We start from the raw sequence: 46,966 nt of genomic DNA, 5'->3' as shown, positions 1-46,966 counted from the left end.
CAAGATCGCGTAGCACCGCTGCCGGGGCAGCCCGATCGCGACCGCGGCCTCTTTCACCGGAACCCCGGCATCGATCAGCCGTGCCAGTTGGTCACCGAACCGGTCGCGGTCCTCCGTAAACGACATGTTCGTCGCAACCTCTCGTTGAGAGTGTTGCGACGAACATGTGAACCCGCCAGATGGCAGATCTGCGGGGCCCGCACACGTGGCGACGGGATGTGGATCGTTCAGTCCCGGAAGGGCTGCTTGACCCAGCCCTGGTCCCAGTTGGAGACCTGATGTGTCTTGCCGAGAAGCTCCTGGAAATACCAGGCACCGTCACGTTTGACGAACTGGTCGGTGTAGTTGATGGTCAGGATGACCGGGTCTTTCGTCGTACTGTCCGCGCTGTTCTCGATGGTGCACAGGCACAGCAGATAGAAGTAGCCGGTGGCGCTCCGGCCATCGTCGGAGAGTTCGATTCGCGGGGCGATCATGTAGTGCAGCGCCCAGGTGATCTTGTCCGACAACGCGCGGAAATGTGCCTTGATCTCATCGTGGCCGGTCATGGTGCCCCCCTCGCCGTCGACGACCCAGCGGCCGTCCTCGACGAACAGGCTCACGATCCCGTCGGGGTCGTATCCGTTGTCGCAGTAACCGGCATACCGGTACTTGAGCTGTTCGATCGCGCGGAGGTCCTCAAGGCGGCTCAGCCGCTGTGCGAGTTCGCTGACCGTCACGTCATCGGTGATGGTTGCCATGGTGGTGTGTCCTTTGTTTGTGTTCGTGACTGCTCCGGCGGATGTGTTCCTGGCGGAGCAGAAAGATGAGTGATCCTGCAAATCAGGTGATATCGGGAAGCACTTTCGACACCGTCTTGAGGTTGCGCATTCCCTCGCCGGGATCGTCGGCGGGATCCACCCACAGCACGGCTCGCTCGACGCCCAGTTCCCGGTAGGTATTCAGGATCGCGGGGTCCGGTGGAGCTGAGGCGACTGCGATCCCGACGGAATCGGGATCTCGTCCGCTCTCTTCGACGACGCGGCGGAACTTCGGAATGCTCTGCTCCAGAGTCGGATCGTCGGCCGGTGGCACCACATACCAGGTGTCGGCCCACTCGGCCGCGTGCCTCATTGTGGTGGGCCCCGCGCCACCGAGATATGTGCGCGGCCCTTTCTCCTGAATCGGCTTCGGCCAGGCCCAGGACGGCGCGAGTGATGCGCGGACTCCGTCGAAGCTGGCTTCATCCTGAGTCCAGAGAGCCTGCATCACCTTGAGCTTGTCCCGGACCGTGGAATAGCGTCGATTCCATACGACTCCGTGCGCCTCGGCCTCTTCGACATTCCACCCCATCCCCACGCCGCAGATCACGCGACCACCGGAGAGATGATCGAGGCTCGCGATCTGTTTGGCTTTGGCGATCGGATCGTGCTGCGCGAGCAGGCACACTCCGGCCCCGAGCATGATTTTCTGCGTGTGGGCAGCGATCATGGTCATCGTGACGATCTGGTCGTAGGTCCGCAGATAGAACTCGGGGAGTTCCGGACCGCCGTAAGCGACGGGGTATTCCGTTCTGCGGGACGCGGGAAAGTGTGTGTGTTCGGGCACGAACAGAGATTCGAAGCCATAGGCTTCGGCTGCCTGCCCGAAGTCGACAGGGCTCGGGCCTCGGTCGGTGAAAAAGTAGACTACGCCTACATCCATGATCGGCTCTCTCGTTTCACTGACTGCTGATGTTCGGTCGGTTTCAGTCGCCGATGACAACGTGATCGTCGAGAACGACGACGAAGTGCTTGCCGATGAAGTTGTCCACGTCGGCGAGGGCGGCCTGGCCGGCTTCCGAGGCCCAGCCGGCGTTCATGGCCTCGGCGCTCTCATAGTCGAGGACAGCGAGACCGTCGATGCCGAAGCCGTTGTCCGGCTCGGTAGCGCCGTCCTGTGGCACGACGTGGCGCTGCACGTAGCGGATGACGCCGGGAACCTGAGCGGCCAACGGCGTGTGCTTCTCGCGCCAGTACTCGTCGAACTCTGCGAACGACATCCCGGGCTTGCGACCGATGAGGGCGATGGTGCGGACCGGTCCACCGTTGTGGGACATGGGATTTCTCCTTAATTCGGTGAGATGGGTTGTGGCTGTGTCTGTCAGCCGGGGTATTTCGCGAGCATGCCTGCGTCGACCGGCAGTGCGGTCCCGGTGACGTACCGGGATTCGTCCGAGGCGAGCCACAGCACGGCCTCGGAAATGTCGGTACTGTCGACCCACGGCACTGGCAGAAGGTTGATTCGGCCGAGTACCTCGACGCCGTCGTCGAGGGTCGGGCGTTCGAGGTCCGGCCTGAAGATCTTGGCCGCAGTCGGATTGTCGATCATGTCGGTGCGCACGTTGGTCGGGTGCACCGTGTTGACCCGGATATTCTGTGGGGCTACCTCGTTCGCTACGGAGCCGACCAGACCGACCAATGCGTGTTTGGCGGCAGTATAGTGCGCGACGTTGGGTACGCCCCGGACACCTGCGATGGAGCTTATCGCGATGATCGAGCCACCGCGGCCGCCGGCGATGATGTGCGGCAGCGCCGCTTTCATCGTCTGCCAGACACCCGTGAGGTTGATGTCGATCAGGGTGTCCCATTCCGCGCGTGTGAGTTCCCAGGAGGGTTTGGCTGCTCCGAGGACACCGGCGTTGGCGACGACGATATCGAGTCGTCCCAGTTCCGTGGTGGCGTCCGCAACCGCTGCGATCATTGCCTCGTCACGTACATCGGCTTCGATCACAACGGCCTTGCGGCCGCACTTCTCGACGAGGCGGGCGGTCTCTTCGAGGTCGGCACGGGTCGGCATGGCGTAGTTCACCTGGTCGATCGGGCGGACCGAGTCGAGCAGGATGAGATCGGCTCCCTCACCGGCGAGGGTCAGGGCATGAGACCTGCCTTGGCCGCGGGCAGCACCGGTAACGAACACGACCCTGCCGTTCAGACGTTGACCGTTACTTGTCATGAAGAAGCCTTTCTCGAGAGCCTAGGGGTGATTTGGTACAGGTCCAGCTGCTGCACGCCGACGGCGATCGCGATGACGGCGGCCTGGACGAGAAATTGTGTGGAGGACGGCGCACCGAGCGAGAGCACGAGCTGGGTGAGCTGACTCAGGAACAGCGCTCCCACCGCGGAGCCGATGATGTTGCCGCGGCCACCGGAGAGTGCAGTCCCGCCGACCACGACGGCGGCGATGGCGGGGAGCAGGTAGCTGGTGCCGGCGTTGGTGCTCGGGGTACTGACGTATCCAGCGAGCAGAACTCCGGCGCCGCTGTAGCACAGAGACGCTGCCACGTAGCCGCTGATCTTGATGCGTCCGGTATGTACACCTGCGGCCCGTGCGGTGCGCTCGTTCGAGCCCACGGCAACCACCTTGCGGCCCCACGTCGTGTAGCCGGTCGCGAAGACCGTGACTACTACGAGCAGGACAGCGAGCCAGACGGTGTTGGACACCCCGAGTGTCTTCTCGAGGGAGAAGTCCGACACGCTCTTCGGTGCCCGAGTGGGTGTGCCTCCTGAGTATGCGAGGGCGGCGCCCATCAGTACCGCGTTGACTGCCAGTGTGGCGACAAGGGGTGTCACCGAGAACACCGAGATGACGATCCCGTTGACCAATCCTACGACGATCGCGAGGACCGTCACGACTGCCAACGCACTGAGGATGGTGCCGTGGTCCTGGGCATACTGGCTACTCACCAGTGCCGCAAGTGTCATCATCCCGGGAAGTGACAGGTCGATGCCTTTCAGCATGACCACGAGGGTCTGGCCGATAGCGGCGATCGCGAGGATGCCCGCAAACGGCAGCAGCGAATCGATGGCGCTACCGGACACGCTACCGGGGGCAACCAGCCAACTGAACAGGAACAGGGCAACCGTGATGCTGATGACCGAAGACGTCGCTGTCCAGGTGAACGACCAGCGTCGTCCATGCTCGGTTCGGGGGTCTCCCAGGGTGGGGGTGGTGGTCACGGTCATTTCCTCTCAGTGAGGGTGCGGGCCCGCGAGTACAGGGCTGCGGCAGCGATCGTCAGACCACCAAGAAGCCACTGCTGCCAATACAGCGGGAGGTCCAAGAACTGCACTACCGTGTTGATCTGGATCACGAGTACGGCACCGAAGCAGGCCCCGATGAAGGAACCTCGCCCGCCAAATATGGACGCACCACCCAATACCGCTGCGCCGATACTCGCCAAGGTGTAGCTGTCGCCGATGCCGGCGTTGCCGGTCCCTGCCTGTGTCATGAGGAGTAGGGCAGCGGGTACGACCAGGACCGAGCAACCGATGTAGGCAGCGAGGGCGACGAGTTTGGTCCGGACACCGACGCGGTCGGCTGTGTTGTGGTCGGAACCAGTGGCTCGCAATCGGATTCCGAAAAGCGTGCGGTACAAGGAGTACTCGAGGATGACGGCTACGGCGACTGCCACGATCACCATGATCGGCACGAAGCCGATCTTGTTGCTGATATGGGAGAGGAACACAGGATCGATGGTGCCCTCGGGCAGCGGTCGCAGCAGATAGGCGATGCCCTGGATCGCAGTGTAGGTGACCAGCGTCGCGATCAGCGGGTTGATCTTCACTACCACCGCGAGTGTCCAGTTCACCAGGCCGACGACCGCTGCGACAACGACCAACACCAACAGTCCGAGAACCATCCCGACGGGGGAGCGGTAGGCCGACAACACGAAGGAACCTACGACGACCAATAATCCGGCCAATGGGCCGACCGACAGGTCGATACCGCCGATCATCATCACGACCTGCTGTGCCATCGCGAAGAATATCAGGATAGCGAGAAGTGGCAGGACCAGTCCGAAATTCCTCGACGTGAAGTAGAAGTCGCTCTGGCTGATCGCCACGAATGCCAACAGCACCGTCGCCGCTGCGAGGATCGCCGCGGGTGCGAGATCGTTGCGGGCGATGCGCCTGCCCAGCGTGACCTTCTTCAGGGTCGTCTCGACGCGGCTCCGGGTGCTCGTCGCACTCAGTACGGCCTGGGCGATACCGTGCTCGGAGAGGTCTTCACCGGAGAGTTCCTTCGCGATCGTGCCTCGAGAGAAGACGATCACGCGGTCACAGAGTTGCTCGAGTTCCGCAGCAGATGAGGAGAGCACAATGATCGCAGCGCCCCGAACGGAGGCCTCGCGCAGGATCGAATAGATCTCCTCCCGTGCGCCGATGTCCACGCCCTGGGTAGGTTCGTCCGCGAGGATCAGGTTGGATTCGGTCATCAGCACGCGGCTGAGGACCACCTTCTGCTGGTTGCCACCGGAGAGGGTGGCGATGTCGACCTCGGGGGACGGGGCCTTGACCCTCATCGACGCGAAGGTCTCCGATGTGATCTTGCGTTCGCGATATCGGCGGATGACACCCAGCCGGGAAACCCTGTCGAACGCGGACAACGACGCGTTCTCGCGCAGACTGAGTCCGGGCAGGATGCCTTCGTTGTGACGGTCGTGTGTCAGGTACGCGATGCCCCCATCGAGCGCCGCCGTCGGACTGGAGGTCTTCACCGCGCGGTCTGCCAGGGAGACTGTCCCGCGGTTGGAGGTCAGTCCGCCGAGTGCTCGGAGTACCTCGCGCTGACCTTGCCCCTCCACGCCGGCAAATCCGACGATCTCACCTGCGCGTACCGAGAAGTCCACGTTCGAGAAGCGGTCAGCCGAGAAGTCCGTGACTTCGAGCAGCGTGTCGGCGAGCGAGGCCGTGCGGGCTGCTTCGCGGGTATATGTCCGTGTGAGTTCGCGCCCGACGACAAGGTTGACCACGTCCTGCTCGGTGACGCTCTCTCCGGCGAAGGTGCCGACCAGAGCGCCGTCCCGCAAAACCGAGACCGTGTGCGCGATCTGCTTGACCTCGTTGAGGCGATGCGAGATGTAGACAACCGCACCGCCGGCGTCGATGAGCTCCGCGATCAACCTGAACAGCTCTGTCACCGCCGCGGGCAGTAGATGCTCAGTAGGCTCGTCGAGGACGACTACCTTGGGCTCTTCCGCTAGGGCCTTGGCGATCTCGGCGACGAAGCGCGCGTCGGGCTGCAGTTCGCGCACCGGTGTGGTCGGGTCGATCGAGGCGACATTGCTCCACTGCTCGAGTATCTCGTCAGCCCAACTGATCTGGCTCTCGACCGCCGGACGCAGGTGCTCGGGCATGCTCAGACGCATGTTCTCGGCCACCGTCAAGTCCGGCAGGAGAGCCGGTTCTTGATAGACGATGGCCAGCCCCTGCTCCCGACACCATTGGGGTGTCGGGTTGGTGGCGCGAGCGCCTCCGATCTCCACGGCGCCGGAATCCGCGGTGACAGAGCCGGCTGCGATGCCGACCAGAGTCGATTTTCCGGCACCGTTCTGGCCGACAAGCGCGTGCACTTCGCCGCGGCGTACTTCGATAGACACTTCGTTGATGGCGTGCACGCCCGGGTACTTCTTGTCTACGGAATCGAGACGCAGTACGACGTCTTTGTCGGTCCGATCGGCCATTGGTCTTTCTTGAATCTCTGCATCGGACACTGACTTCACGTCATCTGGTGGTGTGATGGTCACGGTGACTCCTCGTGGTCATGCTCGCCGCGTCACTGGAAGACGGCCTGCAGCTGCTCGGGGGTGAGCGCTGAGGACAGGTCGGCGTCCGGGGGAAGGTCCTCGCGGCAGGTGGGAAGCTTGCCATTGAGGGTGTCGATGAAAGTGATCAGTTCGAACTGCTCGGGCTCGTTGTCGGGTAGGCCGTTGACTGCTGCGAGGGCCTTGCGCGCGGCGATGCGTACGACGGTGGTGGTGCCGTCCAGGGTCAGCAGCTGAAAGTCCGGGTTCGTCTCGTGGTATTGGAGCCACATGCAGCCGAGCTCATTGTCCGTCGCGGAGGTTGCCAACGGCGGAATCGGCCGACCCGCATTGACGAATGCTCGAAGTCCGCCCTTCGACGCTACGCCGTAATCCGATGCCATTGCGTCGATCTCGGGGTATTTGGTGAGTGCGCCGGCCATCGCGCGCTGCTCGTACGCGGCATCCCAATTCGAAGGCTGTGGTTCACCGGTCAGCGGTGAGAACGCATTTCCCAGCTCCTCGGAGGTCTCCATGAGGCCCTCCCACAGGGCTACAGTGGATGGGCTTCCGCCCGGAAGTCCTCCACTGAACAGAAGTTTGCTGCCGGGTTCTATCTGCTCGTGCAGCCACTTGGCCATTGTGTCGCCTTCGGTGTCGAAGTCGTACTGCACGTACCCGTCGTAGTCGACGCCGACGGTGCCGCCGGGATCGGCGATGTAGGGGACCACTACGACGCCGGCGTCGTGGGCGTTCTTCAGTGCGTTGAGTGCCTGGCTGCCGAAGTCGTCGTAGGTGATGATCGCGTCGAAACCTTTCGCGGTGTACGAGTTGATCGCCGTGATGTACTTCTGTAAGTCGTTGTCGGCCTGGTTGTACTCGACGGTGACGTTCGGGCATGCGGAAAGCTCGTCGACGACTTCGGCCTGGGTGATCCTGCGCCAGGAGTTGGCGCCGAAGCCCGCGACGTGGGCCACCTTGATCGAGGCGTCCCCGCACAGCTGATCGATCGGCAGGGCCTGGCCTCCGTCACTGGTCGACCCTGCGGCTCCCCCACCTGACTCGGCCGGTGCGTTGGCCGTACACGCCGCAACAGTGAGTGCTGCACCAAGCGCGACGGCGGCGAACACCGTGCGACGGCAGGTCGAAGCGTTCATGGAAGTTCCTTACTGGTGTTGATCAAGGCTGGTGTTGATCAGGGAGGAAAGTTGTGGGGTGTGAACACAGACGAACGTTTGCTCGTATGTGGCACAGAGCACACTCTCCGCTATTCGGTGATCTACGTCAAGCCCTTTCGGAGGGTTCGACAGGATGCGAATTCGTGCCTCGTGGGCATGGCGTCTCGCCGACTTGACGTGATAGCGATCACCATCAATACTGGACATACAAACGCTCGTACGTTTTAGTGGGGTCTGACGGCAGCGGAATGAACCGAGTGCGAAACAGGCGTGATTGCAACAGTTTCCGTTCTCGGGTGAGCGATCAACTCTGTCGAATCGCGTCATTCGATCCGCATCAGCTGTCTGATCGGCGTCACGAGCACGACGGAGCCGGTCCCGGTGTGGTCCGCAATACGAGATTCAACCCCTGTCGCCTGTCGGCACCTAGAAGGAGGACACGTGAGTTCACTTTTCGATTCCTACAAACTCGGATCGATCGAGCTGCAGAACCGGGTGGTGATGGCCCCCATGACCCGGGTGCGCGCAAGTGCTACCGGGGTTCCCGGCGGCAATGCGGCGCTCTACTATGCGCAACGCGCGACTGCGGGCCTGATCGTCAGTGAAGGCATCTCGCCTTCCAAGCAGGGCCAGTCGGAGCCGAACATTCCCGGCCTCTACAACAACGAGCAGGAAGCGGCCTGGCGGCCGGTCACCCAGGCTGTTCACGATGTCGGCGGTCGGATCTTCGCTCAGCTGATGCACGGCGGGCGAGTCGGCCATCCGGAAATCAATGGAATGCAGCCGGTCGCTGCTTCTGCGGTCGCCGCGCAGGGCACCATCTTCAACTCCGGTGGTCGCCTGGCGTTCGTAACTCCCGTGGAGATGACGGTCGCGCAGATTCAGGAGCAGATCGAGGCATTCGTCGACGCCGCCAAGCGGGCGATCGCAGCGGGCTTCGACGGAGTCGAGATCCACGGTGCCAATGGTTACCTCATTCAGCAGTTCCTCTCGGACAACAGCAATCAGCGCACCGACGAGTACGGCGGCTCGCACGCGAACCGCGTTCGTTTTGCGGTCGAGGTGGCGACTGCCGTCAGTGAAGCGATTGGTGCCGATCGTGTCGGTTTTCGGTTCTCCCCGGGCGGGAAGTTCCACGACATGAACGAGAGCGACCCGGCCGGTCTGTACGGCACGCTGATCGAGGCACTCAACCCGCTGGGGTTGGCCTACCTTCACATCCTCGAGACCGCATCCGACGCGCTCAACGACGACATTCGGAAGGCGTGGACCGGGCCACTCATCGTCAACCCCGCGAGCGTGGGCAGCGCGCGCTTCGTGGGCAAGGCTGACGCTGACCGCTGGCTGAACCGCGGTGCCGATCTCATCGCTTTCGGCCGGTATTTCATCTCCAACCCGGATCTGGTGCGACGACTGCGTGACGGCATCGACCTCGCCGAGCCGGACGTCGACACGTTCTACTCCGGTGGGGACAAGGGCTACATCGACTACCTCGAAGCCGCGACCGACTGATGTGCTGCGGCGTCCTGCGAGGCGTCGGTGGCTCGTAGGACGCCGGGAGCGGCAAATGCTACTAGCGAACGTACGTACGTCTGCCGTAGTGTTGGGTAACACACTTTCTTGTGCAGGTACTGAAGGAGAACCATGCTTACTCTCGTCGACGCCATCCGCCGCAATGAGCGGTTGGTGCCTCATCGCGAAGCAATCTTCGACGGAAGTCGCCGGCTCACACATGGTGAACTCGCTGATCGTGCGTGGCGGATCGCGGCGGGCCTGCGGAAGCTGGGCGTCGCGCCGGGCGACACTGTCGGCGTTCTGGCGGGAAACACTGTCTTCAGCATCGAGACCTTCCTCGGTATCGCGGCGGCCGGTGCGGCCTATGTCCCGTACAACTGGCGGTGGGCAACCGAAGAACTTGCGCACGGCATCAACGAAACGGGTGCCAAGGTGGTGCTGGTCGGTGACGGATTCGATACGGCGATCGCCGATGCGCAATCCGGAGGCGAGCTGAAGGCGCCGATTACCGTCGTGCACGAAGGCGACGAGTTCGAACGTGTTGTTGCTGCTGAGGCAGGGGACCGCCCGAGCGTTCCCGTGTCCGCCTCCGATCCCGCGTGCATCCTGTTCACAGGCGGAACCACCGGTTTCTCCAAGGGAGTGGTGCTCTCGCACACGGCCATCCTGACCAATGCGATCAACGAGATTGCCGACTGTCGCATCGGTGCCCGGCCCAACGACCGAGGTCTCATCGTCACCCCGCTCTTCCACTCGGCGGCTCTGCTCTGCTGGTTCCTTCCGCTCTATGTGACCGGCAACAGCTCCGTGTTGGCGCACAAGTTCGTCGAGGACGAGATCGCCGAGCTGGTTGGACGCGAGTCGATCACCAATATGTTCCTGGTGCCGAATATGATTCGGAGGATGCTCAAGGCAGGGGTGTTCGACACCGACGGATTCCGTCGCAACTTCAAAGCACTGCACAGCGGTGCGGGTTTGCTGCGCATGCCGGACAAGCTTGCGGTGTCGGAGCTCATCCCGGATGTCGACCTGTTTTTCCGGTACGGGCTCACCGAGGCAGGTCCGATGGTGAGCCGGCTGTTGCCCCACGACATGCTCCGGCCTGAAATCGACGGATCGATCGGCACCGAGTATCTGCTCACCGAGGTTCAGCTACGCGATCTCTTCGAGGACAAGCCTTCGGCAACCGGTGAGATCGGTGAGGTCTGTGTGCGCGGCCCCAACGTCATGACGGGGTACTTCGGGCGGCCGGAGGCTACCGCGGAGGTGCTCCGGGACGGCTGGCTGCGCACCGGTGACCTCGCGGTCAGGGATGAACAAGGATACCTGTTCTTCCGCGACCGAGCCAAGGACATGATCAAGACCGGTGGCGAGAACGTGTACAGCTCCGAGATCGAACAGCTGCTACACACCCACCCCGCGGTGATGGAGGCCGCCGTCATCGGGGTGCCCAGTGAGGAATGGGACGAAGAGGTTCGCGCCGTGATCGCTGTCCGGCCCGGCAAATCCGTTACAGAACCCGAGATCGCCGGCTTTCTCCGTCAGCACCTCGCCGGATACAAGGTTCCCAAGCTCATTGCCCTCGTCGGTCCCGACGCGTTGCCGATCAACCCCAGTGGAAAGATCGTCAAGACGAACATCCGGAGCGCTATGGGGTGGTGACGTCCTGTGATGCTGCGGTAGAAAGCTGAAGCCGCAACTGGCAACGTGCTTCAGCTAACGTACGATTGTTTTCAGATCTGCTCAGTCGGACCCCGAAAGGCCGACTCGACCCCTTCGGAGGCACAGTGACTCGGGCAACTCGGGTGACGCGCGGTGGTATCCGCACCAGCACGGCCATTCGTGAGGCGGCAGCCAAACTGTTCTACGCTCACGGCTATGAAGCCACGTCCCTGCGCACGGTGGCGGCCGAAGTCGGGATCCAGGTAGGCAGCCTCTACAACCACATCAGTGGCAAGGAGGAGCTCCTCAAAGACATCATGGTGTCGGTGATGGACGAGCTGCTCGAGGCTGTGCACGCGGCGGTCGAGAACGCCGCACCGGGCGCGGTTAGCAAGTTCAAGGCCGCCGTCGACTGCCACATCCGATACCACGCCGAACACGCACGCGAGGTGTTCATCGGAAACTCCGAGCTTCGTGCTCTCAGCGACGGTGATCTCGACGAGGTGCTGGAAAGGCGCGCGGAGTACGAAAAGCTGATCCAGTCGCTGGTCAAGAACGTCGCGAAGGAAACCGACGCGGACGTCCTCGATGCGAAGTTGCAGACCTACTCGGTACTTGCTCAAGGGGCCCACGTGTCGTCCTGGTACAAGTCGGGCGGACCGAAATCCCTCGACAAGGTGGTCAACACCTACATCACGATGGCACTGCGTCAGCTGGGTGTCGACGAGAACAGCTGACCTCGGTGTCGGTGCCGGTGGAGTGCTTTCCGCTCCACCGGCATGTGCATATGTGTATCACCGCGACAGCGGAGGAGTCGCGACATCGCGTCGCAGATCGCCAGAATGAGACGGTGCCCGCATTCAGAGCGCGGGCACCGTCTCATTCGATGGTCGGTATCAGAGGGACATACCGCCGTCGATCGGCAGCACGGCTCCGGTGGTCCAATCTGTCTTGGAGAGCGAACCTGGCTATCCAACCGGCGGTTTCGTCAGGACTTCCGATACGCCGAAGCGGAATGGTGGACGCACGCTCACGTAGAAGCGTCGCCTCCTGTTCTTCGCTCATGCCCGCCGACCGGTAGATCGGCGTTGCTGTCGGACTGGGCGCAACGCAATTGACACGCACTCCCTGAGGGCCCATTTCGAGTGCCCAGCATCTGGTCAGGTGAGCGACCGCGGCCTTCGACGCCGCGTAGTGTGAGTTGCTCGGTGTTGCTTTGAGTGCGACCGCACTCGCAACATTGACCACCGAGCCCCTACTCGCGATCAGTGCGGGCATCAGGGCCTGGGTGACCAGTGTCGTACCGAGAACTTTGACATCGAACAGTGCCCGTACCGAGCCGGCGGTCACGTCGGAAAGCGGTCCGACGAGGAACGCGCCGGCGCAGTTGACGACGAAATCGACCCGCCGCCATTTCTCCTGAGCAGAATGGGAGGCTCTTGCAACGGCAACGGCAACGGCAACGGCAACGGCAACGGCAACGGTGACATCGACGACACGTGTGGCGACCGTGGTGCCGACGCCGAGGGATTCGAGCGCCTCAGCGCTGCGATCCTATGCGTCGATCCGCGCGCCGCGGGCGAGGAACAGATCGACGCAGGCACGGCCGATTCCGCTGGCAGCGCCCGTGATGACCCCGCAGAGTTCCTCGCCGCGCGGCGTCCGATCGGTCATACCGGAGTGACCCCGTTGCGTCGGGCCGGTGCAGTCCGGTCACGCTTGCGGTACAGCGCGAGACGGTTGGTGAGCTCGTTACGCAACTCGTGAGCCGGGACGACTGCTTCGACCGCGTTCTCATTTGCAATCTTGAACACGTCGATGCCGGCGGCGTACTCGGCTTGTTTCTCGGCGATGAACGCCGCGCGCTCGTCGGGGTTCTCGATCGCCTGAATGCGGTTGTAGTGGATGCCGTTGACGGCGGCGTCCGGGCCCATCAGCGCAGGCTTTGCCGTCGGCAGCGCGATCAACGCGTCGGGCTGCATCGGTGCGCCGGACATCGCCAGATATCCGCCGCCGTAGGCCTTGCGCAGCAGCACGGTGATACGAGGAACGCGGGCTTCGGAGACCGCGAAGATCATCTTCGCGCCGTGCCTGATGATGCCCTGGCGTTCGACCTCGGAACCGATCATGTAGCCGGCGATGTCGACCAGGAAGAGGATCGGGATGTTGAAGGCGTTGCAGATCCAGATGAAGCGGGCTGCCTTGTCGGAGGAGTCGGGGAAGATGACTCCGCCCTTGACGGTGGGCTGGTTCGCCACGATGCCGACGCTCTGGCCGTTCAGGCGTGCGAAGCCGGTGACGAGTTCCGGCGCGAACAGGTGCTTGTAGGGGAAGAAGCTCGCGTCATCGACGAGCGAATCGATGAGTTCGTGGATGTCGAAGATCTCGGATTCGACCTCGGGAACGATTTCCTTGATCGTGCGGCCCCCGGACGGCTCGGCCGGGGCGGTGACCGGAGGCTCCTGTTCCCAGTTCGACGGCAGGAACGACAGCCAGACGCGGATCGCGGCGATCGCCTCCTCGTCGTCCTCGACGAGCACGTCGGACAGACCCGACGTGGTGGAGTGCATCTCGGCGCCTCCCATCTCCTCGAGGGTGACGTCCTCGCCGGTGACCATCTGCGCCAGACGCGGGGAACCGAGGTAGGCGGTGGCGTGTCCGCGGACCATGATGGTCAGATCACACAGGGCGGGAACGTAGGCGGACCCGGCGGGGGAGGGGCCGAACAGTGCACAGATCTGGGGGACGCGTCCGGAGATCTGAACCTGGTTGTAGAAGATGTTGCCCCACGCGCGGCGCCCGACGAAGCTCTCGAACTGCTCGTCGATGCGTGCGCCGGCGGAGTCGAAAAGGTACACGATCGGGGTTCCGGTGGAGTCGGCGAGTTCCTGTGCGCGCGTGATCTTCTCGAATGTCCGCTTGCCCCAGGTGCCAGCTTTGACGGTGTAGTCGTTCGCAATGACCACCACATCGCGCCCGTCGACCTTGCCGACGGCGGTGACGACCGCGTCGCCGGGCAGTCCCTCGTCGTAGCGGGCGAGCAGTCCGTCTTCGAAGCTCCAGCTGTTGTCGAAGAGAAGCTCGAGCCGGTCACGGACGAGCATCTTGCCCGCCTCGATCTGCTTCTGGCGCTGCTTCTCCGAGCCGCCGAGTCGGGCTGCTGTCAGCCGTGCCTCCAGCTCGTCGTGGGGGCTATGGGTGGTTGAGGCCTGGGTGTCGTCCAAGGTGTCAGTCATCGGAGTTCTCCAAAAATGTTCGTGATGAGGGTGATTCAGGGTGATCTACCTGTAGCTGAACAGTAGGGAGGCGCCTCCGTCGATCACCGTGGTGGTTCCGTTGACTCCGCGGGACGCGGGGCCTGAAAGGAAGCCGATCACCGCCGCGACGTCCTCGGGGGCGAGGATTCGTCCGGTGGGGGTCTTGGCGGCCATGCGTTCGGCGGCCGCACGGTCGAGCATCGGGGTGTCCATTGCTCCGGGGGCGACGGCATTGACGGTCACCGCTGAGCCCCAGAAGTCGAACAAGAGCGAGCTGGTCAGGTTGATCAGCGCCGCCTTGGATGCGGCGTAGGCGGGGTACTCGTACCCGCGGATGCCGGCGAAGGATGCGCAGTTGACGACCCGACCGTACTCGGCGGTCCGCAGGTCGTCGGCGAACGCTTGCGTGAGCAGAAACGGCGCGGTGACGTTGACGTCCATGACCATCCGCCACGAGGCGGCGTCGGTGTCCGCAAGATGCGTTCGCCGAAGAACTCCGGCGATGTTGACCAGGTGCGACACGGACCCGAGTTCGGTGTGCACCGATTCCACGAGTGAGGCAGCCGCTGTTTCCGACGTGATGTCTACGGGGAAGGCGGCGGCCTCGATTCCGGCGCCTCGCAGTTCCTCGGCGGTGCGCGTAGCGCTTGCTTCGTCGATGTCGACACACGCTACGGCCAGACCGAGGCCGGCGCCCAGTGTCTTCGCGGTCACCGCACCCAGGCCTCCGCCTGCGCCGGTGACCACGGCAACCGATGATCCGTGCAGTGCCGCCATGTCACTCGCCTCCCGCCGTGACAGTCGCCAACGCAGCCCCGGACGGCACGACCTCGCCTACCTTCACCGCGAGCGATTCGACCACACCGGCGATCGCCGCGCGGATCGGGTTCTGCATCTTCATTGCCTCGAGCACCATGAGCACCTGTCCGGCCTCGACCGTGGCGCCCACCTCGACATCGATCTGCGCAACGGTGCCCTGCATCGGGCTCTTGATCTCCCCGCTGGCGGCCGCGCCGCTTCCTCCGCGCTTCTTGCGGGTGCCGCTCCCTGCGACGCGGCGTGGCGCCGCCGGCTCGGCTGTGGGGGTGGCAGCGGCAGGCCCGGCCGGCGTGAAGAACGGGATCACGTACCGGCGGTCGCCGACCCACACCTCGTTGCGGGGAAGGACCTCCTCGGCGTCGGCGTCGGCGTCAGCGGGTTCCTCGAGCGGTGCGAGCATGGAAGCGAAGTCGATGTCGCGCTCGAGCCAGTTGGTGTGCATCTCTACGTTGCGAAAGTCTTTGTGTGCGATGATCGCTCGTGCGGCGGGCACTGTAGTGGGCACACCGTCGATGACGAGCTCGTCCAGAGCGAAGGCCAGCCGGTCCAGTGCGCGCTCGCGGGTCGGGGCCCACACGATCAGCTTGCCGACGAGGCTGTCGTAGTATGGCTGGACCTCGTCACCGGACTCGTAGCCGCCATCCCAGCGGACACCAGCGCGCGTCGGTGCTGCGACTGTGGAAATCGGGCCGGGGCTGGGCATGAACAGGGCGCCACGGGTGTCCTCGGCATTGACGCGCACCTCGATCGCGTGACCACGGGGCGTCGCACCGGATTCAGTGATCGACAACGGCTCTCCGGCCGCTACGGCGAGCTGTTCGGCGACCAGATCCAAGCCGAGGGTCATCTCGGTGACCGGGTGCTCGACCTGGATCCGGGTGTTCATCTCCAGGAAGTAGAAGCGATCCTGATCGGCCTCGACGAGAAACTCCACCGTTCCCGCGCCGACGTAGCCGACGGCCTTGGCCAACCGGACCGATGCCTCGCCCATCGCGCGGCGCAAATCGGCGGACAGCCCAGGGGCGGGTGCTTCCTCGATCAGTTTCTGGTGGCGTCGCTGGACCGAGCAGTCGCGGTCGCCGATCCACACGGCGTTGCCATGCTTGTCTGCGAACACTTGGACCTCGACGTGGCGTGCCGACGACAGGTACCGCTCGAGGTAGACGTCGTCGCGGCCGAATGCGGCGGCGGATTCCTGCTTCGCGGAAGCGAATGCGGATTCGGCGTCGGCGGCGGAGGCCACCATCCTCATGCCTCTGCCGCCTCCGCCGTAGGTGGCTTTGATCGCGACAGGATAGCCGTGCTCGTCGCCGAACGCGATGACGTCGGCGGCCGAGGCGATCGTGCTCGGCGAACCCGGAACCTGAGGAACCTCGGCCTGCGCCGCGATCTCACGGGCAGCGATCTTCGAGCCCATCACGTTGATTGCCGACGACGGCGGGCCGATGAAGATCAGACCGGCGTCCTCGACCGCCTTCGCGAACTCCGCATTCTCTGCGAGAAAGCCGTACCCGGGGTGCACGGCTTGCGCGCCGGTGGTTGCCGCAGCCTCGATGATCTTGTCGATTGCGAGGTACGAATCAGTCGCCGAAGCCGCCCCGAGGAGGACTGCTTCGTCGGCGAGTCGCACATGGAGCGCATTCGCGTCCGCTTGCGAGTGCACGGCGACGCTGGGGATACCTGCCTCAGCGCATGTGCGAATGATGCGGGTCGCGATTTCGCCGCGGTTGGCGATGAGGACCTTGGACAGCATGCCCGGACTCCTTAGTTGTTCGAAAAAGTTGCTTCAGCAGTGCGTTTCCCTCGGTCGGATCGGCACTCGCACAATATAAAACAAACGAGCGTACGTTTGTATTTACGGTACAGTCCTCTGTGGCACAGGTCAACACACAGCCGCGGATCATCGACCCACGGGCCAGATGAGGAGGACCCACCTGATGACGGAACCCACTACCCAGCTCGAATCGTTGGTGCACGCACTCGGCTTGGTCTGCCTTCCCGATGGCAGGTTTCTCGGGCCGACCACCGAGCGCGCCCTGCCGCGACTGTTCGGCGGTTGTGTCCTCGCTCAAGCGGTGATGGCCGCTGGTCGAACGGTGGCATCCGATCGTCACGTCCACTCGTTGCATGCACTCTTTCTGCGCGGCGGGGACTCGAGCACGCCGGTGACCTACGAGGTCGTCGTGTTGCGCGACGGGCGTTCGTTCAGCGCTCGTACGGTCTCGGCGTGGCAGAACGGGGCGATGCTCGCCACCGTGCAATTGTCGTTCGCGATACGGCAGAGCGGCCCCGACCACGAGTGGTCCGAAGCGGCGCCTGTGCCCTCGCCGGAGATGTTGCCCTCGCTCGACGAGCGACTGCGACCTGATCTGAACGTGCTGCCGGCCTGGTGGGCGGAGCCGCATCCCTTCGACATTCGATTCATCGATCACCCGGAGGCCTTGGCAACGGGGGGAGTTCGGGACCCACATCAGGCGTACTGGGTTCGAGCGGCCGCGCCGGTCAGGGAGGAACCGCTGGTGCATGCCGCGCTGCTCGCGTACGTGTCGGATCTGACTCTGCTCGATCCGGCTCTCATGCCCCACGGGCGCTCCTGGTACGGCAACCGGATCATCTCCGGCGCGAGCCTCGACCACGCGATGTGGTTTCACCGGCCCCCATCGATCAACGAGTGGCTGCTGTGCCGCCAAACCAGTCCGATTGCCACCGGTGGACGGACGTTGTGCGAGTGCACCTATCTCAGCGAATCCGGCCACCGGATTGCGTCGGCGACGCAGGAGGGATTGCTTCGTGAGCCCTGAGGAAACCATTGTCAGGGCTGGGCGACATCGGTCTCGTCGGCGAGAAACCATGTCAGTTCACCGATGAATTCTTCCTCGTGTTCACGCAGTGCGTCGGCCTCGGGCGTTGCGAATGCATGCGCCACCGCAGCGACGGACGGGAAGTACAGCTCTGCCATACCGTCGAAAGGCCACTCGCTGCGGTGCTCGATCGCCGGGTTCTGCACGTACCGCTCCAGCGCGGGCAACTGCCACACAAGCTTGGGATGCTCGATCTGCCAGTGGCGCAGGAAGTCCTCGCGGCTGATCGTGGGGAGAGACTTGATGAGCGCTACAACTTTGACGGGCATACTGTCTTCCTTCTCGAGTCGATGTGTTCTGCAGCGGCCGGACAATTCGTGCGGCACGCCGGATTCGTGTGAATTCAGTGCGCCAGAGTTTTGGTGGTGTCGAGCCCGGCCCCTGTCAGTGCGCGCACCTGCAGTTCGTCGAAGGCCTCGTCGTCGGGCTCATCGCGGCTGAAGTAGCTGCCGACGATGCATCCGAGGAACCCGGCAGGCACCGACAACAGGATCGGGAAAGCCAGCGGGAATGGCGCGGTAGTCGTCAGAGAGTCGGACAGCAGCGGCGCCAGGCTCGGCCACACGAGCGGTCCGGTGAGGATCAGCACCAGAGCGGTCAGCAATCCCGACAGGGCTCCGACCACGGCACCGAGGGTGCGCATCCGTCGCCAAAGCAGAGTCATGATCAGGACCGGGAAATTCGCGCTAGCGGCGGTCGACGTGGCCAGCGTGGCCAGGAAAGTCACGTTCTGTGTGCCGCCGATCGCGAGTGTGACGCCGACGGTGACGATCACGAGAGCGATCGCGGCGACTCGGCCGACGGTCATCTCCTCACGTTCGGGGCGGTGGAACGTCTGTGACCACAGATCGTGGGCAATGGTGGAGGACGCGCTGAGGACGAGACCGGCCGAGACCGCAAGCAAGGTTGCGATGGACACCGCGACCACCAACGCGAGTAACAGGTCGCCCGTGAAGGTGTCGCCACCGCCGAGCCAGACCGTCAACGCGGGCAGTGCCAGGTTGCCACCCTTGCCCGCGACCTCCTCACCACCCGTGCCGAGCGCGGCACGCGCGGAGAGGCCCAGGAAGGCGATCAGGACGTTGAATCCGCCGATGAGGCTGATCGCCCAGATCGCGGACTTGCGTGCCTCTACGGCGTCGGGAACGGTGAAGAACCGCATCAGGACGTGAGGAAGGCCCACGGCGGACAGAGTGACAGCAACGGCCATCGACACGATGTTCCAGGAGCCTTGGAAGGAATTTCCGGTCGCCAGGTAGTTGTTGCCGAGGCTGCTCTGGGAGACGGCCTGCTCGACGATGTTGAGTGGGTTGGGGTCGATCTTGATGAGTACCAGTATGACCAGGAGGGCAACGACGGCCATCAGTGCAACGGCCTTGATGATCTGCAGCCAGGTGGTGGCCAGCATCCCGCCGAACAGCACATAGGTCAGCATCAGCACTGCTGCGATGACGACGCCCCAGGAGAAGTCGATGCCGGCCAGCGCCTCCATCAGGACCCCACCGGCAACCATCTGTGCGAGGAGGTAGAAGATGCAGATGAACAGCGTGGAAATCGCGGACACGATGCGGACCGGGCCGGACCTCAGGCGGGTGGCGAGGGCGTCCGCGAAGGTGAATCGGCCGAGGTTGCGCAGCTTCTCGGCGATCAGGAACATCACCATCAGGAAGATGCCGCAGGCGAAGATCGCGTAGACGATTCCATCCATACCGTAGAGGTAGGCCAAACCGGCGTAGCCGAGCAACGACGCCGACGACAGGAAGTCACCAGCGATCGCAGTTCCGTTCTTGCGTCCGGACATTCCGCCGCCGGCCGTCCAGAACTCCGCGGAAGTCTTCGTGCGGCGGGAGGCGAAATAGGTCGCGACGAAGGTCGTGCCCAGGAGTAGCACGCTGACCACCACAGCGGTGGTGTTGAATCCGTCAGACATTGCTCGCCTCCTCCACCCCGCCCGTGTGGGAGTTGCTCAATGCGGCAGAGGCGAGGGCGTCCCAGTGACGTGCACGATGTACGTACCACGCGCCGAGGCTCATGACTGTGCAGACATAGACGGCCGACAGAATGAGCCCGACGCTCAGGCCGGGAATCGGCCGCTGGGCAACAAGGTCGGGCGCAAACGCGGCGACACCGACCAATGCCGTGAACGCTCCCCCGAAGATGGTCCAGGCGACGGTGAAGAATCTGCGGCGATCGCGCCGAAGTCGCACCATCGCAGGTGTGTCCCAGAGTCGACTCCAGTCGGCACGTGGTTCGTTGCTGGACATGGCTGTTCGCCTTTCGTGCAAGGGTGCAGGTGCTTTCGCGTTGCCACGCAGGTGCGGCCGAAGGGTGTGGTAAGGACCCACCGCAGCCTGGGTGGGCTGATGTAAGCGACATCACAATGGTAAACGAACGGATGTTTGTTTGTCTAGATGTCGCGACTTCGGGCCTTGCCTTGGAAAAACGTGCGTTTGTTTGTAGTATGGACGACGAGGCCCAGGTCGCCGATGTGGACCGGGCCGATCTCAGTCGAGGAGCCTCATGACCGGAATCGGCACTCTGCCCGACACCACGGAACAAGCTGACTTGCGTGAAATGGTGCGCGACGTCATCAGCCGTTATGCCCCGCCCGAGCGGGTGCGCGAACTCGACGAGGCCAGTGCCTTCGATCTGGAGTTGTACCGCGCCCTCGGCGAAGCGGGGTTGATCGCGCTCGATGCCCAGGTCGACGGCAGCGCCGGCGCTGATCCACGTAACCAGATCATCGTCCTGGAAGAACTCGCCGCCGGCCCGACCTCGATGGCGGTGTGTTTGGTCGTTCAGTACATGGGTGTCGGACTGCTGACCGAATACGGGACCGAGTTGCACCGCAGCACGGTTCTGGCACCACTGCTGGACGGGAGCGAGCGCGTGTCCTTCGCGCTGACCGAACCCGATGGTGGTACCGACGTGGCTCGGGTGATGCGTACGCGAGCGAGGAGGACCGACGAGGGCGGTTGGATCCTCGACGGCGCGAAGACGTGGATCTCGGGACCGCAACATGCCGCCAATCTCATCGTGCTCGCACGTACCTCCGTGTCCGAACGGTCACCGATCGACGGCATCACGATGTTCCTGGTCCCGACGGATACTCCCGGAATCACTGTGCGTGAACTCGATACGTTCGCCATCCACAGCCTCGACACCTGTGAGGTCACCTTCCAGGGCGTGAAGGTCGACGGCACTGCCGTGCTCGGTGAGGTGGATCGTGGCTTCCGGCAGGTCCTGGGTACCTTGAACGGCGAACGGCTCAACGCTGCGGCCGCTGCGCTCGGCATCGCACGGGGGGCCCTCGAAGCGGCGGTCGACTACGGACGTCAGCGTCAGGTGTTCGGCCGACCGGTCGGAAGTTTCCAGGTCGGTCAACATCGACTGGTCGACGGAGCAATCCAGATCGAAGCTGCCAGGGCATTGATGCTGCAAGCGGCCGATGCCACTGCAACGGGTGCCCGCGTCGACATTCTCAGCGCCATGGCGAAGGTCGCTGCATCCGATGCAGCGGTCGATATTACCGACGCGGGTATGCGATTGATGGGTGGATCCGGGTTCAGCAAGGAATACCCCATGGAACGCCTGTTCCGCGATGCCCGCCTCTACACTTTCGCCCCCCTGACCAACGAGATGCTGCGCAACCACATCGGCGAGAAGCACCTCGGCCTACCGCGTTCGTTCTGAACTGCTACCACCATCGAGAAGAGAGAATCCCATGCCTGCGATCACCCCGTTCGCTGATGCCCTGAACGCTCTGCCGCCGCTCGCCTCGCGGTACGTTGACGTCGACGCACTGCCGTGGCGCCCGTCCGGATACGACGGCATCGAGATCAAGGTGCTGCTCAAGGATGAGGAATCCGGTCTGCTGACGGCACTGTTCCGCTGGCAGCCGGGATCGACTCTGCCGCTGCACGAGCATGTGAGGATCGAGCAGACCTGGGTCCTCGAAGGCAGCATCGTCGATGAGGAGGGCGAGACGACCGTCGGCAATTTCTCCTGGCGTCCGCAGGGCAATAAGCATCGCGCGTCCGCGCCGAACGGTGCGCTGGTGCTGTGCTTCTTCCTGACTCCGAACAAGTTCCTCGAAGGCCCGAACGCCGGTTCCACCCTCGAATGAGGAACGGAGGGCCAGCTCGGGAAGTGCAGAGTGCCAGGAGAACAGGTTCGATGGCAAGTGCCAAAATTGAAGGAGTCAAGCTCTTTACGCCGTTCACCCTTCGCGGGCTGACAATCGCGAACCGACTCTGGGCGGCGCCGATGTGCCAGTATTCGGCAACGGACGGAGTTCCGAACGACTGGCACCTGGTCCACCTCGGATCGTTCGCCAAGGGTGGTGCCGGCCTGCTGCTGACCGAGGCGACATCGGTGACTCCGGAGGGTCGGATCAGTCGCGGTGACACCGGACTGTGGAACGACGAGCAGGTCGAGGCGTTTTCGCGGATCAACAGGTTCGTGTCCGGTCAGGGAGCTGTACCGGGAGTCCAGCTCGCTCACGCGGGTCGAAAAGCCTCGACAGCAATTCCCTGGGAAGGTCGGGGGCTGCTCGACCCGCACGACGGTGGTTGGCCGGTGGTCGGCCCCTCCGCGATAGGCGTCGGGGATCTGGGCACTCCGTCCGAGATGTCGGTCGGTGAGATCGAGGACGTGGTACGGGCCTTCGCTGATGCCGCGGCCCGTGCACGTAGAGCAGGCTTCGAGGTGGTCGAGATCCATGCGGCCCATGGGTATCTCATCCACCAGTTTCTCTCCCCGCTGTCGAACGTACGCGCTGATGGGTACGGCGGCGACTTCGCCGGCAGGACTCGGCTGTTACGGGAGATTGTGGCCGCCGTCCGCGACAGCTGGCCCCAGGACCTGCCCGTCTTCGTTCGCATCTCGGCTACTGACTGGGCGGACGGCGGCTGGACCGTCGAGGAAAGCGCCGAACTGGTGGCGTCCCTGGCAGGATCGGGAGTCGACCTCATCGATGTGTCCAGTGGCGGTCTGACGCCGGAACAGAGGATCTCCGTCGGCCCCGGCTATCAGGTGCCGTTCGCTCGCATCCTGCGGGCTGCGTCCCCGATTCCCGTCGCAACTGTTGGGCTCATCACCGATTCGGCCCAGGCAGAGCAGGTGCTGGTCGACGGCTCCGCCGATGCCGTGTTCGTTGGGCGTGCGCTCCTACGAGAGCCTCAGTGGCCGTTGAGGGCGGCGAAGGAGCTCGGTGGAGAGATTCGTTGGCCGCGGCCGTACCGGTCGGCGAAGTTTCGAGGAAGCATCCCCTGATTCGGAGCCCTGCGGGCCGCGAGCACGACTCACGGGGTCGCATGACACCGAAAGGAGCCGGTCCCCTCACGAAAGTGGGGGGACCGGCTCCTTCGCGTGGGCGTGTGTCAGCCGACCGGAATATCGGAGTGGACACGCACGGTGTTGCAGAGGGTGCCCACTCCGTCGATCGAGGTGACGAGGGCGGATCCATCGCTGAGGTACGTGTGGTTGGCGTGACCCACTCCGCCTGGGGTGCCCGTCAAGATGACGTCACCGGCCTGGAGCGTGACGATGTGGGAGACATACTCGACGAGTGCAGACGGACTGAAGACCAAGTCACCGGTCGAATCCGACTGCTTGGTCTCCCCGTCCACCGTGGTGGTCAAGGTGGATTCGACGGCGAACTCGTCAGCTGTCACCAGAACCGGACCGATCGGGCAGGTCCGCTCGAAAGTCTTGCCCTGCAACCACTGCAGTGTTCGATTCTGGTAGTCACGCATAGAGACATCGTTGGCGACGGTGTAACCGGCGATGTAATCGGCCGCGTCGCTCTCGGACACCTGCCGCGCGGTCCGACCGATGACCACGGCCAGTTCGCCTTCCCAGTCGACCGCTTGGTCGGCGTAAGAGGGCACCTCGATGTCGTCGTTGGCCCCGATCAGCGCCTCGGGGAACTTTGCGAACAGCGTCGGGTACTCCGGAAGTGCGCGCCCCATCTCCTTGATGTGGTTCGCGTAGTTCAAGCCGACGCAGATGATCTTCGTCGGCGCCGGCACGACCGGTGCATAGTCGGCATCGGCAACCTCGATCGCGGGACCTTCGGCACCTGCTGCGATCGATTGCCATCGAGGATTGCGCAGCAGGTCGGATACGCTGCTGTAGGGGCTGATCACGACGGCGGTGTCGTCGTCGATGCGGGCAGCCACGGTGCTGTCCTGCTGACGCAGCGTCGCGAGCTTCATGAGGCGGTGATCTCTGCGGGCTTCTTGAGCATGAGACCGGACCGCTGCACCTTGCACACCAGTTTGCCGTTCTGGTTGATGCCGCGATGCTCGAACCGGACGACACCGGTATCGGGGCGCGACTTCGACTCCCGGCGCGACAGGATTACAGTCTCCACGCGGATCGTGTCGCCGATGAGAACTGGTGCGGGAAAAGCGATCTCTTCGAAGCCGAGGTTGCCGAGTGTGGTGCCGAGGGTGGTTTCCTGCACCGGGATGCCGACAACCACACCGAGCGTAAATACGCTGTTGACGATCCGCTCTCCGTAGATGCTGTCCTTGGCGAACTCGGAGTCGAGGTGCAGCGGCTGCACGTTCATCGTCAGCGTGGTGAACAGGAGATTGTCGGTTTCGGTGACCGTTCGGGTGACACCGTGCTCGATCGTGAGCCCAGGCTCGAGCTCTTCGAAATACAAACCAGCCATGGTAATTCGTCCTTGTCGTGAGTGGGTGGATCAGGAGTTGGAGATGGATTCGGCCAGGGCGACCACCCCGCGGGCGGTCTTGACGTGCGCGATGTCGACATGTTCACCTTCGAACAGGGCAGCAGCTTGCCCGTTCTCCTGCGCTTTCTCGAAGGCGTCGATCATGCGTCGGAAGCGATCGACCACCTTCGGGTCGGGCGCATAGACATCGTTGACGGTCTCGATGTGCGAAGGGTGGATGAGCACCTGCCCGGAGAATCCGAGTCGCCGGTTGCCCTCCGCGAACTGCCGCAGTCCTTCGAGATCGCCGATTTCCTGCCACAGGCCGACGACGGGGTGTGCCAGTCCGGCTGCTCGGCAAGCGAGAACGGCCTTGCTGCGGTAGTGCAGCGTCTCGAGGCCCTCCGGTGTCCACTCGAAGCCGACCTCGCGAGAGACATCCGCATCACGAGCCGCGGCCACCATCAACGACGCAACGCGCGGGTGGGCGGCTGCGATCTCCTCGCAGTTCACGAGTGACTTCGCGGTCTCGAGGGTCGGCACGACCTCGGTCGTACCACGAGTGAGCCCGGCCTCGATCTCGAAATGGTCGATCAGCGCCGCGAAATCGAGAACGTCACGAGCCCCGTACACCTTCGGCAGCAACAGCCCGTCCAGGCCCGGCCGGACCACGGCCGCAAGGTCCCTGCCGAAGTGCTCGGTGTCGAGGGCGTTCGGACGGACCAGGACCGTGACTCCCGGTGCCGACTCTCGCAGCGAGTCGATGGTCGCGGCGGCGACATCGCGAGCCTGCGCCTTGAGCGTGGGCGGGACGGAATCCTCGAGATCGAGGATCACCGCGTCGGTGCCCGCACGGACGGCTTTGTCGGCCCACCCTTCGCGGTGAGCTGGGACGAACAGCAGAGAACGCAGAGGGCGCATCGGATCCTCACTCAATTGTCTGGCACGGCGACGTGGTCGCCGCGGGCAGGTGACCGAACCCCGAGGTGCGTGGCCTGCACCACATTCGTCACCTATTGGCGGTGAACGGAAATGTTTGACCTGCGGGTTCTTCGCCCGTAGTCTCAAACGAACAATCGCTTGTACGTTAACACGGTCGGCGCGCCTGGCGCTATGAGGAGTTTCGATGACAACGAATCCGGCAAGCCTCGCCCCTCGGATACTCGAGCAGCCTGAGCGGTGGTGGGAGGACCTCGCGGTCGGAGACGTCGTTCGTGGTCCTGGAATGACGGTCACTGATGCGCATCTGGTCACGTGGGCGGGATTGACGGGCGACATCGTCTCCCTGCACCTGGACGAGGAGTACGCGGCGACCACCCAGTTCGGTCAGCGAATCGCGCACGGCCCGTTCACCCTCTCGTTGGCGCTGGGCCTGATCACGCAGACCGGCTATTTCGTCAACGTCGTCGCGTGGCTCGGGTTGGACGAAGTGCGTGCGCTGCGACCTGTGCTCATCGGCGACACACTTCGTCCAGAAGCGGAACTGATCGAGGCGCGGCCCACCAAGAAGGAAGTCCAGGGGATCTGGACGCTCACCTACCGTGCCGTGAACCAGAAGGGCGAGGTCGTGATGACGTTCAAGAGTTCGTTCATGGTGCGGCGAAGGAACAGCACGGACGCGTGACCGATACGCGGTGCCCGCACATTCGCGGCGCCGCACGTAGCCACAGTGAGGAGCAGCAATGGCAGAACACGACAAGCCCGTGATCACTCGTCACGGAGAGGAGAGGCGCGATACCGGCCAGTCCGGCGGTGCAGTGCGCGTCTCGGGAGTCAGCGTGCAGCACACTCCCGCAACCAAAATCTGGTTCGGCAAGGTGTACAACGAGCCCGGATATCGCTCACTGCCGCACCATCACGGTGAGGCCGAAACCGGCGGATATGTTCTCGCCGGGAAGGCGCGGATCTACTTCGGAGAGAACTACAGCGAGTATGTGGACATGTCGGAGGGCGATTTCGTGTTCGTTCCTCCGTACATGCCGCACATCGAGGTCAATATGAGCAGGACCGAGGAACTGACGTGGCTCACCACACGCACCCCTGAGAACATCGTCGTGAACCTGCCTGACGTCGACGACACCATCCTGGTCGGTTACACCTGCCCTTAGGCGGCGCAGTCCCTGTAGCCCTATTCATACGAATCAGGGGCCACAGGGACTGACTGTGCGGCGTCACAGCGGAGCAACGGTCATCCGCCTCAGAAAATCAGCGTGCAGCATCGACCACGTTGCGTGCGGCGAGCAACCTGATCAATTGTTCGTCACGCCAATGGACACGCTCCTCCCAATTCTCGAGAATCAGGAGTGCTCGTCGCTCGGCGGTTGCTCTCTCGACGAGGTCGGGCGTCCACGGGTCGTTCTGTCCACGTTCGGCGCCCATCCTTGCATAGGCAGGACCCATCTTCGTGGCGTGCGACTCGATACCGCCGCGGGTGTTCAAATCGACGGTCTCGAACGGTCCGATGATGCTCCACCGGGGGCCCAGACCACTTCGCACCACTTCGTCGATGTCGTCGACCGACGCGACACCGTCACGCAATAGGCAATATGCCTCGCGAAGAAGGGCCCCTTGCAACCGGTTGAAGACGAAACCCTCGACCTCGCGGCGGACGACGACCGGCCGCAGTCCCGCTCGCCGATAGATCTGTTCCGCTCGCTCCGTCGTGACCACGTCGGTCCGAGGGGACGGTACGACCTCGATGACCGGAAGCAGATAGGGGGGATTGCCGGGATGCCCGACCACCAGCCGTGAAGCTGTGGCATGGTCGAGGTTCTCTGCCATCCTGCTCGGCACGATCGCCGAGCTCGAACTGGCTAGGACCGTGTGGCTCTGCGCGAACCGCGCCACCTCGCTGAAGATCTCGGTCTTCAGCTCCACGTTCTCGGGCGCGCACTCCTGCACGAGGTCGGCACCGCGCACTGCGGCCTCGACCGAGTGAGGGAAGGAAATTCGTGTTGCGATCGTCGAGGGGGCTTCGCCCAGGAGCTGGTGATCCGCGAGTAGTCGTAGACGGTCGCGGGCGTCCACTGAGCCGCGCCTGCGCGCGTCGGCAACGGGATCGAAGACACGGACTTCGAAACCGGCCTTGGCGAATAGGACCGCGAACGCGATACCGATCGAACCGGCGCCGATGATCGCGACTGTCTCCCGATCCGAGTTCGACGGCGTCGTCATATGGTCCACCAGCTTCGGTCGCCGGCCCACCCGCGTTCGAGAATGAATCGCACAGCCCCGTGGTTCAGATCACGGGGGTTGTTCGCCGTCAGCCGCGTCGCCAGCAGCGCCTGGCTTGCGACGGTGTCGAAGTCGGTGGGGGAGAGCCCGAGAGTCTTCAGATCGATCGGTGCGCCGATCGACTCCAGAATGTGCTCGATTCCGGTAATCCCGGCCCGCGCCTGCTCGAGCTCCGCCCCTGCGACGTCGGCGGTGCCGAGGAGCCGACCGATCTCGGCGAACTCAGGCACCCTGGTGGGCAGGTTGTACCGCATCACGTACGGAAGCAATGCACTGATCCCGAACCCGTGCGGAGTGTGGGTCAGCGCGCCGATCGGTGACTGGATCGCATGGGCGCCGGCGGTGCCGGCGGTGTTGATCGACATCCCCGCGCAGTACGCTGCGAAGAGGGTGTCCGAACGTGCCTCCAGGTCTGCAGGGTTCGCGCATACGCGACCGAGCGCGGACTGCAGAAGCGGAATTCCGGTGCGGGCGTACAGGTCCGTGAGCCTGTTCTTACCAACGTACAGCTTTGTCGCGAGGTCCTCCGAGGACGGGTTTTTCGCGCGGCCCGTGAACGCCTCGACTAGGTGGCTGAGGGCGTCGGCGCCGGCGGCGGCTGTCAGACCGGGTGGGCAGGTGAGCGTCAGTTCAGGGTCGATGACCGCGGCGACTGCCTCGAGGTGAGGGCTTGCGACCCCGACCTTCATGCCCTTGTCCTTGTCGTAGACGACGGAGATCGAGGTGACCTCGGCTCCCGTTCCCGCTGTTGTGGGGACGGTGACGACCGGGCATCCCGGGCCCGGCACGAGGTATTCGCCGTAGTAGTCGCGAACGTCGCCACCGTGGGTGAGGACGATTGACACGACCTTGGCGAGGTCCATGCACGAGCCACCTCCGATGCCGAGGATCGCTCCTACCCCGGCGGACCCGAACCGCTCGGTGACCTCGAGGATGTTCTCGCGTGGCAGGTCGGGCCTAGTTCCCGAGTACAGGGACACCCTGACGCCACGTGACCGCAGTTCTTCGCTGATCGCGCTGAACTCGGCGCTGGCGGCCATCCGCTCGTCCGTGACGACGAGAACGTGCTCGGCGAGGGACTCGAGAATTGCCGGAATCTGGCGGCGCTGTCCAGGGCCGAACAACACGCTGGTCGGTTGGCGCAGCAACCCCAGGCCGAGGTCGTTGCTGGTACGAATCGGTGCGGGCGCCGTGGAAACGCCCGGGGAGGTGCTCATGCGAGTGCTTCCTTCTCGTCGACGGTGATCGCGAGGTACTTGGGTTCGAGAAATTCGTTGATCGCGTCGTGGCCCCCCTCACGGCCGAGCCCGGAGGCCTTGACGCCTCCGAACGAGGCTGCCGGGTCGGCCATGATTCCGCGGTTGACGCTCACCATCCCGAAGTCGAGATGCTCGCTGACGGTGACCGCGCGGGACAGGTCGCGGGTGAACACGTATGCGGCGAGGCCGTAGGTCGTGTCGTTCGCGAATTCGATGGCTTCGGCGGTCGATCCGACGGTGTAGATCGTGGCGATCGGCGCGAAAAGTTCCTGCTTGCACACGGCGCTGGTGCGGTCCCGGACCGCGAAGACGGTCGGCTCGAAAAAGTATCCGGACGACTCGACCGCGGACCCTCCGGTGAGCAGGTCCGCATCGATCTCGCGTAGCTGCTCGACGAGCCGGGTCACGGTGTCGAGCTGACGCCGGGAGATGATCGGACCGATTTCGGTTTTGGGGTCGAATCCGTCGCCGACCTTCAATGCGCGGGCTGCTGCGACGAACTTGGTGGTGAACTCCTCGACGACGGATGCGTGCACGATGATGCGGTTCGCGGCAACGCAGGCCTGACCGGCGTTGCGGAACTTGCAGACGATGGCCTGCTCGACGGCAAGGTCGACGTCCGCATCGTCGAGGACGAGGAACGGCCCATCACCCCCGAGTTCCATCGAGGCATTGACGATTCCGGGCGCAGCCTGCCGCAGCAGGGTGGACCCGACTCCGGTCGAGCCGGTGAAGCTGACCTTGCGCAGGCGCCGATCGGCCATCACGGCCTCGGACACCGAGGACGACGATGTGGTGTGGATGAGGTTGACGACGCCAGCGGGAAATCCGGACTCCTCCAGCACTTGGACGAAAAGAGCGCAGGTCAGCGGAGTCTCCCTCGCCGACTTCACGATCACCGGGCAACCGGCCGCCAACGCAGCGCCCGCTTTGCGGGCAATCATCAGCAGAGGGAAATTCCACGGGGTGATCAGGAGTGACGGCCCCACGGGCTGATGCGTGGTGACGATGCGGTACCCACCGCGCGATCCCGGAGCGTACGTGCCGTGCAGGTGGGCGATCTGCTCCGCGTACCAGAGAAAGAAGTCGGCGGAGAGTGCGAATTCGCCTCGGGACTCGGCGAGGGGCTTTCCGCTTTCGAGGGTCATGACTGTCGTGATCTCGTCTGCCCGGGCGAGGAGGGCTGCGTGTGCGCGCCGGAACAACTCAGCACGGTCGCGAGGTGCGACGGACCGCCACGACCGTTGTGCCCGATCTGCGGCGTCGAGAGCATCCAACGCATCCTGCGCGGAGCCTGTATGGACCTGCGCGATCTCCTTGCCTGTCGCGGGGTTGTCGACGGCGAAGGTTTCCTCGGTCGTTCGCCACTGTCCCCCGACGAACAAGGTCGTGGGAACAATGTGGCCGTGCAGCGTGACACTGTCCGGGAGCGTGGTCGATGCGGTCATATCGTGAAGGTCCTTTGCAGGGTCGCGGTGTGGTCCACCTTGTCGATCTCGTATTACGGTAGGACCGTCCGGTGAAGCTCGACCCGGAGTGAATCGATTTGAGACAGCTATCGAAGGGGACTGCTCGTGACCACCGTGAAGATCGAGCACCACGCCGCCCCGCTGCGGCAGCAGGTTCTGCACGCGATGCGCGATCAGATACTGAACGGTGCACTGCGACCGGGACAGAGGTTGCGGGAGAACGTGCTGTGCGAGCAGTACGGCGTCTCTCGTACCGTGATCCGCGAGGTGCTCCGTCAACTCGAGAGTGAGCACCTGATCACGGTGCTCCCGAACCGTGGGCCGATCGTGACGGTGCTGTCCGAGGAGGACATCGAATCCATCTACCAGGTGCGGCGGGCGTTGGAAGGCCTTGCAGGGGAGTTGTTTGCCTTGAACGCCAACGATGCCCAGGCCATCGCACTACTGGGGCATATCGTGGACATGGAGCAGACATACTTGCATGGCACGGTCGAGTCTCGGGAGGTCAGCAAGCGTCGCTTCTACGAATTGTTGCTCGCTGGGGCGGGAAACGCGGTCCTCGCGGTGTCGTTGTCGGGTATCCACAGCCGGATCGCGATCTTCCGCCGCGCTGCCTTCCTCGACGATGATCGAGTGCAATCGTCGATGCGCGAACTACGGAGCGTCGTCGTCGCTGCGGCGGAGCGACGAGATCCGAAGGCTGCCCGGGCGGCGTGCGAACGGCACATCCAGTTGGCCGGTGAGCTCGCCGTCGTCGAGTACAGCGGGCGGATGGCCGAGGCTATGGAACAAACCAGATAGCTCCTGCGCCGTCGTATGGTATTACGAGGATGTGGTTGTGCGTCACATTTCGACTGTCTTACCTCTGGAGATTGCGCGTGAGCTCACCCCTTGATTCGGATTTCGACCGTGGACGTCTTGCGCAGGTTCGCGAGGCTTTCTTCGCTGCTCCGTCCGTGACGGGGGTGGTCAGGGCGGACGTCCTGGAGTCCTGGCAGCGGTCCAGACAGGCGCTCGGTACCCCTACCGCGGTATCAACGGTCCCACACGTCGGCGACGAATTCCTCGACGAGGAATTGGTGAGGATGTTCGCAGCGCCGTTGGCCCGAGTATCGGAAGGACTGTCCGACACCGACCTGGGTCTGATTCTCGCGGACGCCGAGGGGCGCGTCCTGAAGCGTTGGTTTCAGGACCGGACCGCGGTCGAGCACCTCGACCGGCTGGGGACGGTTCGCGGCGCGGTGCTCGCCGAGCAAGCCGTCGGAACGAACGGAGTCGGCACAGTTGCTGCCACCGGACAGGTGGTCCAGATCTCCGGCGCGGAGCATTTCGCAGAGTTCTATCAGCAGGCCAGTTGCACCGGTGCCCCAGTTCGGCATCCGCTCACCGGCAGCTTGCTGGCGGTGGTCACCATCTCCACCAGAGCCGCCGCGAACACACATCTGCTCAAGCCACTGGTGCACTCTGTCGCCGTGCAGCTGGAGCAACATGCGCTCGAAGTGCAACAGCCTGCCGCTCGCGTCGTACTCGACGCTTTCCTCGAAGCGTCGCGCGTCCGCCTCCAGCCCGTCATAGCCTTCGGACCCCAGAACATCGTGATGCAGAGTGTCGCGGCAGCGACGCTGACCCCCACGGATCTCGGGATCCTCCGCCAGCGCTCCGGAGACGCCGGACACGCCACCCGGATTCCCGTCGAGTTGTCGATCGGGTACTTCGACGCCCACATCACACGCCTGGGGCACGCGGCGGGAGCAGTTGTCGTGCTGGAGCGACGGCGGTCGTACAACGCCGGCGGTTCCGCGCGCGGCGAGTCCCGGCTCGCGGGTGGCTCGCGCTCGTGGGCCACCGTGGTCCAACGGGTCAACCACTACGTTCTCAACGGGACACCGGTTGTGCTCGGCGGTGAGCCCGGCACGGGTAAGACCTCGGCGGCGATGGGCCGGCAGTTCGTCCCTGGTGCGCCGATGCCCAGGACCGTCGTCGATGCAGCCGAGCACCTCGTCGTCGGTACTGCGGCGTGGCTCCAGAGAGTGGCGGAGCTCGTCCGCGGCACGACACCCGTGGTGATCCGCGGAGTCGAGGAACTCGACGGCACTCTACTATCCGGATTGCGCGCGCTGTTGCACTCGGATGCGCGGCAAACAGCGGTCCTTCTCACCTTGGCCTCCAATTCACCGGCCGACGTCGAAGTCGTGGCCGGCAAACTGGAGATCGACCACATCTGGCTTCCGGCGCTTCGCGATCGCTCAGCCGATATCCGCCCGATGTGGCAGTTGTTCGTCGAGAAGTTGACGGCCGGCGCCGCGTTGCGACTGTCGGACGACGCGATGGAGGTCATGACGGCATACTCCTGGCCGGGCAACGTTGCGGAGCTGAGATCGGTCGTGGAGAAGCTGTACCGGGCGGGAAAGCGGGGCACCGTGCGGCCCGCGGATCTACCCGCCGTGGTGCAGAGGGGTCGTGCCCTTACCATGATCGAACGTGCCGAGCTCGACGCGTTGCGGCATGCGCTCGAAGAGTCTGGGGGGAACCGCTCGAAGGCAGCGCAACTCCTGGGACTGTCACGCGCCACCGTCTACCGAAAGATGAAGGCTTACAGGCTGACCGTGTGAGACATTCGCGAAGCGCCGGGCGTTCGCCGTCGCGCAGACGTCACTGAGCGAGGTAACCGCCGTCGATCACGAGCTCCGATCCGGTCATGAAGCTCGACTCGTCCGAGGCGAGGAAGACCACCCCGTGTGCGATCTCCTCCGGGGTGCCGGCGCGGCCCATCGGCGTGCGGGACAGTACGAACTCGTTGACCGCCGTGTCCTGTGCGCGCGTCAGCGGGGTCTCGACGAATCCCGGGTGCACCGAGTTCACTCGGATGTTGTTCTCCGCGTAGCTGATCGCGGCGCTCTTCGACATGTTGCGGACGGCGCCCTTTGTCGCGTGGTAGGCGTGGGCGCCCGCAACCGCGGCAGAGCCCCAGATAGACGAGACATTGACGATCGACCCGCCGCCCTGCTCGATCATGTGGGGAACGACGGCACGCATGCCCAGCCAGGTGCCGGTCTGATTGGTCGCGACCACGTCTTCCCAAGCGGACACGGTCAGTTCGTGTAGTACCTCGTACGTGATGATGCCAGCATTATTCACCAGAATGTCGATCCGTCCATGCTTGCCGACGGTCTCGTCGACCACGCGTTCCCACTGCGCCTCGTCCGCCACGTCGAGGCCACGTTGAATCATCGGCCCGGACTCGGTGTCGGGCAGGCTACGTCCAGTGGCGATGGTGATAGCTCCTTCACGGACAAACTCTTCGGCGACCGCGCGCCCGATCCCTCGGCCTGCTCCGGTAACGACGGCAACTTTTCCATGCAAACGCCTCATAGCGTCGGTACTCCTTCTGGTGGCGTGACCCGCGGCGCGTGGCGACGTGATTGCCGCCACATTCGGTTCGGTCAGCGTCGCGCACGGAGGCGTGTCCGGCATTCGGGTGCGCAGTGATGAGACCACGGTGACTCATATTGCGACACTCCCCGTGTAAGTGATGGCTCGGACGGCATTCTCATTGTCGTGATGTGCGTCACCGGGCTGGTGCCCGGCCTTCGACGCGTCCATCGATGACCACACAGGAGCGTGCAATGCCTACCAATGGACCGACGGACCCACTGGGTCGCATCTACTCCGAATGGACGACGGAGTTCGAGGCCAACCCCGAGATGTCCCTGCAATTGATGCGGTGGGTCTTCGAGGACTGGCAGCGGGTGACTGCGGAACCCGAAGGTGTGACCTACCGTTCCACCGAAATCGGTGGCGTGCCTGGGATCGCGGTGGAACCGGACGGTGCCCATCCGACGCAGATGCTCGTCGTATTGCACGGCGGCGGTTTCGCACTCGGATCATCGGCCAGCCACCGCAAGCTGGCCGGTCACGTAGCCAAGGCTTGTGGGGCGAACGCCTTCGTCGCGGACTTCCGCCGCGCGCCGGAGAACCCGTACCCGGCACAGATCGACGACGCGACCGACGTCTTCGAAGCCCTTGTCGCCAAGGGCATCGCACCGATCGATATTACGTTCGTCGGTGACAGTGCCGGAGCCTGCCTCAGCATCGCGACAACGCTCCGGCTCCTCGAGCGGGAACGGCCTCAGCCCGGTCAGGTCGTGACGATTTCGCCGTGGCTCGACATGGAGAACTCAGGCAGCACGCTCGTCACGAACGACGCCACAGACTTCCTGATCACCCGAGAAGGTCTGCAGGGCAACATCGACCGGTACCTGTCGGGTGGCGCGAGCCCGACCGACGCGCTGGTCAATCCCCTGTACGCCGACTTCACCGGTTTCCCACGGCTCTACATCACCGCGTCCGACGCCGAGTCCCTGTACGCCGACGCGACCCGGCTGCACGAGCGTGCTGCTGCTGCCGGAGTGGACGTCACATTCGTCGGTGTGTCGGGAGAACAGCATGTCTTCCCGCTCCAGGCGGGCCTTCACGAGGCTGCGGACGAAGCGATTGCCGCCATCGCGACCTGGTATCGCGCCGGCCGTGTCACGGACGCATCCGATAGCACGAATCACGCCTCCGCCCTGAGCGGAAATCTGAAAGGACCACGATCAACATGAGCAAAACCTCGACGCCGTCGCCTGCGCGAGACTACGACGCAATCGTGATCGGTGCCGGATTCTCCGGACTCGCACTGCTGCACCACCTCCGTGACATCGGACTGCGCACCCTGGTGGTCGATGGGGAGGACGGAATCGGCGGAACCTGGTGGGTGAACCGGTACCCCGGTGTTCGCACCGACAGTGAGTACAGCTACTACTCCTTCTCGTTTTCGAAGGAGGTGCGCGAGGAGTGGACCTGGAGCGAGCGTTACCCCTCCGGCGGCGAGGTCCTCGACTACCTCAACTTCGTCGCGGATCGGCTCGACCTGCGCAAGGACATCCAGCTGAACACGTGGGTGGAGTCGGCCACCTACGACGAACCGGCCAACACCTGGACGGTGCGCTTCGCCGACGGGCGAGAAATCACCACCAAATTCCTGGTGAGCGGAATGGGTGTGCTCTCCCAGGCCATCTACCCGAACATCCCCGGACTCGACACCTTCGCCGGTGAGAAGTACCACTCGTCACATTGGCCGAGGGCCGGCGTCGATCTGAAGGGCAAGAAGGTGGGGCTGATCGGTCTCGGTGCGTCGGGTATCCAGATCGTTCCGACGATCGCACCGGAGGTCGAGGAGTTCTTCGTGTTCCAGCGCACGCCGAACTACGTCGTCGAAACCTCGAATGAGGCGGTGACCGACGAGGACATGGCCTACCTCCGGGAACACTACGATGAGATCTACGAGAAGGCCGCCAACCATCCGTTCGGGGTGGCCATGGAGCCTGCGCAGCACAGTGCCCTCGAGGTGGATGACGCGACCCGCCGCGAGATCTTCGAGAGCAAATGGAACCAAGGCGGATTCCACTTCGCCAATGAGTGCTTCAACGATCTTGCCACCGATCACGAGGCCAGCGAACTCGCGTCCGAGTTCATCCGTTCGAAGATCCGTGAGATCGTGAAGGATCCGGAGACGGCAGACCTGCTCTCACCGAAGACGTACTCCTTCAACGGCAAGCGGGTTCCCACGGGGCACGGTTACTACGCGGCGTTCAACCTCGATCACGTTCATCTCGTCGACGTCGCGGATACGCCGATCTCCGCCATCACTGACAAGGGCATCGTTGTCGGAGACACCGAGTACGAGCTGGACGTGCTGATATTTGCGACCGGATTCGACGCGATGACCGGAACGTTGACGAATATCGACATCGTGGGGCGCAACGGGGTCACCTTGCGTGACAAATGGTCAGAGGAGGGGCTGCGTTCCAACCTGGGCATCAGCGCGCACGGTTTTCCGAACTTCTTCATGTCCCTCGGTCCGCAAACTCCGTACTCGAACCTCGTTGTCCCGATTCAGCTCGGCGCGCAGTGGTTGCAGCGGGCGCTGGTGTGGGCTGGGGAGAATGGGGTCGAACGCTTCGAGGCGACGCCCGAGTCAGAGCGCTGGTGGGTCGAGGAGACCGAGCGGACCGGGAAGGCAACTGTGATGTACAGCGAGGGAAAGAAGGCCAAGGCCTGGTTCCTCGGTGACAACGTGCCCGGAAAGCAGGAGGAGTTCCAGGTGTACATGGGTGGAGGGCACGTGTATCAGCAGTACTGCCGTGAGGCTGAAGCCGAGGGCTACTCCTCGTTCCTGGCAGACAAGGTCGCGCTGGCGCGCTGAGTCGAGACCGCGGTGCTCACTCCTCGAATCGAGGAGTGAGCACCGCCTACGGTGTGTCGCCACCGGCCCCGGCAACGGGCTTCCGCCACACACGCGACCCATCCCGGGCAGTGGCGAACTATGTGCGGTAGGCGGGCTCGGATCCGACTTCGTTCCCCAAGCGTGCCTCGTCAGCCGAACTCGTCGACGCCGGCCGTCTGCAAGCGGCGCCACATGTCGGCCGGGTGCACACCTTCACGGATTGCATTGTTCTCGATGAGGATGCCCAGCATTTCCGTGCAGGTGTAGGCGAGATCCTCGAGTGGAAGACCGCTGTAGCGTGCCGCCAGCCATCCGGAGGTGTTGCCGGCTTTCGCTGCCTGTGCCATGTCCAGAACGACCTGGTACAACTGGGCGGTCGATGGCTCGTCGAGTTCGATGCCGGTGAGTTCCTGTGTCACCTTCGGTGATCCTTCCTCGCGGACTGTCAGTAGCCGATGCGCATGATCAACTGAGGCGGTGTGGCCATTCCCAATCGTGCACGGAGTCGCTCGGCTGAGTCTTCGATTCGGAGCGGATGGGTGAGAACCGACGCCGAGAGCCGGGCATCGACGGCCGCCAGCCATGCTCGTTCGGTGGCCATCCCGATCCGGACCAGATCGATCGGGTCGGCGGACGCGGCGTTGAACAGCAATACGGTCTCGCGGTCGATCGCGGCTGCCAGGGCCGACGTCTCGGGCACCTCGGTGGTGATCATGGCCTTGCCCGCGGCGCCGTGCTCGTCCAGCGTGGCGTCCCAGTCCTCGACGACCTCGGCGTTGCCTTCCGGCTGCCAATGCGACGTCCACGAGAACATCTCGCGTTGATAGTGGGGATTACGTCGCTTGGCCTCGGCCGAGTAGGTGAGCATGTCGGCGAGAGCCTGGGCCTCGTCGGACGCCAGCAGCCGGATGCCGACATCGGGTACCTGTGCGCCGGCGGCGACGACGTCGCCGATGGTCTCGGCGGGCACCGGGATGTCGGCGAAAGCGTCACGGTGACTCTTGCGCCGGGAGATTGCCGCGTACAGCCGAAGATCGGAACTGTCCGGAACTGAACTCCGGAGCGTCTCGATCCGCGCGATGACGGCCGGACGATCAGGGAAGGGGCAGAGGTCGGTGCGGACCTGCCTGCCGAGGACGCGCATCGCGAGCTCGAGATGGGCCACGGCGGTGCCGCACGAGATGAGCCGATCGGGGCGTAGGGGGTCCGCGCCGGGCTCCGCGAATTCGAGACGTTCCTCGAGCTCCGCGGCGGAACCGGGAAGCGTCAGGTTCCACGGTTGTGTGTCGTGCACCGACGGGGCTTCGATGACAGCTCGCGCAATGATCTCCGTATCGCTGGGCGACCAGGTTTCGGAATCGACGGTCATCGCTACCCTCCCCATCCGGTCGTCGCCGGGTACCGACACATGTCCCGGTGTAGTACGAGCGTCGCGTATGGGTGCGGAGAGGGTGCAGGGGCAAAGGTCCCGAAACTGACGTCGAATGGCCCTGAGGCGCTTACGGCCGTGGGGAGCTGCGACGATGGCACCATAGAGCTCAACGAAAGGTGCGTGCGATGCCCCGCATATTTCTCGTCGACGACCACGAGATCGTGAGACGCGGACTGGTGGACCTGCTCAGCAGCGTCCCCGACTTCACCGTCGTGGGTGAGGCCGCGTCCGTGGGCGAGGCGCTCGCCCGGATCCCGGGAAGCGGCGCCGACGTCGCGGTGCTGGACGTCAGGCTTCCCGACGGAAACGGTGTCGAACTGTGCCGGGAACTGCGCACCCGGATGCCCGAATTGCGAGCGCTGATGCTCACGTCGTACTCCGACGACGAGGCGCTGTTCGACGCGATCATGGCCGGCGCGTCGGGCTTCGTGCTCAAGCAGATCCTCGGCACCGACCTCGTGTCTGCGGTCCGCACGGTGGGGGAGGGCGGCTCCCTGCTCGACAGTCGCGCCACCGCCGCGCTGATGAATCGGATCCGCGCGTCGCGGAACGCTGATCCACTGGCGGAGCTGTCCGATCAGGAGAAGGCCGTGTTCGAGCTGATCGGCGAGGGGATGACCAACCGCGAGATCGCCGAGCGGTTGTTCCTCGCCGAGAAGACGGTGAAGAACTACGTGTCGCGGCTGCTGGCGAAGCTCGGGATGCAGCGCCGCACACAGGCCGCGGTCCTCGCAACCGAGTTGCGCAAGGGCAAGGAGCAGGGCCAGTCCTGAACCTGCTCGGTTGCAGGATGATTCAGAGCGGAGCCATCCACAACACCCGCGTTCCGCTGACGTCGCCGGGCCCGATGGTGCACTTCCCGCCGCATTGCGCGGCCCGGCGTTCGAGGTTGGCCAGGCCGCTTCGCCGGGGTGCGTCCGGGAGGCCGGTGCCGTCGTCGACGATCTCGATCCGGAAGTCGTGGTCTGCGGTCACGGACACCGTGATGTTCTCCGATTGCGAGTGCCGCAGTGCATTGCTCAGGCCCTCGCGCAGCACGGCTTCGGCGTGCGGGTGGATGCGGTCGGGCACCAAAGTGTCGATCGGGCCGATGAATTGGACATTGGGCGCGACCGCGGAGTGAATGCTGAGATCGCCCACGACGTCGAGCAGTCTCCGTCGAAGGCTGGTGCCTACCGCGGCCCCGGCCGTGTGCAGATCGAAGATGGTCGTCCGGATCTCGCGGACCGTTCGGTCGAGTTGCTCGACGGCGTGATGGATCACGTCGGTGACCCGTCCGGAGTCGGCGCCCGGCACCATGACGCTCTGCAGGCTCATTCCGGTTGCGAACAATCTCTGAATCACGTTGTCGTGCAGATCTTGCGCGATTCGGTCGCGATCGGCCAGGACATCGAGCAGTCGCTTCTTGCGTTGCTGCTCGGCGAATTCGAGTGCCACTGCTGCAAGATTGGCCATCGAGTCGAGTCGTGCGATCTCCTCGTCGTCCCACGGATCCGATCCGGCCTCCTGGGTGACGATCAGCACGCCGGTGATGGTGGAGGTCGCCGAGAGCGGCAGTACGATCGCGTTGCCCGCGTTGCCGTGCCCGGCCGACGGCAGTCCGGCCAGGGAATCGGTGAGAACCGCCTGCCGGGTCCTGAGCGCATGCAACACCGGTGTGTCGGTCAGGTCGATGCGCACCGTGTCGGCCGCGGGCGCGGTCGGTGACGCGGCGCGAAGCGTGCCGTGTGAGCCGTCGACGAGGACGACGAAAGCTCCGGCGCCGCGCGCAAGTTCGCGGACCTGGCCGGTGAGTAGACCGAGTGTTTCGTCGACCGAGCCGCCCACGAGCAGACGCGCGTTGATCGAGGCCATTGCCGCGAGCCACCGTTCGCGGGTCAGTGAATCTTCGAACAGTCGCGCGTTGTCGACGGCTATACCGGCGGACGTCGCCAGCACTTTCAGGATCACCGCATCTTCTTCGGTGAACTCCGGCTCGCCCAGCTTCTCGGTCAGGTAGATGCTGCCGAATACTTTGCCGCGGATCATGATCGGAGTGCCCAGGAAGGACTTCATCGGTGGGTGGTTCGGCGGGAACCCGATCGATGCCGGATGCTTCGACAGGTCGGCCAGTCGTACCGGGCGAGGATCGTTGATCAGCAAACCGAGGATGCCGCGGCCCTCCGGCAGGTGGCCCATTCTGCTGCGCTGTGCGGTGCTGATGCCCTCGTAGACGAACTCGGACAGGCCACCGTCGGCGGCGCGCACACCGAGTGCGCCGTACCGGGCATCGAGCAGCGATACCGCGGACTGGACGATGCGTTGCAACATGGAGTCGAGTTCGAGCCCCGACCCGACCACGAGCACCGCCTCGAGCAGGCTGCGCAGAGTCTCCGGTGCCGTGGCGGCGTCGTCGAGACGGTCACGCAGTTCGGTCAGGAGGGTGTCGATCGGCGCTTCGGTGACCGCATCGGGCATGTCGTTCACAGGGAGTCTCCCAGCAGGTCGAGTACCGCGGTGACCGCCGCGTCGGACGGGTCGGTCTTCGCACGGCTCAGATCGTGACCGGCGGCCGGCACCTCGAGAAGGGCCGTCGGTCCGGTCACCAGTACTGCGGCGGCGCGAATCTCGTCGAGGGTGCCGAACGGGTCGCGGGCGCCGTGCACGAACACCGTCGGCACCGTGATGCCCGGTAGATGTTCGGTTCGCGCTTTCTCGGGCTTGCCCGGGGGATGCAACGGGTAGGACAGCAGTACGAGTGCGTCGGCGACCTCGGGTTGCTCGGCCACGAGCATGGATGTCTGCCGACCCCCATAGGAGACACCGCCGACCAAGATCGGTCCGGTGTACCGTTCGCGTAGAGCGGCGGCGGCGTCGGCGACGCCGGACCGATCCTCCGCGGCGCGGGCCGGTTGTGGAGGACCCTTCGGTTTGCGTCGCCGGAACGGCAGGTCGTAACGCAGCGCGAGGAGGCCCCGCTCGGCGAAGCGGTCGCACATCATCTGCAGGATCTTCGCGTCGCTGTTGCTGCCTGCGCCGTGAGTGAGGGCGATCGCGCCACGAGGCTTCCCGCCGGGGATATGCAGGCGGCCGTGCACGATGTCGGTATCCAGGAGTTCGACGCTCACCTGACCACCGTAACCGGGCTTAGGGAACAATCCGGTCGGAAGGAATTTTTGCGGGTGTGACACGGGGACGCAGGAGCGTGGTCCACAGGTGGTGCAGCATCGAAGCGAACACGAGCAACCACACCACCACCGCGACCCATAGTTCGGTCTCACCGACCGCGCCGACGAGCGGCAGGTCGTCTGCGCGGCCGAGGTAGATCCCCGCGACGGCGTACATACCGAGGGGGAACACGATCGACCACAGCGACGAGTCGTACGTCAGCGGCACCTTGTGAACCCGGTGCCGCCACCAGCCCGCTGCGATCAGCGGCGGGAACAACCACGTGGCGAATGCCCAGATCACCACGGCAAGGCCCGCGATCAGGCCCCGGGTGGCATCGACCATGGGCGCATCGGCCATCTCGACGATCTGCGCTCCGGCCACGACCGTGATCGAGCACGCACCCATCGCCACCCAGTACGGCGCGGTCAGATCGGTGGGTCGCAGCGGATATTGCAGCATTCGCGCGGCCACGAAAACCCCGGCCGCGGCATACAAGAACAGGCCCACCGCCCACGCGAACACTGCGACCGCGGCCAACAAGCGGTCCAGATCCACATAGACGGGTTGCAATGCGGCGGCGGCGATGGCGACCGATTCGCTCGCCACCACCCAGATGAACCAGGTGCCGTTGGCCTTGGCGAGCACGGGACGTTCCGTGGTGCCGAGGACGGCGGTCCACGGAATGACGTATCCGAGGACGAGCCAGGTCACCGCGGCCACGAGGAGCAGAACGGCCGCGGTCGAATGCCAGCCCTGCATCATCAGGCGCACACCCAGCACGTTGCTGCCTGCGATGAAGGTGAAGAACCCGAATGCGCGGGAGGAATCTGCCATGTCCGAGCGCAGGGCAGTCCGGAAGGACACGAGTCGCCAGGTCGAGAGCACGACCAGCACCACGTACGCCACTACTGCGATGATCAGCAACGTCAACGACGCGACGTCGAATCCCCGGAGGTGGAGTCCGACCGAGATGATGCCGCTCGACATGACGAGTGCGAAGTAGCCGGGTGCGAGCGACCGGACCGCCGCGCTCGACCGGGTCGAGAGATCCACGTCGGCAGACCTTACTTCAGCAGCCTGGACATCCTGCGATCAGCGAGGACCTTCCCCCCGGTCTGACACGTAGGGCAGTACTGGAAGGACCGTTCGGAATACGACACCTCGCGGACGGTGTCGCCGCACACCGGGCACGGCAGCCCCGCCCGGGCGTGCACACGCAGACCCGAGCGTTTCTCCCCTTTGAGGCGGGCGGCGTCCTGACCCACCGACCGGTCGACAGCGTCGGTGAGGACCGAGCGCATCGCATCGTAGAGCGCCGAGACCTGTTCGTCGGTGAGACGCAACGCGGTGGCGAACGGAGACAGCCGGGCCAGATGCAGGATCTCGTCGGAGTATGCATTGCCGATCCCCGCGAGCACCGACTGGTCGACGAGGAGCGTCTTCAGCCGGGCGGTACTGCCCCCGAGGAGCTCACCGAACTCGTCGGCGGTCACGTCGAGAGCGTCCGGTCCGAGTCGTGCAATCCCCCGAACCTGGGCGGGGTCGCGGACGACCCACACCGCAAGTCGCTTCTTGGTGCCTGCCTCGGTGAGGTCGAACGCGGGGGCGGAGGCGTCGGGGCGGAACAGGTGCACGCGCAGCGCCAGCGGCCCTTTGCCGAGCTTCGGTGGTGTCTGCGACGGCTCGTCGAGCCATCGCATCCACCCTGCCCGCGACAAGTGGGTGATCAGCGAGAGGTCGCCGCACTCGACGACGAGGAACTTGCCGAGTCGGCGGGCGCCGGTGATGTCGCGGCCTTGCAACGCGGTGATCGGCGGGTCGGCGGTCTGCAGCACGCTGAGAGCCGCGACGTCGATGCGACCCACCACGGCTCCGACAGCGTGCTCGCGGAGGAACACGGCGAGTGCTTCCACCTCGGGGAGCTCCGGCATGCCTCTCAGGCTACTTCGCGAGCGCCCGCCTAGACTGCTGTTCGTGACTGTCCCGACTCCGTATGAAGACCTGCTGCGCCTCGTCCTGGACACCGGGACCCCGAAGTCCGACCGCACCGGTACCGGCACACGCAGCGTGTTCGGGCATCAGATGCGCTTCGACCTCGCGCAGGGCTTCCCGCTGATCACGACGAAGAAGGTCCACCTCAAGTCGATCGTCTACGAGTTGCTGTGGTTCCTGCGCGGCGACTCGAACGTGAAGTGGCTGCAGGAGCACGGCGTGACGATCTGGGACGAGTGGGCGTCCGACGAGGGAGAACTCGGACCCGTCTACGGCGTCCAGTGGCGCTCGTGGCCGACACCGGACGGGCGGCACATCGACCAGATCGCCGGCGTCCTCGACACGATCCGGAACAACCCCGATTCGCGTCGCATGATCGTCTCGGCGTGGAATGTCGCGGATCTCGACGACATGGCGTTGATGCCGTGCCACGCGTTCTTCCAGTTCTACGTCGCCGACGGCAAGCTCAGCTGCCAGCTGTACCAGCGCAGTGCCGACATGTTCCTCGGTGTGCCGTTCAACATCGCCAGCTACGCACTGCTCACCCACATGGTGGCGCAGCAGACCGGACTGGAGGTCGGTGAGTTCATCTGGACCGGCGGAGACTGCCACATCTACGACAACCACATCGAGCAGGTCAACGAACAGCTCACCCGCGAGGCGTACCCGTACCCGACGCTGAAGCTGGCGCGACGCGACTCGATTCTCGACTATCGATTCGAGGACGTCGAAATCGTCGACTACCGGCACCACCCCGCGATCAAGGCACCGGTGGCAGTGTGAGCGACCACGTCACGCTGATCTGGGCGCAGGCCCACGGCGGTGTGATCGGTCGCGACGGCGCGATCCCGTGGCACGTCCCGGAAGACATGGCCTTCTTCAGGAAGGCGACGATGGGCAGGCCCGTCGTGATGGGCCGGCTCACGTGGGATTCGCTGCCGGAACGATTCCGGCCGCTGCCGGGTCGCCGCAACGTCGTGGTCACCCGTAATCCCGATTGGGCTGCCGATGGTGCGGTCACCGCGTCGAACATGGACGAGGCACTGACGCTCGCCGGCAACGGCGAGATCGTCGTGATGGGCGGCGGTCAGGTCTACGCGCAGGCGATGGACCGCGCGACCCAGCTGCTCGTCACCGAGGTGGATCTCGAGGTCGACGGCGACGCCGTTGCACCGGTGATCGGACCGGAGTGGACCCCTGTGGACATCGGCGAATGGGCGATCTCGACCTCCGGAACTCGATTCCGGTGGATGAGGTACATCCGAAGCTGAGTGGCGGGTCTTCCGGTGCGCCATACTGCGAACCATGGACAAGCTCTCGCTCACCGCGCTGGCCAGACAGCAACTGAAACTTGCCGCCACCTCGAGTAGCGGACGCAGCTCGCACACCGTGTTCGGTGGACACGCCAAGAGTCTGCGGCAGACCGTCGTCGCGCTCCAGGCCGGGCGGGAACTGCGCGAGCACGACAGCCCGGGTGAGGCGACCCTGCAGATCCTCACCGGTCAGCTGCAGTTGATCGCGGGAGCGAATTCGTGGAAGGGCTCGCCCGGGGATCTGCTGATCATTCCGGCGGAGCGGCACAGCGTCGAAGCGCTCGAAGATGTCGTGTTCCTGCTCACGGTGTCCATGTGAGAACCCGCTTCAGGTGAGCCCAGTGCTACTGGGGGCTGTGTCTACCCGAGCGGTCTACCCGAGCGCCGGGGCGTAGCCCCGATAGCCCTCCCACGCGAGTCGGCGCTCACTGCGAGGATCGTGCTCCACGCGGGTCGGCACGTCGAACACCACGGTTGCGCGGCCGGTCTCGTCGTAACGAGGCCACGACGGCAACGGTTCGCCGTGTCGCGCGAACTGCAGCCACTGGCGCTGTACCGATGCGGAGACCGTCCGCAGATCGCGACGCCCACCCACCGAGGTGAGCAGCCTGCCCACCAGTTCGTCGGCTTGTCCGAACACGGCGAACAATTCGACGGCGTGCGTGGCGTCGAAACCCGTCCACCGCAGCAGCCGGGGAGCGAAGTCGTAGCGGTAGGCGAACGTCGGTGCGTGTCGCGCGTGAGCCTGCGCGATCTGCACCGACGGATACCAGAAAGTGGTGTCGCCGCCGAGGTCGATGGCGGCACGCTCGGAGGGATAGCCGGGATACACGGCGGTGATGCGATCGTGCGCGTCGGGGTCGGTACCCGCGAACATCCGCTCGATCCGCTGCGGATCGGTGGGGAGGGCATCGAGGAAACGCGGGAAGAGCGCACCCTCGCGGTCGTTCGTGCCGATGATCAGCGGCACCGGGTGCGCAGCGCCCGTTTCGTAGGCCTCGAGCGGCGGAACCGGCAGGTAGTCGCCGTCGACAACGGGGCCGAACGGATGCAGTCCCGGCGTCGAACGCAGCACCGAGGCGCCGAGACGTGATCCGGTGCGACCCAGTTCGGCGGGGGTCGCCTCCGACAGTGCTTCCACCGCGGTGTCGGTGTCGGCGCCGAGCAGTTCGACGAAGCGTCGACCCCACTCGCGGGTGCGGTCGACGGTGTTCACCAGCCCCGGAGCGGGGCTCTGCGCGATCGCGCGCGCGAACAGCCCACGCGCGGCAGGAATCGCGAGGAGCGTGGTGATCGACGTGCCGCCTGCGGACTCGCCGAAGACGGTCACGTTGTCGGGGTCTCCGCCGAACGCGGTGATGTTGCGCTGGACCCATTCGAGTGCGGCCACCTGATCGCGCAGGCCGAGATTGGAATCGAAGGGGCGCGAGACGTCGGAGAACTCGGTGAAGTCGAGATAGCCGAGCGCGCCGAGGCGGTAGTTGAGCGAGACGTACACGATGTCGCCGCCGCGCACGAGGGATGCCCCGCCGTACAGCGGCAATGCACTGGTGCCCATGGTGAAGGCGCCGCCGTGGATGAACACCATCACCGGCCGGGGCGTGTGGACGCGGCCCGACGGGGCGAGCACGTTGAGCGTCAGACAGTCTTCACCGGCGGCGACCCGGGTGCCGGCGCCGGTCACGAGCCCTCGCGGATGCTGACTCGCGGCGTTCCCGAAGCGTGTCGCATCGAGGACACCCGACCAGGGTTCGACGGGCTGCGGCGCACGCAATCGCAGCGGGCCGACCGGCGGCGCCGCGTAGGGGATGCCTCGCCACGCGAGGAGGTCGCCGCTGCGGACTCCTCGGACGACGCCGTCCGTGATTGTGACGAGTGTCTCGGACGTCATGCTGGGCACTGTACGTGACGGACGGTCACAGCAGGGTGGGTGTCGTGCCTGCGATGTCCGGTAATGCCCGGTTTTCCAGTGTCCGATACTGTCGCATCCGGTGCAGGAGAGGAGGCGTTGGTGACCGGAACCGAGACCACACAGCCCGCGCAATCCACTGCCACGACGGCTCGTCCCGAAGTCGTCGACGTGGATGTGCTGATAGAGGCGTCGGTCAAGGTGCTGCGCGCCTACGGGCGGAACGCCACGGCCGAGCTTGCCTCGGCCAAATCGAAGGCGTCCGTGCAGCGCCGCACCGTCGTGGTCGTCGGTGAGGTCCAGCGCGGCAAGAGTGCGCTGGTCAACGCACTCGTCGGGGAGCTCGATGCGTCGCCGTCCGCCGTCGAGACCACCACATCGGCAGCGGTGCGGTTCGTGCCGCCCGACGACCGGCACCCGCC

Annotated in this window: 45 protein-coding genes and 1 pseudogene; 18 read left to right on the top strand and 28 right to left on the bottom strand. The window is 64.5% G+C overall.

Going from position 1 to position 46,966, the window contains the following annotated elements:
* Window positions 1-227: 227 nt before the first annotated feature.
* The 7 genes from Q7514_RS32175 to Q7514_RS32145 all read right to left on the bottom strand — a co-directional run bounded on the left by Q7514_RS32175 (window position 228) and on the right by Q7514_RS32145 (window position 7,701).
* On the bottom strand, window positions 228-740 hold the full coding sequence (locus tag Q7514_RS32175; protein WP_330137246.1) for a nuclear transport factor 2 family protein: 513 nt from the start codon (window positions 738-740) through the stop codon (window positions 228-230).
* Window positions 741-822: 82 nt separating this feature from the next.
* Window positions 823-1,683: an LLM class F420-dependent oxidoreductase gene (locus Q7514_RS32170; protein ID WP_330137245.1), complete on the bottom strand. Its 861-nt coding sequence runs from the start codon at window positions 1,681-1,683 to the stop codon at window positions 823-825.
* A 43-nt stretch (window positions 1,684-1,726) separates the two neighbouring features.
* Window positions 1,727-2,077, bottom strand: coding sequence for an EthD family reductase (locus Q7514_RS32165; protein ID WP_330137244.1), 351 nt, complete (start codon window positions 2,075-2,077; stop codon window positions 1,727-1,729).
* A gap of 44 nt (window positions 2,078-2,121) precedes the next feature.
* The gene (locus Q7514_RS32160) at window positions 2,122-2,973 is read right to left on the bottom strand and encodes a mycofactocin-coupled SDR family oxidoreductase (protein ID WP_330137243.1); all 852 of its coding nucleotides are present in this window, start codon (window positions 2,971-2,973) and stop codon (window positions 2,122-2,124) included.
* Window positions 2,970-3,983 (bottom strand): ABC transporter permease, encoded by a 1,014-nt coding sequence (locus Q7514_RS32155; RefSeq protein ID WP_330137242.1) that lies wholly within the window; start codon window positions 3,981-3,983, stop codon window positions 2,970-2,972. The genes Q7514_RS32160 and Q7514_RS32155 overlap by 4 nt, the downstream gene beginning before the upstream one ends.
* On the bottom strand, window positions 3,980-6,484 hold the full coding sequence (locus Q7514_RS32150; RefSeq protein ID WP_330137241.1) for an ATP-binding cassette domain-containing protein: 2,505 nt from the start codon (window positions 6,482-6,484) through the stop codon (window positions 3,980-3,982). The genes Q7514_RS32155 and Q7514_RS32150 overlap by 4 nt, the downstream gene beginning before the upstream one ends.
* Before the next feature lie 92 nt (window positions 6,485-6,576).
* Window positions 6,577-7,701 (bottom strand): substrate-binding domain-containing protein, encoded by a 1,125-nt coding sequence (locus Q7514_RS32145; protein ID WP_330137240.1) that lies wholly within the window; start codon window positions 7,699-7,701, stop codon window positions 6,577-6,579.
* Between the two features lie 462 nt (window positions 7,702-8,163).
* On the opposite strand from Q7514_RS32145, the gene Q7514_RS32140 reads away from it, so the two are divergent.
* The 3 genes from Q7514_RS32140 (at window position 8,164) to Q7514_RS32130 (ending at window position 11,636) form a co-directional block, all read left to right on the top strand.
* A complete protein-coding gene (locus Q7514_RS32140; RefSeq protein WP_330137239.1) occupies window positions 8,164-9,234 on the top strand; it encodes an alkene reductase in 1,071 nt (356 codons plus the stop codon).
* 132 nt (window positions 9,235-9,366) lie between these two features.
* On the top strand, window positions 9,367-10,899 hold the full coding sequence (locus Q7514_RS32135) for a class I adenylate-forming enzyme family protein (RefSeq protein ID WP_330137238.1): 1,533 nt from the start codon (window positions 9,367-9,369) through the stop codon (window positions 10,897-10,899).
* 125 nt (window positions 10,900-11,024) lie between these two features.
* The gene (locus Q7514_RS32130) at window positions 11,025-11,636 is read left to right on the top strand and encodes a TetR/AcrR family transcriptional regulator (protein ID WP_330137237.1); all 612 of its coding nucleotides are present in this window, start codon (window positions 11,025-11,027) and stop codon (window positions 11,634-11,636) included.
* A 142-nt stretch (window positions 11,637-11,778) separates the two neighbouring features.
* Here the strand turns inward: Q7514_RS32130 and Q7514_RS32125 are convergent.
* The 4 genes and pseudogenes from Q7514_RS32125 to Q7514_RS32110 all read right to left on the bottom strand — a co-directional run.
* Window positions 11,779-12,327 (bottom strand): annotated as a pseudogene (locus Q7514_RS32125) (SDR family NAD(P)-dependent oxidoreductase); the annotation flags it as partial.
* Between the two features lie 242 nt (window positions 12,328-12,569).
* The gene (locus Q7514_RS32120; RefSeq protein WP_330137236.1) at window positions 12,570-14,135 is read right to left on the bottom strand and encodes an acyl-CoA carboxylase subunit beta; all 1,566 of its coding nucleotides are present in this window, start codon (window positions 14,133-14,135) and stop codon (window positions 12,570-12,572) included.
* 45 nt (window positions 14,136-14,180) lie between these two features.
* Entirely contained in the window at window positions 14,181-14,933 is a 753-nt protein-coding gene (locus Q7514_RS32115; RefSeq protein WP_330137235.1) for an SDR family NAD(P)-dependent oxidoreductase, read from the bottom strand.
* 1 nt (window position 14,934) lies between these two features.
* Window positions 14,935-16,728, bottom strand: a complete 1,794-nt coding sequence (locus tag Q7514_RS32110) for an acetyl/propionyl/methylcrotonyl-CoA carboxylase subunit alpha (protein ID WP_330137234.1) — start codon at window positions 16,726-16,728, stop codon at window positions 14,935-14,937.
* A gap of 184 nt (window positions 16,729-16,912) precedes the next feature.
* Between Q7514_RS32110 and Q7514_RS32105 the strand changes: the two genes are divergently transcribed.
* Entirely contained in the window at window positions 16,913-17,776 is an 864-nt protein-coding gene (locus tag Q7514_RS32105; RefSeq protein ID WP_330137233.1) for an acyl-CoA thioesterase, read from the top strand.
* 11 nt (window positions 17,777-17,787) lie between these two features.
* Here Q7514_RS32105 and Q7514_RS32100 read toward each other — a convergent pair whose 3' ends face one another.
* The 3 genes from Q7514_RS32100 to Q7514_RS32090 form a co-directional block, all read right to left on the bottom strand.
* Window positions 17,788-18,105, bottom strand: a complete 318-nt coding sequence (locus tag Q7514_RS32100) for an EthD family reductase (protein ID WP_330137232.1) — start codon at window positions 18,103-18,105, stop codon at window positions 17,788-17,790.
* A gap of 74 nt (window positions 18,106-18,179) precedes the next feature.
* On the bottom strand, window positions 18,180-19,766 hold the full coding sequence (locus tag Q7514_RS32095) for a solute symporter family protein (protein ID WP_330137231.1): 1,587 nt from the start codon (window positions 19,764-19,766) through the stop codon (window positions 18,180-18,182).
* Window positions 19,759-20,100 carry a DUF485 domain-containing protein gene (locus Q7514_RS32090; protein WP_330137230.1) on the bottom strand — a complete coding sequence of 114 codons (342 nt, stop codon included), beginning with the start codon at window positions 20,098-20,100 and terminating at the stop codon, window positions 19,759-19,761. The genes Q7514_RS32095 and Q7514_RS32090 overlap by 8 nt, the downstream gene beginning before the upstream one ends.
* A 256-nt stretch (window positions 20,101-20,356) precedes the next feature.
* Between Q7514_RS32090 and Q7514_RS32085 the strand changes: the two genes are divergently transcribed.
* From Q7514_RS32085 to Q7514_RS32075, 3 genes are read left to right on the top strand one after another with little or no spacing between them, the layout of a single operon-like run.
* The gene (locus Q7514_RS32085; RefSeq protein WP_330137229.1) at window positions 20,357-21,529 is read left to right on the top strand and encodes an acyl-CoA dehydrogenase family protein; all 1,173 of its coding nucleotides are present in this window, start codon (window positions 20,357-20,359) and stop codon (window positions 21,527-21,529) included.
* 31 nt (window positions 21,530-21,560) lie between these two features.
* Window positions 21,561-21,962, top strand: coding sequence for a cupin domain-containing protein (locus Q7514_RS32080; protein ID WP_330137228.1), 402 nt, complete (start codon window positions 21,561-21,563; stop codon window positions 21,960-21,962).
* 50 nt (window positions 21,963-22,012) lie between these two features.
* Window positions 22,013-23,110, top strand: coding sequence for an NADH:flavin oxidoreductase/NADH oxidase (locus tag Q7514_RS32075; RefSeq protein ID WP_330137227.1), 1,098 nt, complete (start codon window positions 22,013-22,015; stop codon window positions 23,108-23,110).
* A 107-nt stretch (window positions 23,111-23,217) separates the two neighbouring features.
* Here the strand turns inward: Q7514_RS32075 and Q7514_RS32070 are convergent, their stop codons facing one another.
* Genes Q7514_RS32070 through Q7514_RS32060 form a run of 3 tightly spaced genes read right to left on the bottom strand, consistent with a single transcriptional unit; the run spans window position 23,218 to window position 25,439 of the window.
* Window positions 23,218-24,054 (bottom strand): fumarylacetoacetate hydrolase family protein, encoded by an 837-nt coding sequence (locus Q7514_RS32070; RefSeq protein WP_330137226.1) that lies wholly within the window; start codon window positions 24,052-24,054, stop codon window positions 23,218-23,220.
* Entirely contained in the window at window positions 24,051-24,518 is a 468-nt protein-coding gene (locus Q7514_RS32065) for a MaoC family dehydratase (protein WP_330137225.1), read from the bottom strand. Before Q7514_RS32065 ends, Q7514_RS32070 begins: the two co-directional genes overlap by 4 nt.
* Before the next feature lie 30 nt (window positions 24,519-24,548).
* Entirely contained in the window at window positions 24,549-25,439 is an 891-nt protein-coding gene (locus tag Q7514_RS32060) for an HpcH/HpaI aldolase/citrate lyase family protein (RefSeq protein WP_330137224.1), read from the bottom strand.
* A 205-nt stretch (window positions 25,440-25,644) separates the two neighbouring features.
* Between Q7514_RS32060 and Q7514_RS32055 the strand changes: the two genes are divergently transcribed.
* Together Q7514_RS32055 and Q7514_RS32050 are read left to right on the top strand one after the other, a co-directional pair.
* Window positions 25,645-26,142 (top strand): MaoC/PaaZ C-terminal domain-containing protein, encoded by a 498-nt coding sequence (locus tag Q7514_RS32055; protein WP_330137223.1) that lies wholly within the window; start codon window positions 25,645-25,647, stop codon window positions 26,140-26,142.
* A gap of 58 nt (window positions 26,143-26,200) precedes the next feature.
* Window positions 26,201-26,626 carry a cupin domain-containing protein gene (locus tag Q7514_RS32050; protein ID WP_330137222.1) on the top strand — a complete coding sequence of 142 codons (426 nt, stop codon included), beginning with the start codon at window positions 26,201-26,203 and terminating at the stop codon, window positions 26,624-26,626.
* Window positions 26,627-26,723: 97 nt separating this feature from the next.
* Here Q7514_RS32050 and Q7514_RS32045 read toward each other — a convergent pair whose 3' ends face one another.
* Genes Q7514_RS32045 through Q7514_RS32035 form a run of 3 tightly spaced genes read right to left on the bottom strand, consistent with a single transcriptional unit; the run spans window position 26,724 to window position 30,459 of the window.
* Window positions 26,724-27,692 (bottom strand): 3-hydroxyacyl-CoA dehydrogenase, encoded by a 969-nt coding sequence (locus Q7514_RS32045; RefSeq protein WP_330137221.1) that lies wholly within the window; start codon window positions 27,690-27,692, stop codon window positions 26,724-26,726.
* The gene (locus Q7514_RS32040; RefSeq protein WP_330137220.1) at window positions 27,689-28,969 is read right to left on the bottom strand and encodes an iron-containing alcohol dehydrogenase; all 1,281 of its coding nucleotides are present in this window, start codon (window positions 28,967-28,969) and stop codon (window positions 27,689-27,691) included. Before Q7514_RS32040 ends, Q7514_RS32045 begins: the two co-directional genes overlap by 4 nt.
* Window positions 28,966-30,459 (bottom strand): NAD-dependent succinate-semialdehyde dehydrogenase, encoded by a 1,494-nt coding sequence (locus Q7514_RS32035; RefSeq protein WP_330137219.1) that lies wholly within the window; start codon window positions 30,457-30,459, stop codon window positions 28,966-28,968. The genes Q7514_RS32040 and Q7514_RS32035 overlap by 4 nt, the downstream gene beginning before the upstream one ends.
* A gap of 126 nt (window positions 30,460-30,585) precedes the next feature.
* Here Q7514_RS32035 and Q7514_RS32030 point away from each other — a divergent pair, with 126 nt between their 5' ends.
* Window positions 30,586-31,281, top strand: coding sequence for a GntR family transcriptional regulator (locus Q7514_RS32030; protein ID WP_330137218.1), 696 nt, complete (start codon window positions 30,586-30,588; stop codon window positions 31,279-31,281).
* A 77-nt stretch (window positions 31,282-31,358) separates the two neighbouring features.
* Window positions 31,359-33,092, top strand: coding sequence for a sigma-54-dependent Fis family transcriptional regulator (locus Q7514_RS32025; protein ID WP_330137217.1), 1,734 nt, complete (start codon window positions 31,359-31,361; stop codon window positions 33,090-33,092).
* A 40-nt stretch (window positions 33,093-33,132) separates the two neighbouring features.
* Here Q7514_RS32025 and Q7514_RS32020 read toward each other — a convergent pair whose 3' ends face one another.
* On the bottom strand, window positions 33,133-33,852 hold the full coding sequence (locus Q7514_RS32020) for an SDR family NAD(P)-dependent oxidoreductase (RefSeq protein ID WP_330137216.1): 720 nt from the start codon (window positions 33,850-33,852) through the stop codon (window positions 33,133-33,135).
* Window positions 33,853-34,106: 254 nt separating this feature from the next.
* On the opposite strand from Q7514_RS32020, the gene Q7514_RS32015 reads away from it, so the two are divergent.
* Window positions 34,107-35,084 carry an alpha/beta hydrolase gene (locus Q7514_RS32015; protein ID WP_330137215.1) on the top strand — a complete coding sequence of 326 codons (978 nt, stop codon included), beginning with the start codon at window positions 34,107-34,109 and terminating at the stop codon, window positions 35,082-35,084.
* Complete coding sequence (locus tag Q7514_RS32010; protein ID WP_330137214.1) at window positions 35,081-36,727, top strand: flavin-containing monooxygenase; 1,647 nt, start codon at window positions 35,081-35,083, stop codon at window positions 36,725-36,727. The genes Q7514_RS32015 and Q7514_RS32010 overlap by 4 nt, the downstream gene beginning before the upstream one ends.
* A gap of 170 nt (window positions 36,728-36,897) precedes the next feature.
* Here Q7514_RS32010 and Q7514_RS32005 read toward each other — a convergent pair whose 3' ends face one another.
* Window positions 36,898-37,167: a hypothetical protein gene (locus Q7514_RS32005; protein WP_330137213.1), complete on the bottom strand. Its 270-nt coding sequence runs from the start codon at window positions 37,165-37,167 to the stop codon at window positions 36,898-36,900.
* A gap of 26 nt (window positions 37,168-37,193) precedes the next feature.
* Entirely contained in the window at window positions 37,194-38,117 is a 924-nt protein-coding gene (locus tag Q7514_RS32000) for a nitroreductase family protein (RefSeq protein WP_330137212.1), read from the bottom strand.
* A gap of 188 nt (window positions 38,118-38,305) precedes the next feature.
* Between Q7514_RS32000 and Q7514_RS31995 the strand changes: the two genes are divergently transcribed.
* On the top strand, window positions 38,306-38,953 hold the full coding sequence (locus Q7514_RS31995; protein ID WP_054712724.1) for a response regulator transcription factor: 648 nt from the start codon (window positions 38,306-38,308) through the stop codon (window positions 38,951-38,953).
* A 22-nt stretch (window positions 38,954-38,975) separates the two neighbouring features.
* Here Q7514_RS31995 and Q7514_RS31990 read toward each other — a convergent pair whose 3' ends face one another.
* From Q7514_RS31990 to Q7514_RS31975, 4 genes are read right to left on the bottom strand one after another with little or no spacing between them, the layout of a single operon-like run.
* Window positions 38,976-40,637 (bottom strand): sensor histidine kinase, encoded by a 1,662-nt coding sequence (locus Q7514_RS31990; protein ID WP_330137247.1) that lies wholly within the window; start codon window positions 40,635-40,637, stop codon window positions 38,976-38,978.
* Between the two features lie 5 nt (window positions 40,638-40,642).
* On the bottom strand, window positions 40,643-41,287 hold the full coding sequence (locus Q7514_RS31985; protein ID WP_330137211.1) for an alpha/beta hydrolase family protein: 645 nt from the start codon (window positions 41,285-41,287) through the stop codon (window positions 40,643-40,645).
* Window positions 41,288-41,306: 19 nt separating this feature from the next.
* On the bottom strand, window positions 41,307-42,383 hold the full coding sequence (locus Q7514_RS31980; protein WP_330137210.1) for a tellurite resistance/C4-dicarboxylate transporter family protein: 1,077 nt from the start codon (window positions 42,381-42,383) through the stop codon (window positions 41,307-41,309).
* Between the two features lie 11 nt (window positions 42,384-42,394).
* Window positions 42,395-43,261, bottom strand: a complete 867-nt coding sequence (locus Q7514_RS31975) for an Fpg/Nei family DNA glycosylase (RefSeq protein ID WP_330137209.1) — start codon at window positions 43,259-43,261, stop codon at window positions 42,395-42,397.
* A gap of 43 nt (window positions 43,262-43,304) precedes the next feature.
* Here Q7514_RS31975 and Q7514_RS31970 point away from each other — a divergent pair, with 43 nt between their 5' ends.
* The 3 genes from Q7514_RS31970 to Q7514_RS31960 are packed head-to-tail and all read left to right on the top strand — an operon-like array spanning window position 43,305 to window position 44,954.
* Complete coding sequence (locus Q7514_RS31970; RefSeq protein WP_330137208.1) at window positions 43,305-44,105, top strand: thymidylate synthase; 801 nt, start codon at window positions 43,305-43,307, stop codon at window positions 44,103-44,105.
* Window positions 44,102-44,593, top strand: a complete 492-nt coding sequence (locus Q7514_RS31965) for a dihydrofolate reductase (RefSeq protein WP_330137207.1) — start codon at window positions 44,102-44,104, stop codon at window positions 44,591-44,593. Before Q7514_RS31970 ends, Q7514_RS31965 begins: the two co-directional genes overlap by 4 nt.
* Window positions 44,594-44,627: 34 nt before the next feature.
* Window positions 44,628-44,954: a cupin domain-containing protein gene (locus Q7514_RS31960; protein WP_054720063.1), complete on the top strand. Its 327-nt coding sequence runs from the start codon at window positions 44,628-44,630 to the stop codon at window positions 44,952-44,954.
* 54 nt (window positions 44,955-45,008) lie between these two features.
* Here the strand turns inward: Q7514_RS31960 and Q7514_RS31955 are convergent, their stop codons facing one another.
* Window positions 45,009-46,526, bottom strand: a complete 1,518-nt coding sequence (locus tag Q7514_RS31955; RefSeq protein WP_330137206.1) for a carboxylesterase/lipase family protein — start codon at window positions 46,524-46,526, stop codon at window positions 45,009-45,011.
* A gap of 120 nt (window positions 46,527-46,646) precedes the next feature.
* Here Q7514_RS31955 and Q7514_RS31950 point away from each other — a divergent pair.
* On the top strand, window positions 46,647-46,966 hold a 320-nt coding region (locus Q7514_RS31950; RefSeq protein WP_330137205.1), incomplete at its 3' end, for a GTPase.

The sequence above is a fragment of the Rhodococcus artemisiae genome (assembly GCF_036327795.1).
In the GTDB taxonomy this organism is placed as follows: domain Bacteria; phylum Actinomycetota; class Actinomycetes; order Mycobacteriales; family Mycobacteriaceae; genus Rhodococcus; species Rhodococcus artemisiae.
Note: the sequence above shows the minus strand (reverse complement) of the source record. Positions and strands in the feature narration are given on the sequence as shown.

Bases quoted from the DNA above. Each gene is read 5' to 3' on its own strand.
- Q7514_RS32175 (WP_330137246.1), bottom strand. From the start codon at position 740: ATGGCAACCATCACCGATGACGTGACGGTCAGCGAACTCGCACAGCGG.
- Q7514_RS32170 (WP_330137245.1), bottom strand. From the start codon at position 1,683: ATGGATGTAGGCGTAGTCTACTTTTTCACCGACCGAGGCCCGAGCCCT.
- Q7514_RS32165 (WP_330137244.1), bottom strand. From the start codon at position 2,077: ATGTCCCACAACGGTGGACCGGTCCGCACCATCGCCCTCATCGGTCGC.
- Q7514_RS32160 (WP_330137243.1), bottom strand. From the start codon at position 2,973: ATGACAAGTAACGGTCAACGTCTGAACGGCAGGGTCGTGTTCGTTACC.
- Q7514_RS32155 (WP_330137242.1), bottom strand. From the start codon at position 3,983: ATGACCGTGACCACCACCCCCACCCTGGGAGACCCCCGAACCGAGCAT.
- Q7514_RS32150 (WP_330137241.1), bottom strand. From the start codon at position 6,484: ATGGCCGATCGGACCGACAAAGACGTCGTACTGCGTCTCGATTCCGTA.
- Q7514_RS32145 (WP_330137240.1), bottom strand. From the start codon at position 7,701: ATGAACGCTTCGACCTGCCGTCGCACGGTGTTCGCCGCCGTCGCGCTT.
- Q7514_RS32135 (WP_330137238.1), top strand. From the start codon at position 9,367: ATGCTTACTCTCGTCGACGCCATCCGCCGCAATGAGCGGTTGGTGCCT.
- Q7514_RS32120 (WP_330137236.1), bottom strand. From the start codon at position 14,135: ATGACTGACACCTTGGACGACACCCAGGCCTCAACCACCCATAGCCCC.
- Q7514_RS32115 (WP_330137235.1), bottom strand. From the start codon at position 14,933: ATGGCGGCACTGCACGGATCATCGGTTGCCGTGGTCACCGGCGCAGGC.
- Q7514_RS32110 (WP_330137234.1), bottom strand. From the start codon at position 16,728: ATGCTGTCCAAGGTCCTCATCGCCAACCGCGGCGAAATCGCGACCCGC.
- Q7514_RS32105 (WP_330137233.1), top strand. From the start codon at position 16,913: ATGACGGAACCCACTACCCAGCTCGAATCGTTGGTGCACGCACTCGGC.
- Q7514_RS32100 (WP_330137232.1), bottom strand. From the start codon at position 18,105: ATGCCCGTCAAAGTTGTAGCGCTCATCAAGTCTCTCCCCACGATCAGC.
- Q7514_RS32095 (WP_330137231.1), bottom strand. From the start codon at position 19,766: ATGTCTGACGGATTCAACACCACCGCTGTGGTGGTCAGCGTGCTACTC.
- Q7514_RS32090 (WP_330137230.1), bottom strand. From the start codon at position 20,100: ATGTCCAGCAACGAACCACGTGCCGACTGGAGTCGACTCTGGGACACA.
- Q7514_RS32085 (WP_330137229.1), top strand. From the start codon at position 20,357: ATGACCGGAATCGGCACTCTGCCCGACACCACGGAACAAGCTGACTTG.
- Q7514_RS32080 (WP_330137228.1), top strand. From the start codon at position 21,561: ATGCCTGCGATCACCCCGTTCGCTGATGCCCTGAACGCTCTGCCGCCG.
- Q7514_RS32075 (WP_330137227.1), top strand. From the start codon at position 22,013: ATGGCAAGTGCCAAAATTGAAGGAGTCAAGCTCTTTACGCCGTTCACC.
- Q7514_RS32070 (WP_330137226.1), bottom strand. From the start codon at position 24,054: ATGAAGCTCGCGACGCTGCGTCAGCAGGACAGCACCGTGGCTGCCCGC.
- Q7514_RS32065 (WP_330137225.1), bottom strand. From the start codon at position 24,518: ATGGCTGGTTTGTATTTCGAAGAGCTCGAGCCTGGGCTCACGATCGAG.
- Q7514_RS32060 (WP_330137224.1), bottom strand. From the start codon at position 25,439: ATGCGCCCTCTGCGTTCTCTGCTGTTCGTCCCAGCTCACCGCGAAGGG.
- Q7514_RS32055 (WP_330137223.1), top strand. From the start codon at position 25,645: ATGACAACGAATCCGGCAAGCCTCGCCCCTCGGATACTCGAGCAGCCT.
- Q7514_RS32050 (WP_330137222.1), top strand. From the start codon at position 26,201: ATGGCAGAACACGACAAGCCCGTGATCACTCGTCACGGAGAGGAGAGG.
- Q7514_RS32045 (WP_330137221.1), bottom strand. From the start codon at position 27,692: ATGACGACGCCGTCGAACTCGGATCGGGAGACAGTCGCGATCATCGGC.
- Q7514_RS32040 (WP_330137220.1), bottom strand. From the start codon at position 28,969: ATGAGCACCTCCCCGGGCGTTTCCACGGCGCCCGCACCGATTCGTACC.
- Q7514_RS32035 (WP_330137219.1), bottom strand. From the start codon at position 30,459: ATGACCGCATCGACCACGCTCCCGGACAGTGTCACGCTGCACGGCCAC.
- Q7514_RS32020 (WP_330137216.1), bottom strand. From the start codon at position 33,852: ATGAGGCGTTTGCATGGAAAAGTTGCCGTCGTTACCGGAGCAGGCCGA.
- Q7514_RS32015 (WP_330137215.1), top strand. From the start codon at position 34,107: ATGCCTACCAATGGACCGACGGACCCACTGGGTCGCATCTACTCCGAA.
- Q7514_RS32010 (WP_330137214.1), top strand. From the start codon at position 35,081: ATGAGCAAAACCTCGACGCCGTCGCCTGCGCGAGACTACGACGCAATC.
- Q7514_RS32000 (WP_330137212.1), bottom strand. From the start codon at position 38,117: ATGACCGTCGATTCCGAAACCTGGTCGCCCAGCGATACGGAGATCATT.
- Q7514_RS31995 (WP_054712724.1), top strand. From the start codon at position 38,306: ATGCCCCGCATATTTCTCGTCGACGACCACGAGATCGTGAGACGCGGA.
- Q7514_RS31990 (WP_330137247.1), bottom strand. From the start codon at position 40,637: ATGCCCGATGCGGTCACCGAAGCGCCGATCGACACCCTCCTGACCGAA.
- Q7514_RS31975 (WP_330137209.1), bottom strand. From the start codon at position 43,261: ATGCCGGAGCTCCCCGAGGTGGAAGCACTCGCCGTGTTCCTCCGCGAG.
- Q7514_RS31960 (WP_054720063.1), top strand. From the start codon at position 44,628: ATGGACAAGCTCTCGCTCACCGCGCTGGCCAGACAGCAACTGAAACTT.
- Q7514_RS31955 (WP_330137206.1), bottom strand. From the start codon at position 46,526: ATGACGTCCGAGACACTCGTCACAATCACGGACGGCGTCGTCCGAGGA.